Source organism: Myxococcus sp. CA056, from assembly GCF_013336715.1.
GTDB lineage: Bacteria > Myxococcota > Myxococcia > Myxococcales > Myxococcaceae > Myxococcus > Myxococcus llanfairpwllgwyngyllgogerychwyrndrobwllllantysiliogogogochensis.
This window is the reverse complement of the sequence record NZ_JABUMT010000001.1, coordinates 739,894-797,564: the sequence shown is the minus strand read 5'-3', so window position 1 is coordinate 797,564 and position 57,671 is coordinate 739,894. Positions and strand designations below refer to the sequence as shown.

Below are 57,671 nucleotides of genomic sequence, written 5' to 3'. Positions count from 1 at the left end.
CGGGTGAAATCACCGGGTTCGCGCTGCCCACCCCCGCCGCCCAGCCGCGCGCCATCACCCAGGGCTTCGACGGAAATCTGTGGTTCGTCGAGCAGGCGGCCAACAAGGTCGGCTCCATCTCCTTCGAGGGTGTCATCACCGAGTTCGCCCTGCTCACCGAGCGCTCCTCGCCGTCCTCCATCGTCGCGGGCCTGGATGGCAATCTCTGGTTCACGCAGCAGGCCGCCAACCAGATTGGCCGCATCACCCCGGACGGCGTGGTGACGGAGTTCCCGCTCCCCACCGCCGGAAGCCAGCCGAACGCCATCGCCCTGGGGCCGGATGGCCAGCTCTGGTTCACCCAGCTCGCGGGCAACCGCATTGGCCGCATCACCTACGCGGGCGCCATCACCGAGTTCGCCCTGCCCACGCCCGGCAGCCGCCCGTCTGGCATCGTCATCGCGCCTCCGGGCAACTGGTGCCTGGACGCGCATGTCTGGTTCACCGAGCGCGGTGGCCACAAGCTCGGGAAGCTGCGCGCCATCGCCGTTCCCTGACGTTCCGGGGCGTGACGATTCCGAGACAGACATGCTTCCGGGTGTGCGGGGTGGTGTCTGATTTTGTTGCAAGGACTTGTCATTCCCTGTCGGAACCCACGGCTAGGGTGCACCCATCCTGGCAGGTCCTCCGTGTCTGACATGACTCGGAGGGCCTGGGGGCGACCACGGTGCATCCAAGGGGATGCGGGAGGGACATCAACATGGGGATGACTCGGATGGGGCCTGCCCCAGGCCGCGTGCTGGTGGTGTGTCTGTCGTTCTTCCCCGCCTTGCTGGCATGTACGTCGGAGCCGGCGGGCGTGGTGGAGGTGCCCGTGGTGGTGCCTCCCTTCCAGCGCGGCTGCACCCCGGCGCGCTCCAGCGAGAAGATTCCCCTGCGGCGGGCCGCCACCCGGGCGCCGGTGACGGAGAACTTCGACAACCTGCTGGCGCGCGTGGGAACGCAGTGTGCCTCCTGTCATCTGCCTCCGAACATCCAGGGAGGTTTCCAGTACACGGCGGACCTGGAGGGCCTCAAACGCGACGGCGCGCGGATGGCCCTGAAAGCCTCTCAAGGAGAGATGCCGCCCAGGGCCTCGCCCCAGCAGCTCAAGGAGGCGGTGGAGCTGTCCTGCGCGCTCAATGCCTGGCTTGCCCGGGGCTCGCCGACAGGCACGTTCCCCGTCGTGTGCGAGGCCAGCTCGGAGGGCGGCGTCACCGTGGCGCGGGAGGTGGGCGACTCGATGACGGACGTGGGCCACTGCATTCCGCAGGTCGCCAAGGACCATCCGCTGGGAATCGACCCGGAGAAGGACACCTTCTTCGCCGGACTCACGAAGCTGCCCCGCTTCTTGTCGGAGACCGACAGCGACATCATGACGTTCGACGCGGACAGGCTGGCCAACCACGGCACCGTGGCCTTCGCGCCCACCTATCCGCTCTTCTCCGACAACGCCAAGAAGCTGCGACTGGTCCACGTGCCACAAGGACAGTCCATCCGGTACGACGAGCAGACGCAGAAGTTCCACATCCCGCCCAACACGCGCTTCTACAAGACGTTCTTCAAGTCGGTGACGGACCTCCAGGGTCAGCGGCGCTACCGGAAGATGGAGACGCGGCTCATCATCGTCCGCGAGCCCTGGAACCAATCCCTCTTCGGCACGTACCTCTGGAACGAGGACGAGACGGTGGCGGAGCTGCATGACCTGCGCTACCGCGACAACGAGCCCTTCTCCGACCGTGTGCTCGTCTACAAGGCGTATGAGATTGGCGGCGCCACGCGCAACTACGCGATTCCCGGCGCCCACCGGTGCATCCAGTGCCACACCGGCTCCGAGGCCCAGAACTTCATCCTGGGCTTCACCCCCCTGCAGCTCAACCGCCGGGCCCCTGGCGAGGCCGGGGTGGATGCGAAGGCACTGATTGACGAGGACGAGCTGAATCAGATGGACCGGCTGGTGCGCTACGGCGTCATCACCGGCGTGCCCGCCTACCGCCAGTTGGAGGCGCTGGAGACATCCCTGCCCCGGCTGGAGCGCTTCGCCGAGGCGGCGCAGGCGGAGGCCCCTTCACCGGAGGCCCACAAGGCCACGCTGGAGCTGCAGGGCTACTTCGTCGGCAACTGCGGCCAGTGCCACAACCCCAACGGCTTCGCGGTGCGGAGCAACCCCGCCATCGCCTCGCTGGATTTCTCCGCGGGCGGCGTCCTCTTCGGCTGGAAGCCGTGCGGCGTGAAGGAGAGCAACGGCCAGCGTGTCTATGTGGACTGCGAGGTGAAGGACTACTCGCAGGACCTGCTTTTGCGCACGCCCTCCAGCACGCTCTACCAGCGCGTGGCGCGGGACACGGATGCTCGCGTCATCCACATGCCCACCAACGTGCCGGGCAAGGACTGCCGGGCCTCGCTGCTGGTGGCGCGCTACATCGCGGCGCTGGACTGGCCCGCCGACAAGCTCCTGCCGCCCGCCCAGCAGGCCGAAGCCCGGCAGGCGCGCCTGCGTCAGGCGGACACCGTCGTGGCTGGCGCGTGTACGGACCCCGCGGACGTGCAGTGGATTGCCGAGGACTTCACCGACAAGGTCCCCTACGAGCCGCGCAATCCCGCCTGGAAGGACGCCGTCGGACAGGGAGAGTTCGAGTACCTCACCCGATACGCCATCACCGAGCGGCACGAGCAGCTCGCCAGGAAGCTCTTCCCCACCAACTGGTGGTTGCCCAAGCGCACCTGCCGCTTCCCGCAGCGCGACAGTCCTCCGGCGGGGCATGACCCCTGGAATGACTCGCGCGACAAGTGGATGGTGAATGCGCTGGGCAATCCCCGGGCGCCCTGGGGCGAGCTCTACTACACGACGCCGGGCGCGACGGCCTTCCAGGGCATCTGCTCCAACTGCCACGGTCGCGTGGGAGATGGACAGACGGGCGCGGCGAAGGTGCTGGTGGCGCTCAATGGCGGTCGGGTGGCCAACCTCGTCGCTGGCCTGTTCGGCTCCAGGGATGGCGTCTCCCACCTGACGCGGTTCGACAGCATCAACCCGCACGGGGGCGCGCGCTACCTGGCGTACATGGCCTCCGGTGGGACGGCGGTCCAGTTCACCCCGGACTTCATGAGCGCGTGGATCAAATACGGAGAGGTGGACATCGACTTCTCCCCGCGCACGTCGGACTGGAGCAAGTGGGGCGCGAACATGCTGGGCGCCGGGCGCGGCGCCTGTGACCTCATCCGCACGGGCAACTTCGGCACGGCCTCCGCCGAGCCTCCGAGCGGCAACCGCAACGCCATTGGCGGCGTGCGCATGTGGGAAGAGGTCTGCTCGCTCGACAACCCGCTGACGGACGCGGTCCGGGCGGGTCAGGAGCCCGCGCTGGGTGAGTGGCTTCAGCGCGCGCAGTTCAACGTGGGGGTGATGGCGTACTTCTACCTGCGCGATGAGCTGTCCAAGGGACCGGGCGCCATCTACCCCCTGCGGACCGAGTGTGAGCGACAGGTGGCGCCATGAGCCGCGCCGTCCCTGTGAGTCCTTCAGCGAGTCGATTCCTCCGGAGCGTCAACGTGAAGAGAAACGTCCTGGGTTCGTGGCTGTTGATGGTGGGACTCGCCCTCGGGGTGGGCGTCACTGGTTGTGGAGACGATGACGAGGGGCCGCCGGACTCCGGGAGTGTCGACTCGGGATACGACGCCGGGCGGGACAGTGGCGCGCCTCCGGTGGATGCGGGCTGTGACGGAGGGCAGGGTGGTTGCGACGGAGGACATCCTCCAATGGATGGCGGAGAGGACGGAGGTCCCACGCAGACGGATGGTGGAGAGGACGGAGGGCCCACTCCAACGGATGGCGGTGAGGACGCGGGCCCTCCCGATTTCCGAGCGCACGTGCGCTTCATCAATGCCTTCGTCGGATTGAAGAACAACCCCACGGACGTGTCGGACCGGCCGTGGGAGCCCTTCCACGTCACCCTGCGCGTGGGCGACGCGGAGACCTTCCCGGTGGTGAAGGCAGGCGCGGCGGCCGTGTCGGAGTTCCGGGAGGTCATCCTGACGGGGCCCACCCAGAGCGTGCGCGTGGTCGCTCGGGACGCGGAAGGCACGTCGGAGGCCCCGGACCTCGCGGCCCTGGCGGAAGTCACCCTGGCGGATGACGAGTGGGTGACGGTCGTCGGTGCCGGCTCGCTGCTCCAGGTCGGGCAGGAGCGCCCGGACAAGCCCAGGCTCGTGGTGCTCAGGGACCATGCGTTGACCCTCTCCGCGCAGCCGGGGAACGTGCACGTGCGCTTCATGTCCGCAGACCGGGTTCTCTCGGCCTCGGCCAGGCGCCGCCTCGCGAACGAGGCGGGCGACCCCTACGAAAACAACAGCGTGGATGCGTACTCGGCGGATGTCGTCGAGCAAGGCGTTCTGGTGCCCGTCGACACGAAGCGCGTGGCTGTCATTGGAACCTCGCCCATCTTCGCGCCCGCCCAGAGCGGCTGGCTGTTCTACTCCCTGGCGGACGGGACGCTGACGGAGGGCAAGGCGTACTACGCCATCAACACCGGCGAGGACCGACGCACCCTCTCGGACGAAGGGGCTCCCGCGCTGTTGTTCGTGACCGCGAAGGAGAACACGGTCGCGCGCTTCCAGCGTGGCCCGCTCGTGTACTTGTTCAACGGCCTGCTGCCAGCCACCGTCGGTGGGACGACGCCGCAGCTCCAGGCCATCCGCGGTTCGTCGAACATCGCGACCGCCATGGCCTACGGCGCCGCGCCAAAGGTGGCGGACCTGCCGGTGTCGACCGCGGGCTTCTCGCTGCGCTTCACGGTGAATGGCCAGCCCGGGCAAGGGGTGCTGGAGGGCGCGGCCACAGGTCCCCTGGAGGCGGGTCGTCGCTACCTGGGCGTGCTGTGTGGCCGGGTGGAGGCTTCGCCCACGCTCACGGTTGTCAGGGACGAGTTCTCGGCGGAGGGCGCGCAGTCACCGTTCCTGCGCTTCATCCACTGCTCGGCCAGCTCGCCTGCGCCACTCACCTTCGGCTCCTATTCGTTCCAGGCCGACGGCTCCAGCCGGGAGGTCTTCACGCCGCTCTTCACGGGGGCGACCTTCGCCACGGCCACGCAGCCCGTCACGGGCGCGGCGTTCTCTCCGCCCGTGTCCACGACGACGCCGGTCTACACCTGGCTCGGCCTGAGGACCGCGGATGCGACGCCCATCGAGCGCACCATCCGGGGCCGCGTGCTGGGCACGCCCACCTTCCTCGTCCTCATCGGAGAGTGGGAGAACACCCTCACGTACCGCGCCATCAACACCCGCGTGAATGCCTGGAGCCCGTCCGCGCCGAACGACCCGTTCTTCAGCCCGCTGACACCCGCGCCCTGAGCCGGAACGCCTGACGCTGAAAACACCGACGCCCGCTCGGGGCCTGTCCTGGCCACCGGCGGGCGTCGCGTGTTTCTGGAAGCCCGGTGACGGGCCTTCCGGAGACTAGTTCACCTTGACCTGCAGCTCCTTGAGGACCTGGTCGCCGCGCATCACCGTCACGGTCCAGGTGCCGGGCTTGTTCAGTCGCACGCCCGTCCACTGCCGCGCGCGCCAGCCGTCGCCCTTGAGCTTCACGTCCTTCGTCTCGCGCACCACCGCGCCCTGCTTGGTCTGCACCATGACGTCCTCGTAGGAGTCGCCCTGGGGCACCAGGTAGGCCTGCCACAGCATCACGGTGGTGTTCGCCTTGATGCCCTCGGCGCCCACCTCGGCGATGCACTCGTACTTGTTGGGGCCGTCCTTGGCCACCTCCGTACAGAGCTTGGCCTCCACCAGCACAGGACCTTGCTTCTGGCCGTTGTAGAAGTAGTTCCAGGTGTCACGCACCGCGTCGGCGCTCGGCGCCTTCGCGGGCTCCTTGGCCGGAGCCTCCGGCGCCGCGTCCTGCGCCAAGGCCAGCGACGACATCCCCAGCACCGCGCACACCATGCTCCGCGTCAGAAGCTTCTTCATGTTTCGGGGTCCCCTCGTTCGGTGAGTTCGAGCCGGCCTTCCCCGGCCGGCCTGGGCCCTGTGTAGCACGAAAGGCGAGGCCCTCGCCCAGCCTCACCCGAGCAGGAAGAAGGCCAGCGTCACCAACGGCAGGTACACGAGGAAGGCCACCAGCAGGAAGCCGAGGATGTCCTTGAACTCGAGCCGCGCGACGGCCAGCAGCGGCAGCGCCCAGAAGGGCTGGATGAGGTCGGTGGCCATGTCGCCCCACGCATACGCGAGGACCACCTTCTCCGGCGCGACGCCCAGTCGACTGGCCGCGTCGAGGAGGTAGGGCGCCTCGATGGCCCACTTGGAGCCGCCCGAGGGGACGAAGTAGTTCACCACGCCGCTGTACAGATAGACGACGGCGGGGAACGTCTCCTTCGTGGACAGCGACACGAACAATTCGCCGATGCGGTCCGTGAGGCCCGTGGCCTTGAAGATGCCGTAGATGCCCGCGTAGAGCGGGAACTGGAGGACGATGCCGTGCAGCACGCTCCCGGCCTCCTCCGCCGCCTTGATGAGCCGCGCGGGGGTGCCGTGCAGCAGCACCGCGAGCACCAGGAAGGTGAAGTTCACCACGTTGAGGTTGAGCGCGCGCCAGCCGCCGTTCAGCCACAGGTAGCGGGAAAGCCACAGCAGGCCCAGCACGCCGAAGATGACGTTGAGCAGCCTCGCGTGGTCCAGCCAGATGGCCAGGCTCTTCTCCGTGGGGCGCTCGGGCGGGACGAAGTCTCCGAGCTTCTCCAGCACGGCCGGGTCCACGCGCACCACGTGTTCGGGCTTTGGGTGCAGCGCCCACGCGAGCAGCGTGAGGCCGGCGACGACGGACACGGTGAGCACCACGTTGAAGGTGGAGAAGAGGGTCCGGTCGATGGGGATGAGGCCGATGCTCTTCTCCAGGAAGTGGCCCGGCGTGGCCACCAGCAGCGGCGCGGAGGCGGACAGGCCCGCGTGCCACGTCGCGCCCAGGCCGAAGTACGCGCACGCGACGAGCAGCCGGTAGTCCACGTCCGGCCTGCGCCGCGCGACGTAGCGCACCAGCATGGCGCTGGCGACCAGGGACAGGCCCCAGTTGATGTACGCCAGCGCCATGGAGACGAAGGCCATCATCGCCACGGCGCCGCGCGGCGTGCGCGCCAGTCCGGAGACCTTCTCCAGGAGCGCGCGCACGGGCGTGGTGAGCGCCAGCAGGTAGCCGGTGAACATCACCAGCGCCATCTGCATGGAGAAGGTGAGCAGCTCCCAGAAGCCGCCGCCCCAGGCGTCGAGCACCTTGGGGGCGGGCGCGTCCGCCCAGCCCATGGCGAGCCCCATGGTGAGCAGGCTCAGCAGGACGGCGATGGAGAAGGCGCTGGGCACGAAGCGCGCGGAGAAGCGACCGAGGGCTTCGGCGATGCGAACGAGGGTCTCCACGCGGGCGGGCGCTCCTGGACGGTGTGCCCCTCGTTCTATGGCATCCCCGCACGCCGCGACCACTGTTGTCCGCGCGGCGCCTGACTCACCGCGCTACGGCTCGCCGCTGCCGCCGTATGCCTGGGTCTGCGCGTCGAGCTGCTCCCACGTGGCCTGGGCCTGCTCCTGTTCCGTGATGTTCGCGTCCACCTGGTCCCCGGCGTCCCGAGCCTTGGCGCGTGCCTCCTCGAGATTCCGCGCGAGCTCATCGCCGTCCACCTCCTGTGCTCGGACGTCTCCGGTGCGCTGGAGGGTGAGGAAGCGGGCCTGCGCCAGCTCCGCGTTCGCGACATCCCGCTCGCGCTCCCGCACCTGCACCACCGACTCGCGCGTGGTGACGGTCTTCTCATTCAGGGCCGTCTCCGCCTTCGCGGCGGCGAGCTCCGTGTTGGCCTGCGCCAGGTCGTTCTGCGCCAGGTCGATGGCGTCCGCCTGCCCCGTCTCCTGGGCCGCCGACAGCGCATCCACCGAGGCCTGCTGGCGAGCCTCCGCGGCCTGCTCGCGCCCCTGTGCCACCTGCAGGTCTCGCTTGCCGTCCTCCACGGACACGTTCGCCCGCTCCTGTTGTTCCTCCGCCGTGCTCACGACGAGCTGGGCCTGACGCACGTCCTCCATCTGGTCGGGAGGCACCCGCGCCATCCAGGAGTCCTCCACCTTCGCGGTCTCCACCTTCTTGTGGGAGTGGCTGGAGCTACAGCCGCCTCCCAGCCCGAGAAGGAGGGCCGCGGCGACTCCTCCCAGCACTCTTCGTCTGCTCACCTGTCTCATGATGACCCCTCCGATTCCACGTGGCCTCTGGTTGACGGTAGGCACGTCCGCGAGTGATGCCAGACACCCCTCGCGCATTGGCACGCGGCAGGGAGGCGGGCGCCTTCGGGGTCACCTGTTTCCTGGAGCGGTCCTCAATCCCCAGGAATGGAATGAGGCGGAGAGCGACGAGTAGCGCCCGGCGCGATGGATGGATGCGCGAGCACGGAGGGCCACAGGCCGCTCACGCAGAGGAGGGCGACCAGCGTCAGCATCGTCCAGCGCTCGCGGGGCAGGAGGTCCTCGGTGCAAGCAGGCATGCTGGGGACTCGGCGCGGGCCCAGGAAGGTGTGCTGGAAGGCTCGCAGGAGCGTGATGGCATTGAGAGCGAGCGCCGGCAGCAGCGGCAGCGCGAGCAGGGGATTTGCTCCGAGCGTGCCTCGAAGGAGGAGGTCCTCGCTCACGAAGCCGAGCGTGCCCGGGAAGCCCAGGGCGGCGAGGCCGAGCAGCAGGAAGACCGTGGCCATGCGTGGCGCTCGGACCGTGAGCCCGCTGCGTGGGTCCAGGTTCGTGGTGCCCGTGCGCGCCTCGATGGCGCGGACGACGAGCTCCAGGCCCGTGAAGGTGAGGCCCATGGACAGACATTGGAGCCAGGCCCCGGGGAGCCCGGTGGGACCGCCCAGCGTCACGCCCGCGAGCAGCAGGCCGGACTGACTCACGAGGAGGAAGGCCAGCATGCGGCGCAGGTCTGCCTGGACGAGCGCGAGCAGCGCGCCGTAGAGCGCGGCGCCGGCTCCCAGGCTTCCCAGCGCGGGAGCCACGGTGGCCCACTCCGCGGGCAGGAGCGGTCGGATGACTTGTGTCAGCAACTGGAGGCTCGCGGCGAGGTTCATCCAGAGGACGCCGACGCAGAGGGGGCCTCGGGTCATCAGGACGGGCAGCCAGGAATGGAAGGGCACCACCGCCAGTCGCGCGCAGACGCTCACGAGGAGCAGCGTGCAGAGTCCCATGCGCCAGCCGTGAGGGAGGTCTCTGACGAGCGAGTCGCGCGGTGTCTCTACTCCCGTGTGCCAGCTCAGCAGCCCCACCAGCGCCACGGCCAGCATGAGGGGCAGGGTGCCTGCGAGCAGGTACGCGCGGACCGGGCGCCAGGCTCGACCTTCGCGAGCGAGCTGTGCCGCCAGAGGGGCCGCCATGGCGAGGAAGAAGCCGAGTCGGAGCGGCAGGTCGCGTGCACAGAAGAAGCCCAGTGTGGCGCTCTCGGTGACGAGCAGTGCGGTGAGGAACCGCTGGCCGGAGGAGTGGCGGGGACTCGCGACGATGGTGACGAGGGTGAGCAGCGCGGTGAGTGGCAGCGCGAGCGCGCTCGCATCGTCCACGCCAAGGCGCCAGGTCGCGCCGAGCCATGGCCCTGGGGTTCCGGAGGCAGGTGTCTCACGCCCCGCGATGAGCAGCGCCGCGATGGCGAGTCCCAGGGTGAGGGCCGAGGTGCCCGTGGCGGTGATACGGGCCGACGTGTGTTGACGCGGCACCGTGAGCAACAAGGCGCCCACGAGGGGGAGTGACACCAGGAGGACCAGGAGAAGCGTCGGGCTCATGCGGCCCCCGGGGTGGGGTTGCTCGATGCGGACTCGGTGGCACGTGACGCGGGTTGGACGGGAACCGGGCGTGGTGCTCCGGCATCGAGCACGTCCATCCAGCGGCGCTCTGCTCCATCCAACCGGTGCCCCAGGCGCAGCACGGGCTTCACCAGCCAGCGCTCCGTCAGGACCTCGAGCGCGAAGCGCTCCAGTGCGAAGCGGTAGAGCCTCGTGGGTAACGACCTGTGGGCCGTGACGATGGAGGGTGCCCGTGTAGCTCGGAGCGCAGCGCGCCGTGCCTGGACATCCCTCAGGGCGGAAGGTGCTCGGAGGAGTTGGAGACAGCGCAAACAGGCATGCGCCACCAGATGGAACAGCGCGAGCGTGTACAGCCCGAGGCCCACCTCCGCGAACAGCAAGCCCACCTGCGTCAGCACGCCATACGCCAACGCGCTCTTCACATCTGTCTGCACCCGCCACACCAGGGTGGCGTGAAGGGCCGTGAGAAGTCCGACCAGCACCAGCGCTCCCCTGGCCAGGGGTGCCTGCTCCAGCAGCGGTGCCGCGCGCAGCAGCAGGTACGGGCCGGCGTGCACGGAGAGCGCTCCGTAGAACAGCGCGCTGGACGGCGTAGGACCCTCCATGGCCCGAGGCAGCCAGCCACTGAAGGGGAACTGCGCCGACTTCCCCATGGCCGCCAGCACCAGACACAGGCTCAGCGTCGTCGACGGAATCGCGGAGAGGTGAGTCCACTCGGTCGTGCCCGCGAGGTGATGCAGCCACACCAGCCCCGCCAGCAAGCCCACGTCACAGAGTCGGTAGGTGCCAAAGGCCCGGAGCCCCGCGCTCAGTGGTGCGGCCCGTTCATGGAAGAAGCCGATGAGCAGCGCCGACGCGAGCCCCACCCACTCCCAGCCCACGAACAACATGTCGAGGCTGCCGCCTTCCACCAGCAACAACATCCCCGAGGAGAACATCGCCAGCAGCAGGAAGAACCGCGCGAAGCCCGGCTCTCGATGCAGGTAGCTCACCGAGAAGCGGCCGATGAGCAGGGTCAGGGTGCTCGTCATCAGCATCATCGTCGCCGACAACCGGTCAATGTGGAGTGTCACCTCGAAGCTCGACTCACCCGAGGAGAACCACGGGCCCAGGCTCACCTGCACGTTCCCGGGTTGGGAGTGCCAGTGGAGCACCGTGGCCACCGCACATGCCAGCGACAGCCACAGCGCCCCCAGTACCCAGCGCGCCATCCAGCGTTCGCTGGGAGCGCGGTGGAGCAGCATCACCGCTCCGAGGATGAAGAAGGCGAGCAGGGGACTCAGCGGCACCGCCGCCGCGAGCCAGTCCACGGGAAGCTCAGGGAGCGGCATGACGGTCTTCTCCGAAGGAGCGCGGCGCGAGAATGAGGGCAGGGGGCAGGAAGTCGCGGTGGCCTCGGTACCAGTGGGGCGAGGAGGCCACCTCCGGCAACGACGTCTCAGGTGTCGCGAGCCACTGGAACCCGGAGGGCGTGAAGCGATGCTGTGCGCCCGTCATCGGGTCCACGCTCACGAGCTGCACCCACTGATGATGGATGAGTTCGTGGAGCGTGGGCTGTCGCGCGAGGATGGCCGACAGCACCGAGGTGCTTGCCTCGACAACGAGGAGCAATCGCATCGGCTCGTGGATTTCAATCATCTGTCGAGGCAGCCCCGTGCGCAGGTCACTCTCGGCGCCGTCCATCACTCCGAGCAGGCCCGTGAGGTTGTGGGGCAGCTTGGTGCCGCAGCCGTAGCGCTCGTTGTCGACGCAGGAGAAGTAGTACTCCAGGCTGATGCCCGCGCCGACGGGGCCCGCCGCCAGGAGGATGCGCTCGACGATTTCGCCGCTCGCGTCCCGCGTCGGGTCGTAGGAGATGAGGAACGCCCTCCGGTCCAGGAACAGACCTCGCGTGAGCGCACGACGGCCCACGATGCAGGAGGCGATGGTGACATGCCCCAGTTCGGGCCGGGGCTGACCCAGGTCCTCCGCGCGAGCCTCGACATGCCGGAGCGCCGCGGAGGTGGACAGTCCGAGGGGCGCGGACTCGAAGCGCCGACAGCGCTCCTGGGCTGACAGTGCGCGGGCCCGGTCCAACGCGGCACGCAGCGCGGACAGCTCACCGTGGAGGGCTTCGGGGAGGGCCTCGGTGTCGTGGAGGCACACTTCATCGGTGGTGGTGTTGTGCAGCCCTCCGATGAACCAGGTGGTCTCAGGGATGTGCAGGCCACGCTCCCTGAGTCTCGCCCGGACCTCCGGACGATTGGCCATCTCCGCGAAGAGTCGTGCGTTCGGTCCTCCGTGCCGACCGCCACACGCGCCGCAGTCATAGGCCGCCTGATGGGGATTGTTGACGCTCACCGCCCCATGGCCGAGCACCACCACCAACGGCGCGAAGTCCTTCACCAGTCCCAGGCTCTCCAGTGACGCGGCCACGCGCGCCGCCTTCTCGTCGAGGGTGAAGCCCAGGGGCTTGAGCGTGGGTGAGGGACAGTGGGCGGTTGGCTCGCGCAGGCTCGTGAGTCGAGTGGGTGGCCTGGGAAGGAGTGTCGCGGAGAAGGTCCTCCGCAGCCGGCCCAGTGTGCGTGGAAAGAGGAGCTGCCAGGGCAGGAGCAGCGCGGACAGCAGGCCGAGCAGCGGCACGAGCAACCAGGAGACCTCCAGGGCGTGGGTGCCCTGCTGCAACGTCTGGTCGAGGCGTGCCCACGTCCCTCGTCGCCTGACTCGGATTTCCGCGAGGGGTTGGTGCTCCGGTCGCGCTTGTTCTTCCACGACGTGTGCCGGAGTGACGACCACCGGGCACAGCGCGACGTGGCCCGCGTCGTCCAGTCCCCGGTAGTCGAAGGCCACACCGAAGAAGCCCGCGATGCCGAAGGTCTCGTGTCGCGCGTCCAGTTCCTCGAAGTGGCGGCGAAAGGACTCCTCGCGGTCGTCCATGCAGAACATCACCTGGAAGCGCGCTGCCGTCACCGTGCGCTCGGACTCCGGGCGGAGGCGGTTGCGCGCGAGACCTCGACAGACGTCTCTTCGGTAGTGATGCTCGTACGCCGCTTGCCACACGCGTTGGCGCGCGCTGGCGTCGAAGGCTTCCAGCCACGTGAGCAGCTCGTGTCGGGCTCGGAGGGGAAGCTCGGCCACGTCCATCGCGGACAGGCCCATGAGCTGAGCCCACTGGAAGAGTCGCCAGCTTCCCTCCAATGTCGAGCGCGCTGAAACCCGCCTGGACTCGATGGTGCGTCTCGCGGCCTCCGCCAGTCCCGACAGGGGACCTTTGTAGTCGAGTCGCTGCCTCGCCACCTCGCGCAGTGCATGTTGTTCCAGGGTGAGCCGCACCGCGACGAAGTCCATCAGTCGCGCGGGTGGTGCTCCACTGGGGCGGTCCCCGGGGTGGTGCTCCAGTCGATGAAACATCCCCGCCCAGCCCGGCAGCGCGAGCAGCACGCGGACGAGATAGGGCTCCCAGTCGGCGTCGGGAACACCCAGCGCGTCGAGTGCCTCCAGTACGGCATCCTCTGGCGCGAGTGACGGTTCGTCTTCCAGTCCCTCCAGCCAGTCCGGTGCGGCGCCAAGCCCGTCGCACGTCATTGACCTCCATGCCGCGTGGAAGCCGTGCTCCCGGCTTGGCAGGTTCCAGTGCGAGACGCCTTCGTCCAGGAAGGCCGCGCAGGCACGGATGAGCAGGGGATGAAGCAGGTCGTTCACATCCTCGCCCGTGGCCTCGCACAGCAACTCGCGGTGGCTGCGCACGTCCGTCAGCGGAGGCTTGTCGTGTCCCTGGGTCGTCAGCAGCGGCGTGCGGCAACTGGACCAGAGGGCGCTCACCGCGAAGGGCTCGGGATTGGTCTCCATGCGCTCACGGAGTGAGCCCAGGCTCCCATCACCTCCGAAGGCCGAGGCCAGCGCCGAAGTGACGCAGGACGCCTCCGCGCTCAACCAGCCTTCCCTCGTGAACGAGGTCTCTCCATCGAGCAGGGCGGAGACCCGGTCGACATACGCGCTCGCACAGGCTGCGGGGATGCCCAGCAGTCGCAGCGCCACGTCCACGGGAAGAGGACGGGGGACGTGGCTCGCCACCGCGCGAACGGTGGACCCCACATCGGGACCGAGCAGCGCGCACGCCAGCTCCGTCATCGTCCAGCCGCGTCCCACCCGGTCCATCCAGATGCGCAGCCCCTGGGCTGAGCGCTCCAGCAGCGCGTGACGCGTCGTCGGAGAGAGGTCCGCTCGAAGGCGGTACGCGGCGGAGTGCTCCTCCAGCTTCCAGCGCAGTGACGCCTCCGACTCCACTTCCACGGGGTGGAGCAGGGCGAGCCGCATCAGCTCCATGGGGGCGCGTGGCGGCAAGCCTCCCAGCACCGATTGCGCGTCTCGTAAAAGTCTCGACGCGGGTGCGCGTGCGTCTCGCCGCGCGGCCGGTGCCAGGCCTGGCTCGAGGGTGAAGTGGACAGCCTGTTCTGTTGGGGCCGCGACCGCCTGCGCCGAGCATGGCTCGTCGGTGACGAAGGCACCCCATTTCGTTGAGTCCGCGAACCGCGCCGCTTGCTCGGCGGGAGCCGCGTCCTGCGCCGTGAGTGCGGCGCTCTGTCTCTCCGCATCGGCGGAGAAAGGACATGGCGGCACGCGGTGCTCGGGCTCAGCGAGCACTGCTCGCAAGTCCTCGTCGGTGATGCGGCCTCGCCGGTACAGCTCAAGAAAGCGCGCCTCGGACAGATACCCCTCCGCGCCGAACGTCTTGCTCGCGGTGGCCACTGCCTCGTGGAACGGGAGGTGTTGATACGCGTGCAGCGTGTTGTGGTGCACGAACACGCCGATGGGCCCCTGCGCGGGAAGGACGTGGCTGGCGCCGGCCAACGCGGCGCGCAGCCTTGAACCCCGGTCCTCCGGGGACGGGGACGAAGTGGGACAGGGAGCATGGCTCATGGTGTCCCCTCAGGGCGTGAGCCCCAGGTTGCCGCTCGGCGCCTTCTTCCGCGCGGACAGCGGATGCGAGGACATTCCCCGGTGTTGCTCCAACCCGAGCACTCGAAGCTGTCGCCCCTCCCGCGACAACTCCGCCTCCAGCTCGTGCAGCCGCTGCATCACCGTGTGGTCCACGAGGCGGGCTTCCGTCAGGTCCACCTCGATGAGCCGGACGAGAGCGTGCCGGTTCAGCAGCTTCTTGAACGTCAGGAAGTTGGTGAACACCGCCGCGCTCCGCACCCGCAGCACCACCTGGTCCGCGCCCACCTGCTCCTGGATGTCGGGTCGGAAGAGCTCCCTCGGTGAAGCCCCATTGAGCAGATGCACGCCCGCCTTCAGGACGATGCCCGAGGCCACGCCCACCAGCAGGTCCGTGGCCAGCGTGACGATGAGCGTGAAGCAGAAGATGAGCACTTGCTCCGCACCAATCCGGTACGCCTTCACCAGCTCACCCGGCGACGCGAGTCGGACGCCCGTGAAGATGAGCATCCCCGCGAGCGCGGCCAACGGAATGCGGTGGATGAGTCCTGGCGCGAAGGCCACGAACCCCCACAGGAACACGCCGTGGAAGAAGTTCGACAGCCGGCTCCTCGCTCCGTAGCCCAGGTTGGCGGAGCTGCGCACCACCTCTGAAATCATCGGCAGCCCGCCCAGCAACCCCGCCACCAGATTGCCCAGGCCCGTGGCCAACAAGTCCTTGTCCAAATCCGAGCGGCCCTGCTCCGGGGCCAGCAGGTCCACCGCCTTCACCGTCAACAGCGACTCCACGCTGCCCACCAACGCGAACATCACCACGTACTTGAGCCCCAGCACGCTCGGCACGGTGGAGAAGTCCGGGAAGGTGATGGCCGTGAGCAGGTTGCTCGGCAGGTTCACCAGATGGCCTGGCCCCACCGAGAAGACGGCATGGGAGAACGTGAACGTGTGCGCGTGCTCCAGGTCGAACCCGAGCGCCAGCGGTACAGCGACGGCCAGCACCAGCAGGGGCGCCGGCACCCGCTTGAGCCACGCCACCCGCCGGGAGAGCGCCGCATGGCCGAACAGCAACAGGAGGCTGAGCCCTCCGATGAGGGCAATCTCCGGGTTCAGCCGCGCCACGCTGCTCGGCACCTCCGCCAGCAACCCCAGGGGCGTCCGCGCCACGGGTGACACCCCGAGCAGCACGTGGAGCTGTCTGGCGCAGATGGTGACGCCGATGGCCGCGAGCATCCCGTGCACCACCGCCGAGGGGAACAGGTCCCCCAGCCTCCCAGCGCGCAGCACCGCGAAGAGCACTTGAAGGCACGCGGCCACCACGATGGTCGCCAGCGCGCGCCGGTAGCCGAGCACCGCGTCCCCTCCGCCCAGCTCCGTCACCGCCCCGAGCGCGATGACGATGAGCCCCGCGGCCGGGCCCTTGATGGTCAGCCGCGCGCTGCCCACCCACGTCGACAGCACTCCGCCCACCACCGCCGTGAGGATGCCCGCCACGGGCGGAAAGCCGCTCGCCATCGCGATACCCAGACACAAGGGCAACGCGAGCAGGAAGACGAGGAAGCCCGCGACGAAGTCCTGCTTCCAGGAAGCCTGCCCCGGGGTTCCATGAGAATGACTGACATTGGACTGCGAGCCTCGCATGACGTCACGGCCTCCCGTGTACACGGGCGGACATCGCCTCCCAGCGCGAGCCCAGCCCCCTCGATAGCGAGAGATGGAACGAGACGCGCTTCGGTTCCCGGACTTGCTTTACTTCGCGTTTTTACGGCTGATGCGGGACGCGCTCTTTATGAGCAGGTCATCACCCGTCTGGGATGTCTTGGTTTCTTGGGGGATGGGTTCGTGGGCGGTGTCGTGTCTGGATTGAAAATGAAACAGAGTGAGTCGCCCGCGGAGCTCGGTGCGCGAGAGCGATTCGAGGTCGTGGTGGAGCCGCTGTTGCCCCGGCTCCATCGCTTCTGCCTGGCCTTGTGTCGCAGCCGGCAGGAGGCGGAGGACCTGCTCCAGGACTCGCTGGTGCGGGCCTTCCTGAACTGGGATTCGCGAGACTCGGGTTCGTGGCTGGGCTGGTTGTGTGGCATCGCGCGACACCAGTTCCTGGAGAACCGGCGCACGCAGGCGCGGCGTCGCTCGCTGTTGGACTCGGTGCTGGAAGGAGCCTCGTCGGTGCTGGGCTCTCTCTTCGAGGGCGGAACCGAGCAGCCGGACCCGGAAGCACGGCTGTGCGGCGCCGAGGAGGCGGAGCTGGTGCTTTCGTGTCTGCACGCGCTGCCTGAGAAGTTCCGGCTGGTGGTGCTGCTGTGTGACGTGGAGGACCTGGACTACGAGGAGGTGGCGCGAGTGCTCGCGCTGCCCCTGGGCACGGTGAAGAGTCGACACTCCCGGGGCCGGGCGCGGCTGGGCGTGTTGTTCACGGCGGCCTCCAGCCGTCAGGCTCAGACCGTCAGCGAGGGAGGCCGTCCATGAGCACCGAGGATGAGGGCAGGCCACCGCCACTTCCCGAGGAGGTCCGCGCGGCGCTGGAGGCGCTTCGGGGCGAGAAGCCCTCGCCCCACCTGCGGGCCCGGCTCCAGGCCGCGCTCATCCGGGCCGAGCACTCCCGTGGGCGCGAGCCAACGCAGTCACCTTCCCCACGAGCCCTGTCGCACCATCCCGCCGCGCGCGTGCTGGTGGGCGCGGCGCTGGCGGGCGCGGTGGCCCTGCTGCTGCTCGCGCGAGGGGATGCGAGTGGACCCTTGAGCCCTGAACTCCTGCCCGCGAGGGAGGTCGCCTTTCGACTTCCAGGCGATGGAGCCGGCTGGCTGGAGTTGCCCTGGGCTCACGGCGTCCACTCCGGAGAGCCCGCCACCGTCTGGCTCGAGACGCCGCCCCCGCTGGATTTCCATCCCCGGCTGCGAGATGCGCCCTCGCTCGCGAAGGTGGACTGCGATGAGGCCCGCTGCGTGCACGAATTCACCGCGCGGACCGGAGCCGCCGCCACGCCCCTGCGCGTGCGCATCGACAAGCCGGGCCGCTACGAGTTCCGGGTGTCGCACGCCTCGGATGTGCGGCACGTCCAGGAGCGCTTCGTGGTGGTCGCCGACCAGGCCGGTCCCCCCTGAGTCGAACCCTGTAACCAATCCAGGGGCGCGGACGACGGGTTTTGCGGTATGAGCCCGTCCATGTCTCCTTCCGAGCAAGCGCCGCGGCAGGACGCGCGCGTGACCACTGGCGTGCCCGGCCTCGACGGCGTGCTGGGTGGTGGCCTCGTCACCTCGGGTGTCTACATCGTCGTGGGTGAGCCCGGGGCGGGCAAGACGCTCTTCGCCAACCAGCTCTGCTACCACCAGGGACGTGGAGGAGCGCGGTGCCTCTACGTCACGCTGCTGGCCGAGTCGCACGCTCGCATGCTCGCCAACATGCGCGACATGGCGTTCTTCGACTCCGCGCTACTGCCCGAGAGTGTCTATTACGTCAGCGGCTTCCGCACGCTGGAGGAGCAGGGCCTGCCCGGCCTGCTGGAGTTGCTGCGGCGCGAGGTGCGCAACCACAACACCAGCATCCTGGTGTTGGACGGTCTGGTGCAGGCGCAGGAGGCGGCCGGCAGCAGTCGCGACTTCAAGAAGTTCATCCACGAGCTGCAGGTGTCCGCGGGCCTGTCCCGCTTCACCGCGCTGATGCTCACCAGCTCCAACGGCCCCACCGTCCATCCGGAATACACCATGGTGGACGGCATCCTGGAGTTGCGCGAGCGCACCCTGGGCGTGCGCTCGTGGCGAGAGCTCCAGGTGCGCAAGTTCCGGGGCGGCGCCACCCTGAGCGGCGTGCACACCTTCCGCATCTCCAATGATGGGCTGGAGGTCTTTCCCCGGCTGGAGGCGCGCATGCGGCGCACCCCGCCGCCGGACCCGGGGAGCGAGCGGGTGCATTTCGGCATCCCGTCGATGGATGCGCTCTTCCCGGGTGGGCTGGCCAAGGGCTCCACGTCGCTGATGCTCGGGCCTCCGGGCAGTGGCAAGACGCTGATGGGAAGCAGCTTGCTCGCCGAGGGGCTGAAGCAGGGTGAGCGCTGTTTGTACATGGGCTTCTATGAGTCGCCCGAACGGCTGCTCCACAAGGCGGCTGCCGCCGGCATGGACATGGGTGGGGCGGTCAAGGACGGGAGGATGCACATCCTCTGGCAACCCCCCGCTGAATCCATCCTGGATGTGCTGGCGGACCAACTCTTGAGCGCGGTGCGGCGGCACCAGGTGACACGGGTGTTCGTGGATGGGTTGAGCGCGATGAGCCAGGCCGCGCCGGACAGCGCGCGGATGGCGTCGTTCTTCGCGGCGCTCACCCAGGAGCTGCGCCTGTCGTACGCGACGACCATCTTCAGCCTGGAGACGCCCCGCCTCTTCGGGCCCGCGCTCGATGTGCCGCTGGAAGTCGGCCCCTCCGCCGTGGCGGAGAACCTCTTCTTCCTCAGGCACGTCGAGCTGGAGGGGCGCCTTCGCCGCCTGCTGACCATCTTCAAGCTGCGGGACACCGACTACGACCCGTCCATCCGGGAGTTCCGTATCTCCCGACAAGGAATCGAGGTGCTGCCTCCCTTCGACGTTGCCCTGGACACCCTGTTGACGGGCCTTGCCCGACATCGGACCGGTGGCCATCCCTGATTCGTGAGGAGTGAAGCCCGCCCGTATGGAGACGGTCCTGGTGGTGGATGACGAGCAGGGCATCCTGGAAGCCCTCGCGGACCTCCTGAGGGAGGAGGGCTACCGTGTGCTGACGGCCTCTCATGGCCGTGAGGCGCTGGAGCGGATGAGCGAGCTGCGTCCGGACCTGGTCCTCACCGACTGGATGATGCCGGTGCTGGACGGCCCCGCCCTCATCGAGCGCATCCGCGCGGAACCGAACTGGGCCGGTGTGTCGCTCTTGTGCATGAGCGCGGTGGACGTGGGAGCCTTGCGGGCCCAGTACCCGGGCATTCCCTTCCTCCAGAAGCCCTTCGACATTCCCGCGCTGATGAAGCAGGTCCGCAAGGCCCTGGACGGCAAGCGCGCTCTCTCCGGCTGACGCGAAAGCCGCCGACAGGCCCCATGTTCTATCTGCTCAAGCTCGGTCCCGTGCCGCTCTCTCAAGGGAGCACGCAGGTCTATCTGCGCATCACCGAGACTGGCGAGCCGTCCCAGCCCGTCTTCGAGCAGGCCGACACCGCGGGCCTGCGGGTGTTGCTGGAGGGACTGGAGGACCTGGGCGGGGTGCGGTGTGAACCCCAGCTCGCGGAAGCGGGCGCGGTGTTGGGCGTGGCGGTGGCGGAGCCTCCCCCGGCGGCCCTCTCGTCGCGCGCGGCCATCGCCACGTTCCTGGCGTGGGGACAGCGAGGGTTGTCCGCGCTGGGCTCGGACAAGGCGCTGCTCTTCGTCCAGGCGGCGACCGAGTACTGGGATGCGCGGCCCTGGACGCACTGGGACGACAGCCAGCCCTTCGAGGTGGCGGTCTCAGGGCCGCTGACGCACACCTTCGAGGGGTGCGTCTTCAACATGGACGACGGCCGGGCGGGGCTGGCGCTGTACTTCAAGCCGGGCGCGCTCCAGATGTTGATGGAGATGCAGGCGCGAGGTCAGGCCGATGCGGCGCAGGAGCTGCCCGCCATCGCCGTCACGCTGGACACGTCGCCGGCCTATGCCGTGGAGGCGCTGGCCTCCGCGGGCCGGGTGCCCCGCTTGCCCATGCCGCTGAAGACGGGGCCTGAGGGCGTGGGCGTGCCGTCCTCGGTGGAGGCGCTGCTGCTGGTGGCCGCGCTGCGGGCCGTGGCGCGGCTGTCTCCCGAGCAGCAGGAAGTCTTGAGCAGCGTGGTGGCGGGGGATGCGCGCATGGAGGTCCATGTCCGGGCCCCGGCGCCCCGGCTGCGACACTAGACCCGCGGGCAAGTGTCGGCTGGCTCACGAAGCGAAGCCGCAGTGTCGAGTGCCTGTCAGCCGGCCCTCCCGAGGGGACTATCCCCGCCCGGAGAGTCGCGGGAGAACGGAGCCCTTCCGAAACATTCCGTTCTCGACAGCCGAGGGGGCTGTGCTCGCGGGAACGCGCTGGGGCTCTCAATGACTGTGAAGAAGGGTGTCTCTCGTCGCGCCGCGCCTCCGCCGCCGTCGCGCTCCGTGGAGGACGACTCCGACACACTGGACTCGCGCCAGCTCCTGCGTGTGCTGACCGCCGTGCGCAAGGGGGACTTCTCCGTGCGCATGCCCGTGGACAAGGTGGGCAACGCCGGCAAGGTGGCCGACTCGCTCAACGAAATCATCGAGCTCAACGAGCGCATGGCGCACGAGTTCGAGCGCATTGGCAGCGGGGTGGGCAAGGAGGGCCGCATCACCCAGCGCGCCAACGTGGCGAGCGCCGTGGGCTCCTGGGCGGACTGCGTGGAGTCGGTGAACACGCTGGTGGCGGACCTGGTCCAGCCCACCACGGAGATGGGCCGCGTCATCGGCGCGGTGGCCAAGGGCGACCTGTCCCAGACGATGGCGCTGGAGGTGGACGGTCGTCCCCTCAAGGGCGAGTTCCTGCGCACCGCCCGCCTGGTGAACGGGATGGTGGAGCAGCTGGGCGCGTTCGCCTCGGAAGTGACGCGCGTGGCGCGCGAGGTCGGCACGGAAGGGAAGCTCGGCGGACAGGCCCGGGTGAAGGGCGTCGCCGGCACGTGGAAGGACCTCACGGACAACGTGAACTCGATGGCGTCCAACCTCACGTCCCAGGTGCGAAACATCGCCGAGGTGACGACGGCGGTGGCCAAGGGCGACCTCTCCAAGAAAATCACCGTGGACGTGCGCGGTGAGATTCTGGAGCTGAAGAACACCATCAACACGATGGTGGACCAGCTCTCGTCCTTCGCCTCGGAAGTGACGCGCGTGGCGCGTGAAGTCGGCACGGAAGGAAAGCTCGGCGGCCAGGCCGTGGTGAAGGGCGTGGGCGGTACGTGGAAGGACCTCACGGACAACGTGAACTCCATGGCGTCCAACCTGACGTCGCAGGTGCGCAACATCGCCGAGGTGACGACGGCGGTGGCCAATGGAGACCTGTCCAAGAAAATCACGGTGGATGTGCGCGGCGAGATTCTGGAGCTGAAGAACACCATCAACACGATGGTGGATCAGCTCAACTCGTTCGCGTCCGAGGTGACGCGCGTGGCGCGCGAGGTCGGCACCGAGGGCAAGCTGGGCGGTCAGGCCGTGGTGAAGGGTGTCGCCGGCACGTGGAAGGACCTCACCGACAACGTGAACTCCATGGCGTCCAACCTGACGTCGCAGGTGCGCAACATCGCCGAGGTGACGACGGCGGTGGCCAATGGAGACCTCTCCAAGAAAATCACCGTGGACGTGCAGGGTGAAATCCTGGAGCTGAAGAACACCATCAACACGATGGTGGACCAGCTCAACTCGTTCGCGTCGGAGGTGACTCGCGTCGCGCGTGAAGTCGGAACCGAGGGCAAGCTGGGTGGACAGGCCGTGGTGCGCGGCGTGGGTGGCACATGGAAGGATCTCACGGACAACGTGAACTCCATGGCCTCCAACCTCACCGCGCAGGTGCGCAACATCGCGGACGTGACGACGGCCGTGGCCAAGGGCGACCTGTCGAAGAAAATCACCGTGGATGCGCGCGGCGAAGTGCTGGAGTTGAAGAACACCATCAACACGATGGTGGACCAGCTCTCGTCGTTCGCCTCGGAGGTGACGCGCGTCGCGAAGGAGGTCGGCACCGAGGGCAAGCTGGGTGGACAGGCCGTGGTGCGTGGTGTCGGTGGCACGTGGAAGGACCTCACCGACAACGTGAACTCGATGGCGTCCAACCTCACGTCGCAGGTGCGCAACATCGCCGAAGTGACGATGGCGGTGGCCCGCGGAGACCTGTCGAAGAAAATCACCGTCGACGTGCGCGGCGAGATTCTGGAATTGAAGAACACCATCAACACGATGGTGGACCAGCTCAACTCGTTCGCGTCCGAGGTGACTCGCGTGGCGCGCGAGGTCGGCACGGAAGGAAAGCTGGGCGGTCAGGCCGTGGTGCGCGGCGTCGGTGGGACGTGGAAGGACCTCACGGACAACGTGAACTCCATGGCCTCCAACCTGACGGCTCAGGTGCGCAACATCGCCGAGGTGACGACGGCGGTGGCGAATGGAGACCTGTCCAAGAAAATCACGGTGGATGTGCGCGGCGAGATTCTGGAGCTGAAGAACACCATCAACACGATGGTGGACCAGCTCAACTCGTTCGCGTCCGAGGTGACGCGCGTGGCGCGCGAGGTCGGCACCGAGGGCAAGCTGGGTGGCCAGGCCATCGTGAAGGGCGTGGCCGGCACATGGAAGGACCTCACGGACAACGTGAACTCCATGGCGTCCAACCTCACCGCGCAGGTGCGCAATATCGCCGAGGTGACGACGGCGGTGGCTCGCGGTGACCTCTCCAAGAAAATCACCGTGGACGTGCAGGGTGAAATCCTGGAGCTGAAGAACACCATCAACACGATGGTGGACCAGCTCTCGTCCTTCGCCTCGGAGGTGACGCGCGTCGCGCGCGAGGTCGGCACGGAAGGAAAGCTGGGCGGACAGGCGGAGGTGAAGGGTGTCGCCGGTACGTGGAAGGACCTCACGGACAACGTGAACTCCATGGCGTCCAATCTCACCACGCAGGTGCGCGGCATCGCCAAGGTGGTGACGGCGGTCGCCAACGGTGACTTGAAGCGCAAGCTCGTCGTGGACGCGAAGGGGGAAATCGCCGAGCTGGCGGACACCATCAACGGCATGATTGACACGCTGGCGGTGTTCGCGGACCAGGTGACGACGGTGGCCCGCGAGGTGGGCATCGAAGGGAAGCTGGGCGGACAGGCGCGCGTGCCCGGCACGGCCGGCATCTGGCGCGACCTCACCGACAACGTGAATCAGCTCGCCGCGAACCTGACGACGCAGGTGCGCGCCATCGCCGAGGTGGCCACGGCGGTGACGAAGGGTGACCTCACGCGGTTCATCACCGTGTCCGCGCAGGGCGAAGTGGCCGCCCTGAAGGACAACATCAACGAGATGATCCGCAACCTGAAGGACACCACGCGGAAGAACACGGAGCAGGACTGGCTGAAGACGAACCTGGCCAAGTTCACCCGCGTCCTCCAGGGGCAGCGGGATTTGCTCACGGTGTCCAAGGTCATCCTGTCGGAGCTGGCGCCGCTGGTGGACGCGCAGCACGGCGTCTTCTACATCTCCGACCGCGCCGAGGCCGGAGAGCAGATTCTCAAGCTCCTGGCGTCCTACGCGTACCGGGAGCGCAAGGGGCTCTCCAATTCCTTCAGGCTGGGCGAGGGGCTGGTCGGCCAGTGCGCGCTGGAGAAGGAACCCATCCTCCTGTCGGACGTGCCGGACACCTACATCCGCATCTCCTCCGGCCTGGGCGAAGAAATTCCGCGCAACATCGTCGTGCTGCCGGTGCTCTTCGAAGGGGAAATCAAGGCCGTCATCGAGCTGGCCTCGTTCCATCGCTTCAGCGACGTGCACCTGGGCTTCCTGGAGCAGCTCACGGAGTCCATCGGCATCGTCCTCAACACCATCGCCGCGAACATGCGCACGGAGGCGCTGCTCAAGCAGTCGCAGGCGCTCACCGACGAATTGCGCAAGCAGCAGGAGGAGTTGACGGAGACGAACAAGCGCCTGGAGCAGCAGGCCACGTCGCTCCAGCAGTCCGAGGAGCTGCTCAAGCGTCAGCAGGAGGAGCTGCGCCGCACCAACGAGGAGCTTCAGGAGAAGGCGAAGCTGCTCTCCGAGCAGAAGACGGAGGTGGAGCGGAAGAACGGCGAAGTCGAGCAGGCCAAGCGCGCGCTCGAGGAGAAGGCGGAGCAGCTCAGCCTGACGTCCAAGTACAAGTCGGAGTTCCTGGCGAACATGAGCCACGAGCTGCGCACGCCGCTCAACTCGCTGCTCATCCTCAGCCAGACGCTCAGCGACAACGTGGAGGGCAACCTCACGGGGCGGCAGGTGGAGTTCGCCCGGACGATTCACGCCTCCGGTGCGGACCTCTTGGAACTCATCAACGACATCCTCGACCTGTCGAAGATTGAGTCCGGCACCATGACGGTGGACGTGGGCCCGCTGCGCTTCAGCGACCTGCGCGAGTTCGTGGACCGCACCTTCCGGCAGGTGGCGGACAAGAAGGGCCTCCAGTTCGACATCGACCTGACGCCGGGCATGGCGGGCGAGGTGGAGACGGACGCCAAGCGGCTCCAGCAGGTGCTCAAGAACCTCCTGTCCAACGCCTTCAAGTTCACCGAGTCCGGCTCCGTGTCGCTCGACATCGGCATGGCGCGGGGTGGCTGGACGGCGGACCACCCGGTGCTCTCCACCGCGCCCTCGGTGGTGTCCTTCTCCGTGCGAGACACGGGCATCGGCATCCCCAAGGACAAACACCACATCATCTTCGAGGCGTTCCAGCAGGCCGACGGCTCCACCGCGCGCAAGTACGGCGGCACCGGCCTGGGCCTGTCCATCAGCCGTGAAATCGCGAGGCTGCTCGGTGGCGAAATCCGACTGGAGAGCGAGCCGGGCCAGGGCAGCGTCTTCACCCTGTACCTGCCGCTCGACTTCGTCGCGGACCGTCCGGGACAGGACTCCTCGCGGCCCGTGCCCGCGGCCACCGCCCTGGCCCACACGGCCTCCCTGGTGCCGCCGCTCCACATCGAGGAAGTGACGCCCCCCGTCTCGCTGGCGTCGCTGGGCATCGACGACGACCGGGGCTCCATCCAGCCCGGTGACAGGGTGCTGCTCGCGGTGACCCACGCCGCCGAACACGCGGCGCGGCTGCGAGCGGCCGCGCAGGGGGCGGGCTTCAAGGTGCTTGTCTCCACGGAGGTGGAGGGCGCGCTGGACGCCGTGCGCAACGCGCGGCCGGTGGCGGTGGCGGTGGACCTGGACCTGCCGGAGATGGCGGGCTGGGTGGTGCTGGACAGGCTCAAGCACGACGCGGGCACTCGCGCGCTGCCCGTGTACACGGTGTCCGACGAGGACCACCGCGAGCGCTCGCTCAACCTGGGCGCCATCGGCCACCTGCGCGCGGCGGCAGACCCGGATGCCGCAGCCGCGGCGCTGGCCTCCCTGCGCGACTTCGTGGAGCGCAAGGGCCGGGGCCTGCTCATCGTCGAGGACGACGCCGTCCACCGACAGACGCTGCAGGAACTCCTGGGCAGCGAGGACGTGCAGACGGTGGCGGTGGGCACAGCGGCGGACGCGCTGGCCGCGCTGGCGGAGCGCAGGTTCGACTGCATGGTGTTGGACCTGGGCCTGCCGGACCTGCCCGGCACGGAGCTCATCCGTCGCGTGCGCGAGGTGCATGGCGCGGGGGGCCCGCCCATCATCGTCTACACGGGCCGCGAGCTGTCGCGCGCGCAGGAGACGGAGCTGCGCCGCGTGGCGGAGGCCATCGTCGTCAAGGACGCGCAGAGCCCCGAGCGCCTCTTGGAGGAGACGAGCCTGTTCCTGCACCGCTCGCCCGCCAACCTGTCGGAGTCCAAGCGCCGGATGCTGGAGAAGGCGCGCGAGAGAGACCCGTTGCTGGTCAACCGCAAGGTGCTGGTGGTGGACGACGACGTGCGCAACATCTTCGCCCTCAACACCGTGTTGGAGCGCTACGGCATGAAGGTGGCCTTCGCGGAGAGCGCGCGCGAGGGGCTGGGACTCTTGGAGAAGGACGCGGACATCGAGCTGGTGTTGATGGACGTGATGATGCCGGAGATGGACGGCTATCAGGCCATGCGCGCCATCCGCCGCATGGAGCGCGTGGCGCACCTGCCGATTCTCGCCCTCACCGCGAAGGCGATGAAGGGGGACCGGGAGAAGTGCCTGGAGGCGGGCGCGTCCGACTACATCACCAAGCCGGTGGATATCGAAAAGCTGCTCAGCCTGTTGCGCGTGTGGCTGCACGCGCCGCGAGGCGCCCAGGCGCGTGGCTCGCGCACGGAGGTCTCCGGGTGAGCGCGGGCGCTTCGGTCGCGGCGCTGGAGGCCCTGGAGGCGGACCTGCTCCTGGAGGGCGTGGCCCGACACTGGGGCTTCGATTTGCGCAGCCACTCCCGGCCGCGGTTGCTGCGGCGGCTGCGGCGCCACCTGCGCGAGGAACGCCTGGAGTCCTTCTCCGCGCTCCAGGCCCGCGTGCTGCACGACGGCGAGGCGCTGGAGGGACTGCTGCGCGCGCTCTCCAGCACGCCGCCCGGACTCTTCTCGGACGCGGCCTTCTTCCGAGACTTCCGCACGCGTGTGGTGCCCGTGCTGCGCACCTGGCCGTCCGTGCGCGTCTGGCACGCGGGCTGCGGCACCGGTGAGGACACCTATGCCCTGGCCATCCTCCTGCACGAGGAGGGCCTGTGGAGCCGCTGCCGGCTCTATGCGTCCGATGCCAGCGAGGGACTGCTGGCGGACGCTCGCACCGGCGTGCTGCCACTGCCCGGCGAGGACGACGCGCGCCGCCACGCGGAGTCGGGTGGGCGGGGCTCGCTGTCCGACTCCTACACCCGCGACGGCAACTGGGCGCTGCTCCACCCCAGGCTGCGCGACGGCATCTTCTTCACCCAGCACAACCTGACCATCGACGGCTCGTTCAACGAGTTCCACGTCATCGTGTGTCGGGACACGCTGCTGTCCTTCAATCGCGCCCTGCACAACCGGGTGCACTCGCGGCTGTACGAGAGCCTCGCCCGCTTCGGCTTCCTGTGTCTGGGGCGCAAGGAGTCGGTGGCGCGTACTCCACACGTCGCCGCCTACGAGGAGCTGGAAGGCAGCGGTCGCATCTTCCGGAGGGTGTCATGAGCGTGGGGCTGCTGGTGGTGGGGGCGCCCCGGAGCGCGGGCGCGGACGTGGAGACGCTGCTCTCCCAACTGCCGGCGCACCTGCCGGCGCCCGTCGTCGTCGTACTGCACCGGGGGCCGCATGACGTGCTGGCCGCGCCGCTGGCGCGCCGCTGCGCGCTGCCCGTGGTGGAGCCGGATGACAAGGAGGACCTGGTGCCGGGGCGCGTGTACCTGGCGCCCTGGGGCTACCACCTGCTGGTGGACCGGGGCTGCGTGGCGCTGTCCGTGGAGTCGCCGGAGCACGGCTGCCGCCCCGCCATCGACGCCCTCTTCGAGTCCGCGGCGGACAGCTACGGCGCCGCGGCCGCGGGGCTGCTCTTCTCCGGCCACGACGACGGCCAGGAGGGCTTGAGCTTCCTGCGGGGCCGGGGCGGACGCGTGGCGGTGGTGATGGGCGAGTCCGACGGCGGCGAGGGACAGGAGGGCGAGGTGGAGCGCCTGTCTCTCGCCGAGGTGGGAGGGTGGCTGACGCGACTGGCCTATGTGTCGCGCGGCCGGGTGCAGCCATGAGCGCCGCGCCCTCGCGCGAGCGCGGCCCCGTGTTCTCCATGGAGCCCGTCCACATCCTCCTGGTGGACGACCAGCCGGAGGGGCTGCTGGCGCTGGAGGCGACGCTGGCCCCGCTGGGGCAGAAGCTGGTCTCCGCGCGAAGTGGCCGTGAGGCGCTGCGCCATCTTCTCACCCAGGACTTCGCCGCCATCCTCCTGGATGTCGTCATGCCGGGCATGGACGGCTTCGAGACGGCGAGCCTCATCCGCGAGCGCGAGCGCAGCCGCAACACGCCCATCCTCTTTCTCACCGCCTTGTCGCGCGGCCAGCTCCCGGAGTTGCGCGCGTACGCGGTGGGCGCGGTGGACTACCTGCTCAAGCCCTACGAGCCGGAAATCCTCCGCTCCAAGGTGGGCGTCTTCGTGGACCTGTTCCGCAAGACGGAGCTGGTGCGGCGTCAGGCGGAGGCGCTGCGCGAGACGCAGCGGCGCGAGCACGAGGGCGAATTGGCGGAAGCCCACCGGCGCATGGAGGCGGAGCGGACCCGGACGCGCGAGGAGCACCTGCGACGGGAGATGGAGTCGCACCGCAACCAGCAGCGTTGGCTGGAGGCCGTGCTCGCCGCGCTGCCCACGCCCCTGGCCCTGGTGGAGCCGGGCAGCGGCCACACCCTGCTGGCCAACCGGGCCGCCCAGGGACTGGCCGGCGGATGTCTGGCGTATCGCGAAGCCCCAGGCCTGCATGAAGGCGTCATCGTCCGGGGACGCGATGGCGACCCCTTGCCCCAGGATGCGCAGCCGCTGATGCGCGCGGCCCGGGGCGAGACACTCCACGGGCTTCACGTGGACTGGGAGCTGGGCGAGCAGCGGGGCTCGGTGCGCGCCTACAGCACGCTGTTGCCGAAGATGTACGGGCATCCGGAGACGGTGCTGCTCGCGCTCCTCGATGTGACGGGCCCCAGCGCCACACAGCAGCTCGTCGAGGGCCTGCGACACCTGGTGCCCCCCGTCTCCACGCCGACGGAGCAGGAGGCCGCACAGGGCCCGCTCCCCACGATGCGGAGCGACCAGCCGAAGGACCTCCCCGCGACCGAAGCTGAACACCCCCGTGCAGGAAAAGGTTGACGCACAAAATAACGGGAGCATGTTGGCTTCGTGAGCGACGCCGGACTACCCCCGCGGGTCCAGCGCTTCATCACGACGCATATCGACTCGCTGGAGAAGCTGGAGGTGCTTCTCTTGCTCCGTGCCCAGCCGGGACGGGAGTGGACCGCGTCATCGGTGAGCCTGGAGCTGCGCATCACAGAACCCTCCGCGGCCGCGAGGCTGGCGGACCTCACCGCGAGCAGGTTGCTGGTGAGCGACGGCGGAGCCGTGCCCGTCTATCGTTTCAGTCCCGAGAGCTCCGAAGACGTGCAGGCGGTGACGGAGCTGGCGGCGGTGTACGGTGCGCGGCGGGTGACGGTCATCTCCTTCATCTTCTCCCGGCCGTTGGACAAGGTCCGGGGCTTCGCGGAAGCCTTCGTGCTCAAGAAGGACAAGGACGGCGACCATGGCTGAGGCGGTCTACATCCTCTGTGCCTTGACCAGCGTGGCGTGCGCGGTGCTATTGCTGCGCGCCTGGAAGAGCAGCCAGTCCCGACTGCTCCTGTGGAGCGGGCTGTGCTTCGTGGGCATGGCGGTCAGCAACGTGCTGCTCTTCGTGGACCTGGTGATTCTGCCGACCACCATCGACCTGTACATGCCGCGCCTGCTGGCCACGTTGGCCAGTGTCTCCATCCTGTTGTTCGGCCTCATCTGGGACGCCTCGTGAGGTAGCTCGCCCATGCTCAGGTCCATGCTCAACGGTGCGACGGCGATGGGATGGCTGGCGTGCGCCTTGTTCTTCCTGCGCTTCTGGAAGCAGTCGCACGAGCGCCTGTTCGGCTTCTTCGCGGTGGCCTTCGCGCTGCTGGGCGCGAACTCGGCGGTGTCGTCGCTGATGGACTCGTTGGACGAGCGCCGCTACTACCTCTACGTGGCGCGGCTTGTCGCCTTCCTCATCATCCTCTACGCCATCTGGGACAAGAATCGCGCGAGTCGACGCGGGTGATGTCGCGGGCCTCACGCTCGCCTCGCGTTCAGTTGTGAGGGGAGGGGTGGGTGGTTTTCCTGCTCGCACAGGAGAACCCACACATGCGTCTGAGTCGCCGTGGCTTCCTTCGTCTTTCCGCGCTCGGAAGTGGAGCGCTCGCCTGGGGCCCCTCGTTCTGGAAGGAGGCCTATGCGGCGCCGGCCCAGTCGGGGCCCAGTCCCTACGGGGCGATGTCCGGGAGCGCGGATGTCAACGGCTTGCGACTGCCCGCGGGCTTCACCTCGCGAATCATCGCCCGCTCGGGCCAGACGGTCGGCAACACCGGCTACGTGTGGCACACCGCGCCGGACGGTGGCGCCTGTTTCGCGCGGCCGGACGGCGGCTGGGTGTACGTGTCCAACAGCGAGGGCCTCCCCGGGGGCGCCAGCGCGCTGCGCTTCAGCGGAGGCGGGAGCGTGGTGGCGGCGTACCGCATCCTGTCCGGCACGCGGATGAACTGCGCGGGAGGACCGACGCCCTGGGGCACGTGGCTGTCGTGCGAGGAGCACAGCGGCGGGCGCGTCTGGGAGTGCAACCCGGCCAAGGCCTCGCAGGGTGTGGTGCGCGGCGCGCTCGGCACGTTCCCCCATGAGGCGGTGGCGGTGGACCCGGACGGTGGACGGCTCTACCTGACGGAGGACCAACCGAATGGGCGCCTGTACCGCTTCACTCCGTCCGCGTGGCCGGTGCTGGCGGCGGGCACGCTGGAGGCGGCCCGGGTGACGGGGGATGCGCTGACGGGAACGGCGACGGTGAGCTGGGTGGCCTGCGCCGCGAACAAGCCGGCGTCGCTCCAGCCGGAGGTGGCGGCGCGGACGACGGTGTTCAACGGCGGCGAGGGCTGCTGGTACGACGGCGGCGTCATCTACGTCACCACCAAGGGCGACAACCGCGTGTGGGCGCACACGCCGGCCACGGGGAAGCTGGAGGTCATCTACGCCGCGTCCCTGTATCCGGGCTCGCCGCTGAGGGGCGTGGACAACGTGGTGGTGTCGCGCTCGGGGGATTTGTTCGTGGCGGAGGACGGCGACAACCGGGAAATCTGTCTCATCACCCCGGGGCCCCAGCGCATCGTCGCCAGCTTCCTGCGGGTGCTGGGCCACGCGGGCTCGGAGCTCACGGGCCCGGCCTTCAGCCCGGATGGACGCAGGCTGTACTTCAGCTCGCAGCGCGGGGCGACGAACTCCAGCAACGCGGGCGTGACGTTCGAGGTCTCCGGTCCCTTCCGCTGAACCTTCCCGCGCCGAGCGCCTTGACGACGTGAGGGGCGCTCTTGCACAACCGGAGGCATGTCCGCGAATCCGCTTCCCCGCTTCACGCCCCGCCGCGCGCTGGGCCGCACCGGCTTCGTCGCCACGGCGGTGGGCATCGGTGACATCGCCGACCGCTCGGCGCCCCGGGAGTCGCTCGTCGCCACGCTGCGCCGCGCGCTGGACGCGGGGCTGAACGTCATCGACACCGCGCCCAACTACGAGGAGGGGTTGAGCGAGGAGGTGGTGGGCGAGGCCCTGCGCGGCCGGCGCGAGGGCGTCTTCCTCATCGACAAGGTGGACGTGCTCGACGCCCCGGTGGCGCCGCAGGTGGAGGCCAGCTTGCGGAGGCTGGGCCACGCGGCGGTGGACCTGTTCGCCTTCCACGCCGTATCGGAGCTGGCCGCGTGGGAGCGGTTGGCTTCTCCGGGCGGCGGCCTGGAGCAACTGGGCCGGTGCGTGAGCGCGGGGCAGGCTCGCTTCCGGGGCATCTCCAGTCATCACCCGGACGTGCTGCGCGCGGCGGTGAACTCCGGGCTGTGCGACGTGGTGATGTTTCCGCTGGGACCCTTCGTGGACCTTCGCTACGTGCGGGACGTGCTGCCGCTGGCGCGCTCGCGCGGCGTGGGCGTGGTGTCGTTCAAGACGTTCGGCGCGGGCAAGCTTTTGGGCGACACGGAGGGCTATGGCCGACCGCTGGAGGCCCGGCCGCGCGGCAAGGTGGGCTCTGGCGGACGCGAGGACCGCGACGCGCCCGTGCTGCCGCACCTGAGCGTGGAGGAGTGCGTGCACTACACGCTGACGTTGGACCCGGACGTCATGCTGATGGGGATGAGCCACCCCAACGAACAGGACGCGGCGCTCGGCGCGGTCCACTCGGCGCGGCCCCTGTCCGTGGAGGAGCTGACCGACGTGCGCGAGCGCGCGAAGGCGGCCATCGATGGGAAGGGCGCCGTGTGGTGGAACCCGTCGATGGCGTCCGACGTGGGCTGAGTCAGCGACCTCCCGGCCCGAGTCATTCCGTACGCGCCGCGCGCGGAGCCCTTCACTCGAAAGGCACTCAACGTCCCGCGGGTCCGACACTGGACAGTCTCCCCGTCCGCGGAGACGGGCGGCATTGTTGCCGCGTCCGGGACGCTTTTAGCTCGGGGTCTGATGTCGCGCGGCGCTTCTCTTCCATCGTGGTCCACCTGCATGCCCGCCGAGCCGATTTCTCCTCCTGAAGCTTCTCTCGATGTCGCCGGGAAACCCCGGCCCACCCCGGCGCCGCCGGAGCCCGAGCATGGGGTGGAGGCGGCCTCGTCCGAGGCGGCGCGCCTGGCCTTCCTGTCGCGCGCGGGCGAGCTGTTGGGCGCGTCGCTGGAGTGGCGCACGGTGCTGCACCGACTGGCGGAGCTGGCGGTGCCGGTGCTCGCGGACTGGTGCGCGGTGGATGTCATCACGGAGGACGGGAGCGTGGAGCGGGTGGCCGCGGCGCACCGTGAGCCGGAGAAGACGGCGCTGGTGCACGAGTTGTCCCGACTGCGGCCCGTGGACCTGGTGTCACCCGGTGGCATCTCCGAGGCGCTGCGCACCGGACGTCCGGTGGTGATGCCGGTGGTGACGGAGGAGATGCTCCCGGCGATGGTGCGAGAGCCCGCGCAGTTGGATGTGGTCCGTCGCCTGGGAATCCGGGCGGGGCTCGTGCTGCCGTTGCTGGCGCGGGGCCGGGTGCTGGGCGCCGTGTCGCTGGTGCGAGGCGACGAGCAGGTGTCCTTCGATGCGCCGGAGCTGGAGGTGGCGATGGAGCTGGCCCGCCGCGCCAGCCTGTCCATGGACAACGCGCTCCTGTACGAGGAGGCGCGCACGGCCCAGTCCTTCTCCGCGCGGCTGCAGACGGTGACGGCGGCGCTGTCGCGCGCGGCCACCGCCGAGGACGTGGCGCGGGTGATGGTGCGCGACGGGCTGGAGGCCTCGGGAGCGGCGCGGGTCGCCATCGCGGAGCTGAGTGCCGACGGGTGCCTGCGCGTGCTGGGCTCCGTCGGTTATTCACAGGCGTGGATGGAGGGCCTGGATGGTCAGCGTGTCGCGGGCCTGCCCGTGCTCGCGCGCGCGGCGGAGCAGCGCGAGGCGCAGTGGTTCTCCCGACTGGAGGAACTGCTCCCCTCGGCGGGTTTCGTGGAGAGCGACGTGGCGGCGCTGGGCGAGGGCTCGCGCGCGTTCCTCCCGTTGCTGACCGAGCGGGGCATCCTGGGCTTCGTGGTGCTGGCGTGGGGTGAGCCGCGCATGTTCCCGCCGTTGGAGCGCGCGTTCCTGGACGCGCTGGCCCACCAGTGCTCGCAGGCACTGGAGCGCGCGGCGCTGTACGGGACGCTGCGTGAGCGGGGCGAGCGACTGCATCACGCGCTTCAGATGGGCAAGGAGGCCGAGGAGCGGCTGTTCTTCCTGCTGGAGGCGAGCCGCGCGCTGGCGGAGCACCTGGACGACGTGGAGTGGACGCTGGAGCACGTGGCCCGCGTGGCCGCCAGCAGCGTGGCGTCCAGTTGTCTGGTGGAGCTGGTGGGGCCGGACGGCACCCTGCGGTGCGTGGCGTCCGCGCACCAGGAGCCGTCGCGGGACGCGTCCGTGCTCTCGGTGCTGGGCGGCGAGGGCGCGCTGTCCCTGTCGCGCGAGTGCTTCCAGTCGGGTGAGCCGCGCTTCGTGCCGGACGTGGACGCGGCCCTGTGCGAGCGACTGGCGGAGCGCTCCGAGCAGCAGCGCGCGCTGCTGGAGGCCCTGAGGCCCGCGTCGCTGCTGGTGGTGCCGGTGCGCACGCGCGGGCGCACGCTGGGCGTCATCACGCTGGGCACGTCGCCGCCGCAGCGGCCCCTGGCCATGTCGGACGTGTCGATGATGGAGGAGCTGGCGCGGCGCGTGGCGGTGGCTCTGGAGAACGCGTCGCTGTACCGCGACGCGCAGGCGGCGGTGCGGCTGCGTGACGAGTTCCTGTCGGTGGCGAGCCACGAGCTGAAGACGCCGTTGACGAGCCTCAAGCTCCAGCACGGCCTCATCGACCGCGCGCTCGGCCCGGACTCGCGCGAGAAGGTGGCGCCCCGGCTCTCCACGGCGATGCGACAGGTGCAGCGGCTGGCCACGCTGGTGGACCACCTGCTCGACGTGAGCCGGGTGTCGCTGGGGCGGCTGGCGCTGGAGCCCACGGAGGTGGACCTGGGGCAGGCGGTGCGCGACGCGGTGGAGCGGATGGAAGAGGTGTTCGCGGTGGCGGGGTGCTCGGTGCGGGTGGATATCCCGGAGCCGCTCCAGGGCCGGTGGGACTCGCTGCGGTTGGACCAGGTGCTGGTGAACCTCCTGACCAATGCGGCCAAGTACGGCGCGGGCAGGCCCGTGCAGGTGACCGCGGCGGAGGCCGGCGACGGGGTGGTGCGGCTGTCGGTGCGGGACGAGGGCATCGGCATCTCGGAGACGGACCTGCCGCGGCTGTTCGGTCGCTTCGAGCGCGCGGTGAGCGACCGGCACTATGGAGGGCTGGGTCTGGGGCTCTACATCAGCCGGCAGATTGTGGAGGCGATGGGCGGTCGCATCGAGGTGGAGAGCCGCGAGGGCGTGGGCTCCGTCTTCACCGTCCACCTGCCTCGCGCAGCAGGGTGAGGGCGCGCTCCAGCACCTCGTCGCGTCCGGCGCGCAGTCCGCGCACGGTGGGGTGGACCTCCACGTCCGGGCGCAGTCCCACGCCCTGCACCGTGCGGCCGTCGGGGGTCTCGAAGCGCTGACCGGTGAAGAGGACGCAGACGTTGCCGGGCAGGCAGACGTTGGTGGTGTCGCCCACGGCGCCCGCCGTGGCGCTGCCCACCAACCGCGCGCCAGACGCGGCCTGAATCATCATCGCCGTGTATTCGCCCTGGCTCAGCGTCCGCGCGTCGATGAGCACGACGACGCGGCCCGCGTAGCGAGGCCCGTCACCAGAGGGCAGGGTGGCGGGGAAGCGCACCTCGCGGGCCTCTCCCGCTTCCACCAGCGGGCGGGCGATGAGCGCGGACGCGGTGGCGCCTCGCGTGTTGAGGCGCGGGGCCAGCGCCCACGCGCTCCCCTGTGGATAGCCGCGCAAATCGAACACGAGGGCGCGCGTGTCCTTCATCGCCTCGAACATGCCGGGCACCGAGTCGGCGCGCAGCCGTCGCAGGTCCACGTAGCCCACGTCGCTGTCGAGCCGCTTCCACGGCGCGTCGTCCTGGACGGGGGGACGGAGGAACGGGAGGTAGTCGCGCGAGCGGGGCAGCCGCGATTCCTTCATGCGTCCATCCACGCCCTGGAGCATCACCTCCACGGGTTTTCCGTCCGCGCCCGCGAGCAGCAGGCTGGCCACGCGCTCCGCCCGCGCCGCGTCGTGAGAGGCGCCGAGCAGCTCCCGGAAGCGCGCGGCGCGCGTGGCCACCGCCTCGCCGTCGATGGACACCACCTCGTCCCCCACGCCGATGCCGGCGGCGCGAGCGGCCTCGGGCACGGGCAGCTCCGACACGAGGAAGCGTCCCTCCACCGAGCGCAGGACGAGCGGCGCGGTGGCCTCGGCGAGCGAGCGCAGGGGCTGGCCCTGCTCCGCGATGAAGACGTGGCCGTCGGAGACCCGCGCGGACAGCGTGTAGAGCAAATGCGTGTACGCGCGCGCATCCTCCACCGCGCGAGCGCGGCCGAGGAACTCCGGCAGCACCGCGTCCCAGTCCTTCAGGGCCTTCGGGTCCGGATGGAAGAAGCGCATCACGTTCCAGAAGCGGACGACGGCGAGCAGCCGGTAGGGCTCGGAGGGATACGCCATCGCCTCGTAGGCGTCGTCCGGTCCTCCCGTGGGGAGCACCGCGTCCTTCGCCGAGACGCGCGCGGAGGCCTTCGGAGTCCCCGCGCGCAGCAGCCGGAGCGCGGCCTGGAAGGCGGGGCCGGTGTCGCCCTCGTCCGCGCTCGCGGGCACGGTGACGTCCGCGCGCAGCCCCGATGAGCCCGAGGGGAACACGAGCTCCGAGGCGCGCACCACCGCGCGCTGGCCTCCGGGCAAGGGCACCGTGCGGGTCTTCACGGCGGAGGACTCATCGAGCGCGCCCTGCGCGACGAGGCGCGTGCGTGACGAGGAGAGCAGGGCCAGCAGCAACGGCGACAGGGGCGTGCGGCTGTTGACGAGGAGGACCAGCGAGCGCTTCGGCGTCCGGGGCGCGGGCGTGAAGGTCCGCGCGAGTCGAGTCTCGACCGAGGCGCTGTAGCCCCCCGAGCTGGGCCCCAACTGCACGGGAAAGCCGGAGTACACGCGGAAGCGCTCGGCGGGAGCCGTCACGGTGTCCGACGGAAGCGAGCGCTCCAGGAAGCCCAGCGCCAGCTCCATCCAGATGGCCTCATCGGGTCCGCTGGCGCGCAGGTCGATGACGACGCGGCGCGCGCGCTCGAGCTCCGGCCCCAGCGCCGTCATCGCCGGATACAGCGCGTTGAAGTTGGAGAAGCGCCGGTCCAGGTCCAGCACCAGCACGTCACCGGACCAGCGGGAGAGCGGGCCGGACGGCTCGCGCGGGGATGGGGGCGCGCCCGGCTCTCGCTCGACACGGGTGAGTGGATCCTCCAGCCGGCGCAGCATGTCGCTCACGGAGGTGGCGAGCGCCTCCGGGGTGCTCGCCGCGAGCGCGCCCGGGAGGGACTCCACGAGGGCCGCGTCCCAGTCCACCGCGCGGAAGGCGAAGGCGGGGTGCACGTACTTCACCGTGCCCCAGACGCGGCCCAGTACGGCGGCGTTCTCCAGGGCCGCATCGGGCTTCGCGCGCGGGAGGGACTGCTCCTGCGCGAATGCACGCCCCGAGACACCCAGCATCAGCGCCACCGCGAAGACACAACCCATCCAGGCCGGCATCCGCCGGACTCGCGCGCGTTCCACATCCACCTCCCGATACGGCCCCGCGCGCCAGACACCCTCTCCGTGAGAAAGGTTCCCAAGGACGCGCGGTGACATCCGGGCTCGTCCGCACACATCCTGTCCGTAACTGTCCGCGCCCCCTGGACGGCGTGGCCGCGAGCCGCGAGCGCGGGTCTCTTTTGCGTGGTGGATGTGCTCGCGGGGGCAGGCGGTTGAAGGGGCCCAAGCCCTGATTCCAGGAGTGACGCTCGAGCATGTCCCGGCGGAGGCCGAGGGGCACGAGTGCGCGAACGGACAGTCGTCTGTCTCGGATGTTTCACGCACGCGACGCTCGACACCCGTACACCCGGAACCGGAGAACGTTCATGCGAAGTCTGGATTTCATTGCGAAGCCCGCCCTGGCGGTGGCCCTGTGCACGCTGCTGGTGAGCGGGTGTGGTGGCTCGCCCCAGCCCGAAGGGGACTCCCTTCCGGGAGATCCTCAAACGGGTGGACTGGAAGGCGCGCCGGGTTCGAAGGGAAGCGGGGACACCGGTGACGGAAACGAGGGCGGCTCGGGTGGCGTGTTCAATCCGGCCAAAATCGACATCTGCCACATTCCTCCGGGCAACCCGGACAACGCGCACACGATTTCCGTGGGCGCACCGGCGTTGAAGGCCCATCTCAAGCACGGCGACACGTTGGGCGCATGTGACAGTGAGCCGGACGCGGGCACGGGTGAGCCGGACGCGGGCACGGGCGAGCCGGACGCGGGTTCCGAGTGTGTATCCGAGGAGGGCGCCTGTGGCACGGGCGCCACGTGCTGTGAAGGCCTGACCTGCTCCGAGTCGGGCTACTGCGAGCCCATGATCGGCTGAGGTCGCTTCAGGAGGCCGTCCCGCTCATCCTGGAGTGGGACGGCCCTCCCACCATGATGCCAGGGGCCCGAGCGCGTGGCCCCGCGCGGGTCGCCCTCGCGAAGCAGCAGACTCCCGGTCGAGGCCCTCCCGCGGTGCCCACGAGGCTCCGCTCGGAGGCGCTTCCCGTTTCAGCCCAGGCCGTCACCCGCGCGTGCGCGCCGCGCACGGTTCCTCGCGTCGCGAGCCCCGGGCTCATGTCGGCGTGAGCGCCCCGCGTGGCGACCTGTAGCGGCGCGTTCCGGACGCCCGTGCACTCCCGTCACATCTTTCGACTCAAGGAACCCCACCCCATGCGTCTTCACGAGGGGGATGGGGCGCGGACTCCGGAAAGGCATGGAACGTCTTCCGGAAAACATGAGAGTGCGACAGAGAGAAATGGATTCCCCGCATCCAGGCCTCCGAAAGCGAGGCAGGCGGTAATGTTTTCAACCGAATGGCTGTAGTTTCTGCGGAGAGAGAGGGGGACAATTTCAGTCAGACGGGAGGTCTTCTCCCGCCACTGTCCGGAACCCGAAGTCCATCCAGCCTTTCCGCATGAAGATTGAGCGCCAGCACGGTTGAATCGTGGGTGGCACATGGCTCGCAGAGACACCGCGCAATAGACCCCTGTCCCAGTCGTCCCCATCCCGCTCCCCGTGTTCCTCCAGAACGCCACCTGCTCTTGCGTGCCTTCGCACTCCGACCCAAGCGAGTGCCCGACCTGGGTGCGCCCGCATCGGAACACGCCCGCGGAGGGCAACACGATGCTGTACGCGGGGACGCCGCCGCCGATGCTGGTGGAGCCCACGCCGGTGCCCGCCACGCCCACCAACTCGCTGGTGGGGCAGCAGTTGGGACACTTCAAGCTGCTGAAGGAGCTGGGCCGGGGTGGCATGGGCACGGTGATGCTGGCCGAGCACGCCCTCATCCAGAAGCGCGTCGCCATCAAGGTGCTGCACGCGCACCTGGCGCAGGACCCGGACCTCGTCGCCCGCTTCTTGTCGGAGGCGCGCACGCTGACGGTGGTGCAGCACGAGAACGTCGTCGCGCTCTACGATTTGGACGTGCGCGACGGGCGCCCCTACCTCGTCATGGAGTACCTGGAGGGGCAGAGCCTGGCGGCCTTCGCGAAGGGGCCGCTTTCGCCGTCGGTGGTGGTGGATCTTCTCTCGCAGGTGTGTGACGCGCTGGGCGCCGCGCATGCGCACGGCATCGTCCATCGCGACTTGAAGCCGGCCAACGTCTTCCTGGTGCCGGGCCTGCTGGGCCGCCAGCGCGTGAAGCTGTTGGACTTCGGCATCGCCAAGCTGCTGTCGCGTCCGGCGGGCCTGCACACCACGGAAGTGGGAGTGCTCCTGGGGACGCCGGAGTTCATGGCCCCCGAGCAGTGCGGCGACGACGTGGTGGACGCGCGCACGGACATCTACGCGGTGGGAGTGCTGGGCTACTTCCTGCTCACCGGGCGCGTGCCCTTCGCGGGCCGCACGGCGGCGGAGGTGCTCATCGGTCACCTCCAGAAGCAGCCGGTGCCGCCGCACGAGGTGCAGCCCGGCGTGCCGCCCTCGTTGTCGCGCGTGCTGCTCCGCGCGCTGGCCAAGCGTCCCGCGGACCGTTTCGCCCAGGCCTCGGACCTGCGCGCGGCGCTGGCCACCGCGCTCGCGCCCGAGCCCGAGCCCGTGACTCCCGGCTTCACCGCGCGGGTGCGCATGGCGGGCACGCCGCACTCGCAAGAGCTGCGCTGTGAATGGGTGGGCCGCGCCGGCCTCTTCCTCCACACCACCGCGTCGCCGCCGCCGCTCCTGTCCGACGTGGGCCTCCTCTTGCGACTGCCGGGTGGTGAGCTGGCCTGCACGGGGCAGGTGGTGCGCCACGTGACGGAGGAGCAGGCGCGAGGGTGGCGCATGACGCCGGGCTTCGGCGTCCAGCTGCGCGACACGTCGCCCGCCTTCCAGGAAGCGCTGACCCGGCTGAAGTCCGGCGTGCGGTTGGAGCCACCCACGCCCCCGCCGTCCCCCATGCAGGAGGACGCGGTGGCGGAGCGGGTGCTCCAGGGCTTCAGGGCCCGCCTGGCGGGTGACCACTACTCGGTGCTGGAGGTGCCTCGCGACGCCACCCCGGAGACGCTGCGGGCCGCGACCCAACGCGCTCGTACGGCGCTGGAGCCACTCAAGAGCCGCAACCTGTCGCTGGGCCAGCGTGCCCAGCTGGAGCGGGTGAACGAGCGGGTGACGTCCGCGCTGCACGTGCTGGGTCACGTGGAGCGGCGGGCCGAATACGACGCCAGACTGGGCAACGTGGAAGGGGTGGAGCGCTGCCTCTCCGCGGGCCTCACCGTCACCGCGCTGGAGAACTGCCGCCGCCGCTTCCTCGCGGAGAACCCCGGGCGGGATGGCCGCGCGGCGGTGCAGAGGCTGTCCGGGGACGCGCTGTCGTCGGTGGGGCGGCTCCAGGAAGCGCTCGCCGCCTACGAGCAGGCGGTGCGGATGGACCCGTTGGATTTGGAGGGCCTCAAGCGCTGGCGCTCGCTGCGGGCCCGGCTGCGCAACACGCCCACACCGCGATAGGCGGGCGGCCGGGCGCGTGCAACGCGGAAGCGGTGTCTTGCGTCTGGGGGGGGGCTCCTCGTTAATCCAGGGGTACCCATGGCCTCCGACTCCGACGACTCGCTTCCTCCCCAGGGCCGCTTCACCCGGCTGCGCAAGTTGGCGGGCCTCTCCATGCAGGTGGGCACCGACGTGCTCATGAGCAGCGCGAAGCGCCTGGCTGGCGGCACGCCGGAATTGCTCAGCAAGAGCTCCGCGGAGAAGCTCGTCGCCACTCTGGGAGAGCTGAAGGGCGCGGCCATGAAGCTGGGCCAGGCCATCTCCATGGACCCGGACCTGCTCACCCCGGAGGTGCGGCAGGTGCTGGCGCGGCTGCAGAACCAGGCGCCCGCCATGTCCTACGACATGGTGACGCGCGTGGTGCGCCAGGAGCTGGGCGCGGCCCCCGAGGACGCCTTCCGCGAGTTCAGCCGGGAGCCCCTGGCCGCCGCGTCGCTGGGACAGGTGCACCGCGCGGTGCTGGAGGACGGCCGCGTCGTCGCCGTGAAGGTGCAGTACCCGGGCATCGCCGAGTCGCTCACGCACGACATGGAGAACCTGGGCCTCGTCGTGAAGACGGTCTCCAAGGCGTCGCGGTTGATGGACGGCTCGGCCTACTTCAACGAGTTCCGCGACGAGCTGCTGCTGGAGCTGGACTACCGCCGCGAGGCGTCGCTGGCGGAGGGCTTCGCGCGCGGCGTGGCGGAGCTGAAGGACCTGTATGTCCCCCAGGTCATCGCCAGCCACAGCGCCGAGCGCGTGCTGACGCTGGAGTTGTTGGAGGGGCCCACCCTCAAGGACTGGGTGACGACGGTCGACTCCAACGACGAGCGCTTCCGCGTGTCGCGGCAGCTCATCCGCGCGACGTACGGGCCCTTCTTCGGCTCGGGCGAAATCCACGCGGACCCGCACCCGGGCAACTTCATGGTGATGCCGGACGGGCGGCTGGGGCTGTTGGACTTCGGCTCCATCAAGCGCTTCAGCCCGCGCTTCGTGGACGCCAACCGGCGCATGTTCCTGCAGTCCATGCGGCTGGAGCCCATGGACATCCTGCGGCTGAGCCAGGAGGTGGGCTTCACCGTGGAGCTGCCGGGCGAGGAGGCCGCGGACCTCATCCGCGAGGTGCTCCACATCGCCGGCAGGCCCATGCGGCTGACGCCGTACGACTACATGTCCTGCGAAATCACCCGCGACATGCGCAACCACTTCACCCGCAACGCGGCGCGCTTCCTCAAAATCAAGCCGCCGCCGGAAGCGGTGATGTTCTTCCGCTCCACGGGTGGGCTGGCGCAGAACCTGCGGCTCATCGGCGCGCGGGGTGACTTCCGCGGCGTCTTCCTGGAGATGGCGGAGCTGTTGAGCTGAGCGCCGGACGCTACGGGGCCGGCGCGGCCACGACGGCGCGGCCCTTGGCGTAGATGGCGTGGAGCTTCTTCGCCAGCTCCTCGCCCTGGGTGCTCTTGGTGATGTAGCCGTCCGCGCCCGAGGCCAGCGCCAGCGCGCGCAGCTTGGACTCGTCCGAGGCGGAGAAGAGCACGAAGCGCGTCCCCGCCGGCGCCTGTCCCCTCGCCAGCGTCAGCACCTTGTCGCCGGTGAGCGCGGGGATGTTCACGTCCAGCAGCACCAGGTCCGGCAGCGTCGTGCGCACCAGGTTGGACACGCCCAGTGACGAGCGGTGCGTCCGAACATCGAAACCAAACGCGGACAACGAGCGCTCCGCCAGGGTGAGCTGCTCCTGGTCATCATCCACCACCAGCACGCGGATCTTCATCTCCGACATGACGCCTCCCCCTTGAGAGCGCGGATTGGGTGCCGCCGCCCACCGGATATCGCCACCAGGCCGGGTGGCCTACGGATTATCACCTAGGCTCGCGTCCCTGTCGCCACCCTCCTGTCCTCCGGGGGCCCGACTTTCTCGTGCTGGCGGCAGGACGTGCCGGGGTGTCCGGGTGTGTCTCCACCCGCCCCGCTGCCTCATGGACCCGGGCCGTCTTCAGCCGGAGCGGTAGGTGGCGGGGCGCTCCCGGGAGGCCGCCTTCCTCTGGAGGGCGGGCAGGGTGATGGTGAACACGGCACCCCCCTCCGGGCGGTTGGCGGCGGTGAGGGTGCCCTGAGCGCGCGTCACCACGTCATGGGCCATGGACAGGCCCAGGCCCGTGCCGTGCTGGCCCTTGGTGGTGAAGAAGGGCTGGAAGATGGAGAGCAGGTGCTCCTCCGGGATGCCGGTGCCCTCGTCCTCCACGGTGATGATGGAGTGCCCCAGCGCCGGGCGTCCGCGCACGCGCAGGGTGCCGCCCTGGGGCATGGCGTCGCGCGCGTTGCGCAGCAGGTTGAGGAAGACGCAGCGCAGGTCCGCCGCGGAGCTCTCCACCAGCGGCAGCCGGGGCACGTCCACGTCCAACAGCAAGGTCAGCCCCTGCTTCGCGGCCCGGGACTCCAGCTCGTCGCGGGCAATCTCCACCGAGTCGCGCACCACGTCCGCCAGCTGCACGGGCTCCACCGGGGACTCCGGCCGCTGGCGCGCGAAGTCACGCAGGCGCGACAGGCGGGTGGTGGCGTCGGCGACGATGCGCAAGAGCGTGTCCACGTGCGCGGGCGGCGCCGCCGCGGGGGCCGCCTGCTTGAGGTCGCTCATTTGGAGCATCTCCAGCCGGAGCTTCATCGCCACCAGCAGACTGCTCAGGTCATGTGCGATGCCGGAGGCCTGCTCGCTGAGCATGCGCAGGTGCTCGCGCTCGGCCAGCGCGCGGCGCTCGCGTGCCAGCGCCTCCTCCAAGTGAACCTGCTCGGTGACGTCCCGGGCGAGCACCAGCACCACGGGCGCCTCCCGGCTCACCCGACATACCCGCACCTCCATCTGCTGGTGACCTCCCGCGTAGCTGTAGCGCGCGGTGCGGGCCGTCTGTTCCACCCCGAGCGCGCGGGCCTCTGCGGCCACGACGCTGCGCAGGGTGAGCAGTGCGGGCCCTTCCTCCTGCCCGCTGTCCGTCACATGGCGCCAGGGACCTCGCGCCAGTGTCAGGGATTGCCATCGCAGGTTGACCCACAGCACCACGTCCTCTCGGAGCACCGCGAGCGCTCCCGCGACACCTTCCAGGGCCCAGGAGTGTCTGGCGGGCGCCTGGGGCTCGTGCGCGAAGTCAGGGCCGTGTGTCTTCCTCACCTTTTCAGCGATGGCCGAGAGTTCATTCTCAGGCAAAGACGCGGGTGACATGATTTGAGCTGTAACCCAGGCCGTGGACAGCGGCAAGAGCGGGGGACCCACGAGTGCGGACGTTCAGCCCGCACGGGTATGGGTTGTGTGGACTGCGTGTCCAAATCCCGCTGCGCGGAGTCTGGATGTCTGACATACGGATGAAGGTCCGCCATCGATTTCGTCTTGTGAATGGAGGGCCCCAGGAACGATGGAAACTCCTCACCTTGAACGTTCCTTGAACACTCTTTGAACATCCTCTGATGAACACGGCAACTGGTGCGGTGCTCGGCGCGCTGAATCGCGAGAGCACGGACTGCATCTGGAGTGGTGATGACAACAGACATTTCCAACGAGCGAATCCGAGTGGCCCTCCTGGAAGACCAGCAGGTCTTCAGGGAGAGTCTGGTATTGGTACTGGAGAGCGCCGGGATGGACGTGGTGGCGCGCTGCGCGCAGACACCGCCTTTCCTGGCGCGGGTGCGGGAGCAGATGCCGCACGTGGCCGTGCTGGACTTACGCCTGGAGCCGCCGGACCAGGATGGAACGACCACGGGCATGACGGCGCTGCAGTGTCTGCATGACTTCTATCCGACGGTGAAGGCGCTGGTGCTGTCGAGCCACCACGAGCCCGAAGTCGTGGAGCAGTGTCTCCAGGCGGGCGCGGCGGGGTACCTCTGGAAACACAACGTGGGTTGCGCGGAGGTGGTGGAAGCGGTGACACGCGTGGCGCGCGGCGAGCGGCTGATGCCTACGGGATTGTCCTGGGTCCCTTCCGTCCCGGGCTTCATGCCGCAGGAGGAGGTGCCCATGGGGAGCGTGGAGTTGGGGCTCCTGACGCCGCGCGAGCGGGAGGTGCTGGGCTACGTGGCCGCGGGCGCGGACAACCTCAAAATCGCCGCGTGTCTGAGCATCACCGAGCGCACGGTGAAGGCGCACATCACCAGCATCTACAAGAAGCTGGGCTCGGAGAACCGCACGCAGCTGGCGGTGCTCGCATGCCAGCTGGGTGTTCACCGCCCGGCAGGAGTCTGAGTCCCCGGGGCCGGCACTTGCAGGCAATGGGCACGTGCGCGCGGGCGTGTCAGGGTGTGAAGACCCTGGCGCTCCTCCCCCCTCCCCCCAAGCGCACGGGTCGTCGCGAGGAAGGTCCCCAGCGGGCCAGGGCAGAGCAGGACGTGGTGTCTGCCCTGGCCCGTGCTGTCGTCTCCGGGATTGGACGACGACGTCAGGGCTTCACGGCCGTCACCAGCTCGAAGGGCCCGCCGCGCAGCACGTCGACGTGCTGGAAGCCCGCGCCCTCGAGCATCTGGACGTAGAGCTCCACCTCGCGCAGCCGGCTGACGCACGAGTCCACGCCGATGAGGAAGTACGTCCAGAAGAACTGCGCGGCCAGCCGCTCGGGCGTGCGGAACTCCTCGCAGATGACGACGCGTCCCCCGGAGGGAAGCGCCTCCCACGCGGCCTTCAGCAGCGCCTGCGCTGTCTGCGCGGACCAGTCGTGCAGCACGCGGACGAACGTCATCACGTCGTAGCCGGAGGGCAGGGGCTCCGTGAGGAAGTCTCCGCCCACGAAGCCCAGCTGGGACGCGGTCAGGCCGAAGCGCTCGCGCGTGCGCTCCACCAGCGCCTGGGTGGCCGGCAGGTTGTAGACGTCCACGCGCGCGGCGGGGTGCTCGCGCGTCATCAACGCCGCGAGGCTGCCGTCACCGCCGCCCACGTCGAGCACGCGCACGCCGTCCTTCCACAGCCTCGGCGCGTGCAGGCGCAGCGACTCCAGGATGGGAGGCAGCCCCGCGGCCATGCTCGTCTCGAAGCCCTCCAACTGCTCCGGCGTGCGCAGGGGCCAGTCGAAGTCGTCGGGGGAGATGGAGTGCTGACCGCGCAGCACCTCGGGCAGCCGCCCGTGCAGCGTGTGCCACGCGAACTTCTCGCGGTCCTTCTCCCGACCCTGCGGCCCCACCACGGCGACGGCCGCCTCGCGCAGCCCCGGCACCGCGTGGTAGCGCGCCGACGCGAGCGCGTCCGTGTCCTGCTCGCGCGTCACCAGTCCCAGGCTCTCCAGGCAGTCCAGCAGCTTGTAGAGCCGGCCCGGCAAAAGGCCGTGCCTCGCGGAAAGCTCCGCCAGCGAGACGGGGGCGGGCCCCTCCAGCGAGTCGAGCAGACCCAGCTGGAGCGACGCCTCCACCACGTCCACCGCCTTCGCGCCGTTGTAGAGCAGGTGCAAGAGCGCGCGCGGAGAGTCCGCCACCGTGCGCGGCTTCGACGTCACGATTCGCCCCGGGGCGGAGGGAAGCCCGCGTGGTGTACCGGACACACGGCGCTGGCCGGAGGCGCGGCGTAGGCGTCCAGCGCGCCTTCCATGCAGCCCTCGCGACGAGCGCCTGGCGCATGGCCTCCCTCGCGCCGCCACCCGGACGTCAGCTCCACGCGCACGTCCCAGAGCTGACGGAACAGGGGCAGCGTCATGCGCCCCGCCAGCACCTGCGTGGGCAGGCCATCCAGCGCCTTCACCGCGCGGTCCACGCCGATGGTGCGCCGCACCAGCTGGAAGTGCGCGTGCAACCAGCCCTGGAAGGCCTCGTCCACGTCCACCAGTTGCTCGCACAGCCGCTTCAGGTCGTCCGGTCCGCCCTGGTACACGGCCAGCAACGTCCGGGCGCGTCGCGCGAGGAGCCGCTCCAACGCCTGCTCCAGCCCCTCCGCCGCCTTGCGCAGCATGTTGTAGCCGGGAGACTCCTGCCCGCTGCCATTGCCCAGGCTGCGACGGATGACCTGATAGGTATCCGGCGTCATCGTCTCCAGCACGGCCAGCTCCGACTTCAGGCCCTGGACGATGCGCGACACCCGCTCCAGCCTCGCGGACGCCGCCCACAACGCGTCGCGGTCCAGCTCCGCCACCACCTCCACCACCTCGCGCGAAGCCAGCTTCAGCCACAGCTCCTGCGCCTGGTGCACCACCTGGAACATCAGCTCGTCATGCGAGACGCGCTGCTCCTCCGGCGCCTGCAACGCCAGGAGCTGCGGTGTCTTGAGGTACACCTCGTAGTCCAGCTCTCCGCGGCCGACCCACTTCTTCAGCATCGGGTTGAAGAGAGGCTCATCCAGTTCCTGCCGCAACTTTTCCGCATAACTGTAACCATGTGGCGTGTGCATGGTGCCCTCCGAAGGGAGAGGTGGGCATTCAGAGGTGGGAGCGCGAAGGAGACGTGCCCGACTTGGGACAGCGGACGTGGCTCGCTACGACGGTGGGTACGGCGGGTGTCGCGCCCCGGGCCGTTGGGTGGCCCGGAGCACGGAAGGACAACGGCTCAGGTGGCCGGTGGCGGACGCGGCTTGAGGCGGAAGGTGCGCAGCCGGTTGGCCAGCTCCTCGCCCTGGACGCTCTTGGAGATGTAGCCGTCCGCGCCGGAGGCCAGCGCGAGCGAGCGCAGCTTCGACTCGTCCGAGGCCGAGTAGAGGATGAACTTCGTCTTCGCGGACGCGTACTGGCGCGCGAGGTTGACGACCTTGTCGCCCTTGAGGGCGGGGAAGTTGACGTCGATGAGGACGAAGTCTGGTTCGGAGGCGCTCACCAGATTCGACACGCCCAGCGCCGAGGTGTGGGTCAGCACCTCGAACCCATAGGAGCTCAGCGAGCGCTGGACGAGGTCGAGCAGGTCCGGGTCATCGTCCACCACCAGGACGCGTGCTTTTTCTTCAGCCATGGCTTCTCCCTAGATGCTTGCGGATCATCTCGAGCAACTGGTCACGATCAAGGGGCTTGGTGAGGTACGCGGTGCAGCCCGCCGCGTGTGCCTTGTCCTGATATTCCCGCCCCGCGTGAGCCGTCACCGCGATGACCGGCACGTTGGCCACGGAGGGTACCGCACGCAAGCGACGTGTTGCCTCCCAACCATCCAGTCGTGGCAGGGAAAGGTCCATCAGGATGAGGTCCGGATTGTCGCGCGTCGCGCGCTCCAGGCCGTGCTCTCCGTCCTCAGCCTCGATGACCTCGAACAGTCCGCCCAGGTAGCGGCGGACGATGTCTCGATTCTGGGCACTGTCTTCTACATACAGGATGCGAGGCAGCCTGCCGGCGCTGGCGGCACGCTGGGACAACAGCAGGCCCTTGGCCTGGGCGATGACGTCCTCCAGCGCATGGCCGCCCTTCTTCACGAAGCCCGCGAAGCCGTCGCGCAAGAGCGACTCCTCCTCGTGGGTGAGCGACTTTCCGGTGAGCACGACGACGGGCACCTGGAGCTTCTCCGCGCGCAGCCGGCGCAGCACCTCGAAGCCATCCAGGTTGGGCATCATCAAATCCAGCACGACGAGCGACGGCGGTGAGACGCGCGCCTTGAGCAGCGCGTCCTCGCCGTTGCGAGCCTCGGCGGTGGAGAAGCCGGCGCGGCGCAGGTTGCGGCTGACCAGCTCGCGCGTGGCGGAGTCGTCGTCCACCACCAGCACCTCGCCCACGCCAGCGGACGTCCCCGACGGCTGGCCCAGGCAGCGCTGCACCACTTCGACCAGGCGCTCGGGCTCCACCGGCTTGACCAGGTACTCGCACGCGCCCAGCGAGAAGCCTCGGGCGCGCTGCTCCTCCACGGAGATGAGGATGACGGGGATGCTGGCCAGCGCCTGGTCACCCTTGAGCTGGCTGAGCACGGACCAGCCGTCCAGCTTGGGCAGGTGGATGTCCAGCAGGATGGCCTGGGGCTTGAGCTCCCGGGCGCGCTTGAGCGCGGCGATGCCGTCCTCGGCCACCACGACCTTGAAGCCCGCGGGCTCCAACTGGCCGGTGACGAGCTGCTGGATGAGCGGATCATCATCCACCACCAGCACGGTGCTGCCGGGCTGCGCCAGCGCGCCCACGTGCTGGGCGACCTCCGCCACGGGCACGCCGCGCTCGTGGGCCACCTGAGGCGCGCTGGTCGGCCGGTTCGCCGTGTTGGGCAGGCGCACGGTGAAGGTGGTGCCCCGGCCCAGCGTGGACACCACGTTGACGGTGCCACCGAGCACCCGCGACAGCTCGCGCACAATCGCCAGGCCCAGGCCCGTGCCGCCGACCTTGCGGGTGGTGGAGCCGTCCACCTGGCGGAACTTCTCGAAGATGAAGGGCAGCTGGTCCGCGGGGATGCCGACGCCGGTGTCCTCCACCGTCATCACGACTTCGTCGCCGGACGGCACCAGGCTCAGCGCGACCTCGCCCGTGTCGGTGAACTTGGCGGCGTTGCTCAAGAGGTTGAGCATGATCTGCCGCAGCTTCAGCGCATCGGTGCGCAGCATGCTCGCCTGGCCGTCGATGTGCGTCGTCAGGGCCACGTCCTTGCCCTTGAGGTACTCCTTCACCGTGGCCATGCACTCGTCGGCCAGCTCCTGCACGTCCACCGGCTCGGTGACGACATCCACCTTGCCCGCTTCAATCTTGGACAGGTCCAGGATGTCGTTGATGAGCGCGAGCAACGTCTTCGCGTTCGTCTTGACGACGTTCAAGTCGCGGCGGCCATGGGCCGTCAGGCGCGAGCCCTCCTCGCGCATCAAGAGGTCGCAGTAGCCGATGATGCCGTTGAGCGGCGTGCGGATTTCGTGGCTGAAGTTGGCCAGGAACTCGCTCTTGAGGCGGGCGGCGGCCTCGGCCTCGCGGGCGCGCTCCTCCTCGTTGCGCTTGGCCACCGCCAGCTCCTGGGCCAGCCGGTCCAGGTCCTCGTTCTGCTGGCGGATGATCTCCATCTGCAGCGCGCGCTGCTGGTAGGACGCCAGCGAGCGGGCGGACACGGCGCGGGTGCGCTTGATTTCCTCCAGGCTGGCGGCGAGCTGCTTGTTGGCCGCCTCCAGCTCCGCCTTGGACGCGCGCAGCATCTCCTCGTTCTGCTTGCGCTCGGTGATGTCCTCGGTGACGCCCAGCACGTAGCGGGCCTCGCCGCCGCCATCCAGGAGCGGCAGCTTGCGCGTGGCGAAGATGCGGTCCACGCCGCCCGCGCGCGCCACCTCCTCGAAGGAGCGCATCTTCTTGGTGGCGAGGATGTCGGAGTCGATGGCGACGAACGAGTCCGCCTGCTCCTGCGGGAAGTAGTCGTGGTCCAGCTTGCCGAGCAGCCACTCCTTGGTGACGCCGAACGCGTCCGCGAAGGTCTTGTTGGCCACCACCAGCCGGCGCGTCGCCGCGTCCTTCACGAAGAGGACGAAGGGCAGGGCGTCGATGATGTTGCCCAGAATCCAGTTGGTGCGGTGCAGCTCCTCCGCCGTGGCGTCATGGCGGAGCCTGTCCCCGGCCAGGGGAAGCTCGCGGCGCAGCACGGGCGCCATCCGGTTGAAGCGGTCCTCGCTGACGTAGTCGCGAGCGCCCGCGCGGGTGCTGGCCTCCAGCGTGTCGTCGCTCCAGTCGCGCGACAGCACGACGAAGGGCAGCTCGCGCGAGTGCTGGCGCCACAGCGCCTGCGCCTCCGCGAAGCCCAGGCCCGGCACTTCCGAACCACACACGACGAGCGACCAGGAGCGCCCCAGCGCGGCCGTCAGGGCCTCGGTGCTGGTGGCGCGCTCGGTCCGGGCGACGACACCCGCGTGGCCGAGCGCCTCTTCCACGCGCTGGCACTCGCGCTCGCTCGCCACGAGCAGGAGGGTGGCGGTGTCCGTCGGAGGGACGGAGGAGGTGAGGGAGGTGGCCATGGCTCAGTTCGCCCCGAACACCAGCGTCGTCAACGTGGTGTTGATGTGGAACCCCGAGTAGATTTCGAAGTGCACGTTCATCCCAGCGGCGGTGGGTGCGGCCTTCAGGGTCTCCGCGAGTTCGGCCACGGAGTTGGTCGCATGCGCGTACCACATGCGCCCGCCGCAGTGGAACAGCAGAGCGGCCTGGGGGTTGTGTACCCGGCGGGGCATCTCCTCGGTGAAGAAGCTCCGCGTCATTCCCGCCATGTCACCCAGCTTCATCAGCTCCAGCTCGGTGCCCTCCTCCAGCAGGTTGGCGAAGAGGATGGAGCCGTCCTCCTGGGGCCTCCACGCCGCGCGGATGAAGTACTCGCGGCCCACGCGCAGCGCCGTGGGGCGCACCGCGAAGCCCCGGGGCGTGCCGAACTCCAGGTCCCTCACGTCCTCCACGCCCAGGATTTCGGCGTAGCGCTTCGCGGCGGGGTGGCCGTCGATTTCGAGCGCGCGCGTGTGGCTCTCGTCCACCTTGGTGATGGTGAGCTTCTCGCCGGTGGGCACGTACCAGTGCGAGCGCAGCGCGGCCCAGGGCGCGCTGGTGCGGAACAGCGCGACGAGCACCGCGTCGGTGGCGACCTCGCCGTCCACGTGCACCAGCGCGGACTGTTTGGCCGGGTCCCGGTTGTCGTCGCTGGCGCCGCCGCCCACGAGCACCAGCGTCTGGCTGCGCTCCAGGATGCCGAGCAGCAGCTCCTCTTTTTTGTAGCGGAAGCCGTCGTCGATGACGAGGCCGACGTAGCGGCGCGGATCCAGGTCCTGCTGCCGCACGCCCAAATCCTCGCAGGCGCGTCTGATGGCCACCTGTCCCGCGGAAATCGCATCCACGGAGAGCTGGGTGCCCAGGCCCAGGCCGACCTCCAGGTCGCCGGAGAGCGCGGACAACACCACGCTGCCCTCGTGGATGCCGGTGTTGTCCAATTCGCCCGCCGTCGTGGCGCCCACCAGCCGGGTGCCCGACGGCAGCCGCGCGCGCACCGCGCGGTTCAGGGCGTACGGGTCCCTGTCCCGCGAGGCGAACATCGTCACCAGCACGGGCTTGATGGTGCCCAACTGGCTCAACAGGTCCTCCGCGGCGGCTTCGGGCTCCTTCAACGTGGTGCGAGCCGTCTGCATCTTCACTTGTGCCATGAAGGACCTCCGGGGGGACTGGCGGCGGCTAGAGGCCGGCGCGCGGGTGCTCGGTATGACAGGCGCCGGTGCACTGCTGGAAGGACTCTCTGCCTCCCCCGACGTACATGCTCTCGATGGGGCCGAACTTCGCCACGTGGCTGTCCGGGTAGCTCGTGTGGCACGACAGGCACGCGGCCTTGCTGGTGCGCTGGATGCTCTCCTTCGTCAGGTGACAGGAGGAGCACTTCTCCAGGGGCGCGTCGAAGCGGTTGGAGCGCGAGTGGATGAAGTGCGTGCGCACGAAGATGGGGCCTTCCAATTCGAAGCCCAGCGGCGAATGGCACCCGTTGCATGCGGCGCGGTTGTCGTTGCCGTGCAGGACCTCGGACAGCTCTCCGCCCTCGCTGTGGCAGCTGTTGCACGGGCCCGTCGTCAGCGTCGCCTCGGTGCGCTTCTTCGTGCCCACCTGGATTTCGATGGTGCGCGAGCCCGGCACGTCCTCGCCCAGGTACACGCGGCGGCCCTTCACCGTCACCAGGTACGTGCCCGGCGTGGCGTCGGCGGGAATCTTGTACTGCCACGTGTCGGTGTTGGGGCGGTCCCAGAGGCCCTCGCTGGGGAAGAACGCGCCGCGGAAGACGATGTTGGCGAAGGGCAGGATGGCGAACTGGGAGAAGACGCCATCGCGCGCCTCGGTGGCGACCACCTGCTCATCGACCTCCGGGTCCAGGAACGCGTCGATGTCGATGATGGAGCGGATGGGCTGGATGTTCTGTGCGGGGCCGATGATTTGCGTCATCAGCATCCGCTCCCGGTGCTTGCGGCGGTAGTACGTCGTCGTCGCATCGAAGAAGGCCCGATAGTACTGGATGCCCGCCGCGTTTCCGCCGACGGGCGCGACCTCATTGTAGGACGGCAGACTTCCCGAGGGGTGAAGCCGTTTGCCTTCCCCGTCCCGCAGGGTGACCTGGAAGGTGATTTCGGACCCGGGCGCGTAGGTGCCGTCGTGGCGCGGCGGGGTGAGGGCGGCCACGTCGATGCCGAAGCCGTACGCATAGTCCGGGTTCTGCACCTGCTCCACGGGGATGGAGTAGGGGGCGAAGGGACGCAGGCTCCAACGCAGGCGCAGGGAGGTGGTGCCGGAGGTCAGCTTGAGGGTGCGCTGCTTGGCGTGCTCGTAGGCGTTGCGGACCTCGACGAGCGCCTCCTCCTCGAAGCTCCTGGCGCCCGTGCAGTCGTTGGGCGCGCGGCAGTCGGTCGTCGTGTGGATGGCGCGCAGGCGGCGGATGAAGAAGTCGTCGGTGCGGTCCCGGCGCTGGTGCTCGGCGCCGATGTTGAGGAGCACGGGCAGGCCGGTGAGGCGGCCGCGCGAGTCCACCGGCTCCACGGTGAAGAAGCTGGGCACGTCCATCCACGCCGCGCCCCGGTAGAAGCGGCGGCGGGTGAAGCCCGTCGGCCCGCCCAGGAGCACCGGCTCCTCGTCCACCGCGCGCACGCCCGACCAGCCCAGCCCGGCGAAGTCGCTGGTGGTGCGCAGCGTCTTCAAGTCCTTGTGGTCCGCGAGCGCCTGGACGGTGGCGCGGATATCAATCTGGCTGATGAAGAAGGTGCCGCCGGCGCGCACGCGCACCAATTCGCCCTGGCCGTTCTTCACCTCGAGCGCCAGACCCACGGGCTCGGGGGGGCGCGGGCGGCGCGAGTCGTCCCGGCCCGACAGCGCCTGGGCCTCCGACTCCAGCGCGTCCACCGCGACAGCCTCTTGCGAGTCCAGGTCCGGTCCGCCGCAGGCCACCAGCAACCCCGTCACCGCCGCCAGCAGCAACGTCTGGCTGGTCGTGGGGTAACCGAGCGGGCGGTGCGTACACGCCTCGCGCTGGGACCAGGGTGCTCCAAGTCCACCCATGGGTGAATCTCCTCGTACGTGTGGTTTCGGACGCCGCCATTGGCGCCCCGGCCAGTGGACCCTGTAGCCCTTCGTCGGGGGGACGATGTGGGCCGGGTCTCTCCCGTTTCCGGGTTTCCCCGGTTCGAGCCTTTTTAGCCGTACGAAGAATATCTGGATTGAACAGATGCCTTCAACTTCTAGGAAAATAATCCGCTGGGCTCAAACCCAGGAAGGCGTCAAGTGTCGGAATTTTCGCAATTCACTGAAGGAGTTACAGGAGGTCAGGCGCTGACTTGTAGGGGAAGGCAGGACCTGCCCTGGAGCGTCCTGGGAAGTTCAATGGTGAATTCCGCGCCTTCCCCGATTCGGCTCCGAAGGAGGATGGAGCCGCCGTGGGCTTCGACGAGCTGGTGGGCGATGTAGAGGCCCAGGCCGGTGCCGGGGTGGTGATGGCCTTCGCCGTGGACGCGCTCGAAGCGGCGGAAGAGGCGCTGCTGGTCGCCGGGGGCGATGCCGAGGCCCGCGTCCTTCACCGTGACTCGCACATGGGTGGCGTCGCCGTGGACGCTCAGGTCGATGGGCTGGCCGTGGCCGAACTTGAGGGCGTTGCTCAGGAGGTTCGTCACCACGCGGTCCAGGCGCAGCCGGTCCCACTGCCCGGAGGTGTCGTCCTCATGGATGCGCACGGTGAGGGCGCAGCCGGCGGCGGTGGCCTGCTCGGCGTGGCGTTCGGCCACTTCGCGCACCAGGGCGGCCAGGTCCATGTCCTCGCGGTCCAGCGTCATGTGTCCGGCGGACAGGCGCGACAAGTCGAGCAGGTTGTGCAGCAGCCGGCCCATGCGGCGCGCCTCGCTCTCCGCGCCCAAAAGGCCGTCCCGCATGCGGGGCTCGTGCGCGGTGACATCCAGCAGGCGCAGCCGGCGCAGCCTCAGCTGGAGCGAGCTGAGGGGGTTGCCCAGGTCATGCGCGGCCACGCCGATGAGCTCCAGCGCGCCCTGGGTCTCCGCGAGAAGGCGCGCGTTGTCCAGGGCGAGGGCGGCCCGGGCGGCCAGCTCCTCCATGAAGGCCCGGTCCACCTGGCCGTAGCGGCGAGCGCCGGTGGACAAGAGGCACAGCGCGCCCAGCACGCGCGGGCCCACCGCCAACGGCACGGTGAGGGAGGACGTCACGCCCAACACGCGCAAGAGCTCCCCGTGCGCGGTGCTCTCCAGCGCCTGCGGCAGTCGCTCCGCGTCCACCTCTGGCAGCAGCTCCACGCGGCCCGTGCACACCACATGGTGGGGGCCCACCTCGTCGCCGTGCGGGCTGCGCAGGAGCGGCTCCCACATGCGGCTGGCCGCCTGCGCGTCCGCGCACGCCACGGCCTGGGGACGCACCTGGCCGTCCGCGGAGGGCAGGAAGAGGATGCACGCGTCGGCGACCTCGGGCACGCACAGTCGCGTGAGGGCCTCGCCCACTTCACGGGCGCCAGAGAGGGGTTGGAGGACGCGGCCCGCCTCGGCGAAGAGGGCCTGGGCGCGCTCCATGCGCCGGCGCTCGGTGATGTCGCGCGTCACCTCGGCGAAGCCCCGCAGGTGGCCGCGCGAGTCCCAGAGCGCGGTGAGCAGCGTCTCCGCCCAGAAGCGCGAGCCGTCGCGGCGCACGCGCCAGCCCTCGGACAACAGGCGCCCCTCGCGCGCGGCGCGCTCCAGGTGGGCCTGATGCACGCCCGCGGCGACCGCGTCCTCGGGGTGCAGGGGCTCCAGCGTGCCGCCGGTGACGTCCATCTCCGCCCAGCCGGTGAGGCGCTCGGCGCCGGCGTTCCACGCGGTGACGCGGCCGTTGGGGTCCAGGAAGCACAGCGCGTAGTCGGTCACCGCCTCCATCAACAGCCGCAGGCGCTGCTCGCTGTGCTCGTGCCGGGCGTGCAGCGGCGCGAGCGCGTGGTGCAGCACGAAGCCCAGCGCGCCCACGCCGGCAAGGCCCACGCAGCCGGCCAGCAGCGCCTGTCGCAGCGCGACGTGCGTGGTCTCCGTATGTGTGAGCAGTCCGTGCACCGCGGACAGGAGTGTCACGAGGAGCAGCAGACCGGCGAGCATGCAGGCGGACACACCCGCCCCGACTCGCTGAGCGAACGTCCAACGTCGCATCATGTGGCACTCCCCCCCATCCCTAGCGGGAACCCGCATCAGGAAGGCGACGTCCAGCATCCCTGATGTGAGGGAGCGGGAACATTGCCCGGTTGGACAAAGTCTGAGTCGCCCCAGGGCGCTTCGTGACTCTCCCAGGGTGGAAGTTGGACCACGCGGGGACCCCTGTTTCGGGGTCGGCGCGCGTCGGACGCGACAACTGGGGGTGTTGCGTGGCGGGCGCGGGGGCCCATCAGGAATGGCCATCGCCAGGGCAGGGGGTTATGAGGCGGACCCCCTCTTTGCTCGGGTCGTCCCGCACCGCCTATGTCCCTCGTCGAAGGTCTGAAGGTCCGCTACCTCCCGCAGCCCGAATGGGGTGTGGGACACCTGCTGTCGCTCCAGGAAGAAGGCGCCAAGGCGCTCGTCGTCTTCCCCGCTCGGGAGGACGCCCCGGTGCTGGTGTCCACCAAGGGCGGCGCCCTGGTGTCGTATCCGCTGCCACCGGGTGAGCCGGTGCTGACGTACAAGGGGCGGCTGGCCCTCGTCGTGGCCGAGGAGCCGGGCGCGCGAGGACTGCGCCGCTACGTGTTGCGCTACGCGGACACGGGCGAGGAGGACGAGCTGCCGGAGTCGGAGGTGCGCGCGCTGCCCCCGCGCTCGGACCTCTTGTCCACGCTGCGCGAGGGCCGCGTGGGTGAGGCCCGCGCCTTCACGCTGCGCAAGCAGGCCCTGGTCCTGGACGACGAGCGCCGCTGTGACGCGCTGGGCGCGCTCCTGGCCAGCCGCATCATGGTGAAGCCGCACCAGGTGGGCGTGGTGCAGCGCGTGCTGTCCGCTCGCCGGCCGCGCTTCGTGCTCGCCGACGAGGTGGGCCTGGGCAAGACGATTGAAGCGGGCATGGTGTTCAGCGCACTGCGCCTGTCGGGCCTCGTGCGTCGGTGTCTGGTGGTGGCGCCCAGCCACCTCACCGTGCAGTGGTTGGTGGAGCTGTTCCACAAGTTCAACCAGCTCTTCACGCTGATGGACTCGGACCGCTACGCGCAGTCGCTCAAGGAGGTGCCGGATGTCTCCCCGTGGGCGCGCTTCCCGCTGGTGGTGACGAGCCTGGAGCTGCTCTCCCGCAGCGAGGAGCACCGCCAGGAGCTTGGCGCCGAGGGCGCGTTCTGGGACCTGGTCATCATCGACGAGGCGCACCACCTCAAGGGTGAGCGGGCCTTCGAGGCCGCGCGGGTGCTGGCGAAGAACTCCTGGGGCCTGTTGCTGCTCACCGCCACGCCCATGCAGCTGGACCCGGCCGAGTACCACGGGCTGCTCACGCTGATTGACGCGGCCACCGCGCCCAGCGTCGCGGGCTTCGAGGAGCGCCTGGCGCGCCAGGAGGAGCTGTCCACCGCGGTGCGCGCGCTGATGGAGGGCGGCAAGGGCAAGCCCGACGCGGCGGTGAAGGCGCTGGCGAAGCGCTTCCCCGAGGACGCGCGGCTCAAGACGCTCAAGGAGCCGCAAGCCCTGCTCCAGCACCTGGCGGAGACGTACAGCCTGAGCGACAGGCTTGTGCGTAACCGTCGTGCGGTGGTGGGTGGTTTCTCCACGCGCAGGCTGCATCGCCACCCGGTGACGCTGCCGGCGGAGGAGCTGAAGGTCCGCGACGCGGCGCTCGCCACGTTGGCGGCGGGCACGCTGCGGGGCGCGCCGCTGGGCAACGTGCTGCGCCGGCTGGAGTCGAGTCCCGCGGCCTTCGCGGGCGCGGTGCGGTCCAACCCGGTGTTGAAGGCGCAGTCAGAGGTGCTGAAGCTGCCCTCGCGCGACGCGAAGTTCGGCGCGTTCCTGGGGGTGCTGCGCGGCGTGTGGAAGGCGGAGCCCGCGGCCAAGGTGCTCGTCTTCACGGAGAGCCGGGACACGCTGGAGATGCTCCAGGCGGAGCTGGGGCGCGAGGGCGTGGAGG

General features: G+C 69.5%; 40 protein-coding genes (2 of these 40 only partly in view). 23 read left to right on the top strand and 17 right to left on the bottom strand.

Annotated features, from left to right (window positions below; all coding sequences use genetic code 11):
* The 3 genes from HUA76_RS03215 to HUA76_RS03205 form a co-directional block, all read left to right on the top strand.
* Window positions 1-536, top strand: the 3' portion of a protein-coding gene (locus tag HUA76_RS03215) for a Virginiamycin B lyase (protein WP_254613967.1). The gene continues 505 nt to the left of window position 1, outside the view; the window shows 536 of its 1,041 coding nt (coding positions 506-1,041); its start codon lies off the left edge, out of view; it ends in the stop codon at window positions 534-536.
* Window positions 537-739: 203 nt separating this feature from the next.
* Entirely contained in the window at window positions 740-3,514 is a 2,775-nt protein-coding gene (locus HUA76_RS03210) for a hypothetical protein (protein WP_174459967.1), read from the top strand.
* Between the two features lie 53 nt (window positions 3,515-3,567).
* Complete coding sequence (locus tag HUA76_RS03205) at window positions 3,568-5,364, top strand: DUF4397 domain-containing protein (RefSeq protein WP_174459966.1); 1,797 nt, start codon at window positions 3,568-3,570, stop codon at window positions 5,362-5,364.
* Between the two features lie 105 nt (window positions 5,365-5,469).
* Here the strand turns inward: HUA76_RS03205 and HUA76_RS03200 are convergent, their stop codons facing one another.
* The 7 genes from HUA76_RS03200 to HUA76_RS03170 all read right to left on the bottom strand — a co-directional run bounded on the left by HUA76_RS03200 (window position 5,470) and on the right by HUA76_RS03170 (window position 16,376).
* On the bottom strand, window positions 5,470-5,979 hold the full coding sequence (locus HUA76_RS03200; protein WP_141641836.1) for a hypothetical protein: 510 nt from the start codon (window positions 5,977-5,979) through the stop codon (window positions 5,470-5,472).
* 93 nt (window positions 5,980-6,072) lie between these two features.
* Window positions 6,073-7,416 (bottom strand): TIGR00366 family protein, encoded by a 1,344-nt coding sequence (locus HUA76_RS03195; protein WP_174459965.1) that lies wholly within the window; start codon window positions 7,414-7,416, stop codon window positions 6,073-6,075.
* A gap of 93 nt (window positions 7,417-7,509) precedes the next feature.
* On the bottom strand, window positions 7,510-8,214 hold the full coding sequence (locus tag HUA76_RS03190; RefSeq protein ID WP_174459964.1) for a hypothetical protein: 705 nt from the start codon (window positions 8,212-8,214) through the stop codon (window positions 7,510-7,512).
* Between the two features lie 143 nt (window positions 8,215-8,357).
* A complete protein-coding gene (locus HUA76_RS03185) occupies window positions 8,358-9,800 on the bottom strand; it encodes a proton-conducting transporter membrane subunit (protein WP_174459963.1) in 1,443 nt (480 codons plus the stop codon).
* The gene (locus tag HUA76_RS03180; protein ID WP_174459962.1) at window positions 9,797-11,152 is read right to left on the bottom strand and encodes an NADH-quinone oxidoreductase subunit L; all 1,356 of its coding nucleotides are present in this window, start codon (window positions 11,150-11,152) and stop codon (window positions 9,797-9,799) included. The genes HUA76_RS03185 and HUA76_RS03180 overlap by 4 nt, the downstream gene beginning before the upstream one ends.
* Entirely contained in the window at window positions 11,139-14,720 is a 3,582-nt protein-coding gene (locus tag HUA76_RS03175; protein WP_174459961.1) for a DUF2309 domain-containing protein, read from the bottom strand. The genes HUA76_RS03180 and HUA76_RS03175 overlap by 14 nt, the downstream gene beginning before the upstream one ends.
* 9 nt (window positions 14,721-14,729) lie before the next feature.
* Window positions 14,730-16,376, bottom strand: coding sequence for a SulP family inorganic anion transporter (locus HUA76_RS03170; RefSeq protein ID WP_174459960.1), 1,647 nt, complete (start codon window positions 16,374-16,376; stop codon window positions 14,730-14,732).
* A 228-nt stretch (window positions 16,377-16,604) separates the two neighbouring features.
* Here HUA76_RS03170 and HUA76_RS03165 point away from each other — a divergent pair, with 228 nt between their 5' ends.
* From HUA76_RS03165 to HUA76_RS03095, 15 genes are all read left to right on the top strand, one after another.
* On the top strand, window positions 16,605-17,201 hold the full coding sequence (locus HUA76_RS03165) for an RNA polymerase sigma factor (RefSeq protein WP_174459959.1): 597 nt from the start codon (window positions 16,605-16,607) through the stop codon (window positions 17,199-17,201).
* Window positions 17,198-17,836, top strand: coding sequence for a hypothetical protein (locus HUA76_RS03160; RefSeq protein WP_174459958.1), 639 nt, complete (start codon window positions 17,198-17,200; stop codon window positions 17,834-17,836). Before HUA76_RS03165 ends, HUA76_RS03160 begins: the two co-directional genes overlap by 4 nt.
* 60 nt (window positions 17,837-17,896) lie before the next feature.
* On the top strand, window positions 17,897-19,372 hold the full coding sequence (locus HUA76_RS03155; protein WP_174457437.1) for an ATPase domain-containing protein: 1,476 nt from the start codon (window positions 17,897-17,899) through the stop codon (window positions 19,370-19,372).
* A gap of 25 nt (window positions 19,373-19,397) precedes the next feature.
* Entirely contained in the window at window positions 19,398-19,772 is a 375-nt protein-coding gene (locus tag HUA76_RS03150; RefSeq protein ID WP_141641826.1) for a two-component system response regulator, read from the top strand.
* 23 nt (window positions 19,773-19,795) lie between these two features.
* The gene (locus HUA76_RS03145; protein WP_174459957.1) at window positions 19,796-20,617 is read left to right on the top strand and encodes a hypothetical protein; all 822 of its coding nucleotides are present in this window, start codon (window positions 19,796-19,798) and stop codon (window positions 20,615-20,617) included.
* Between the two features lie 180 nt (window positions 20,618-20,797).
* Complete coding sequence (locus tag HUA76_RS03140) at window positions 20,798-26,701, top strand: HAMP domain-containing protein (RefSeq protein ID WP_174459956.1); 5,904 nt, start codon at window positions 20,798-20,800, stop codon at window positions 26,699-26,701.
* Window positions 26,698-27,531: a CheR family methyltransferase gene (locus HUA76_RS03135; RefSeq protein WP_174459955.1), complete on the top strand. Its 834-nt coding sequence runs from the start codon at window positions 26,698-26,700 to the stop codon at window positions 27,529-27,531. The genes HUA76_RS03140 and HUA76_RS03135 overlap by 4 nt, the downstream gene beginning before the upstream one ends.
* Window positions 27,528-28,082 carry a chemotaxis protein CheB gene (locus HUA76_RS03130; RefSeq protein WP_174459954.1) on the top strand — a complete coding sequence of 185 codons (555 nt, stop codon included), beginning with the start codon at window positions 27,528-27,530 and terminating at the stop codon, window positions 28,080-28,082. Before HUA76_RS03135 ends, HUA76_RS03130 begins: the two co-directional genes overlap by 4 nt.
* A complete protein-coding gene (locus tag HUA76_RS03125) occupies window positions 28,079-29,185 on the top strand; it encodes a two-component system response regulator (RefSeq protein ID WP_174459953.1) in 1,107 nt (368 codons plus the stop codon). Before HUA76_RS03130 ends, HUA76_RS03125 begins: the two co-directional genes overlap by 4 nt.
* A 30-nt stretch (window positions 29,186-29,215) precedes the next feature.
* Window positions 29,216-29,620: a hypothetical protein gene (locus tag HUA76_RS03120; protein ID WP_141641820.1), complete on the top strand. Its 405-nt coding sequence runs from the start codon at window positions 29,216-29,218 to the stop codon at window positions 29,618-29,620.
* Window positions 29,613-29,873 (top strand): DUF5985 family protein, encoded by a 261-nt coding sequence (locus HUA76_RS03115; RefSeq protein ID WP_141641819.1) that lies wholly within the window; start codon window positions 29,613-29,615, stop codon window positions 29,871-29,873. The genes HUA76_RS03120 and HUA76_RS03115 overlap by 8 nt, the downstream gene beginning before the upstream one ends.
* A gap of 12 nt (window positions 29,874-29,885) precedes the next feature.
* Window positions 29,886-30,152, top strand: coding sequence for a DUF5985 family protein (locus HUA76_RS03110; RefSeq protein WP_141641818.1), 267 nt, complete (start codon window positions 29,886-29,888; stop codon window positions 30,150-30,152).
* A gap of 83 nt (window positions 30,153-30,235) precedes the next feature.
* Complete coding sequence (locus HUA76_RS03105; protein WP_141641817.1) at window positions 30,236-31,405, top strand: alkaline phosphatase PhoX; 1,170 nt, start codon at window positions 30,236-30,238, stop codon at window positions 31,403-31,405.
* Window positions 31,406-31,462: 57 nt separating this feature from the next.
* Window positions 31,463-32,416, top strand: coding sequence for an aldo/keto reductase (locus HUA76_RS03100; RefSeq protein WP_174459952.1), 954 nt, complete (start codon window positions 31,463-31,465; stop codon window positions 32,414-32,416).
* A gap of 201 nt (window positions 32,417-32,617) precedes the next feature.
* A complete protein-coding gene (locus HUA76_RS03095; protein ID WP_174459951.1) occupies window positions 32,618-35,050 on the top strand; it encodes a GAF domain-containing protein in 2,433 nt (810 codons plus the stop codon).
* Here HUA76_RS03095 and HUA76_RS46370 read toward each other — a convergent pair.
* Complete coding sequence (locus tag HUA76_RS46370) at window positions 35,019-37,307, bottom strand: S41 family peptidase (RefSeq protein ID WP_174459950.1); 2,289 nt, start codon at window positions 37,305-37,307, stop codon at window positions 35,019-35,021. The genes HUA76_RS03095 and HUA76_RS46370 overlap by 32 nt on opposite strands.
* Before the next feature lie 344 nt (window positions 37,308-37,651).
* Here HUA76_RS46370 and HUA76_RS03085 point away from each other — a divergent pair, with 344 nt between their 5' ends.
* The 3 genes from HUA76_RS03085 (at window position 37,652) to HUA76_RS03075 (ending at window position 42,111) form a co-directional block, all read left to right on the top strand.
* The gene (locus HUA76_RS03085) at window positions 37,652-38,143 is read left to right on the top strand and encodes a hypothetical protein (protein ID WP_174457427.1); all 492 of its coding nucleotides are present in this window, start codon (window positions 37,652-37,654) and stop codon (window positions 38,141-38,143) included.
* Between the two features lie 746 nt (window positions 38,144-38,889).
* Window positions 38,890-40,728, top strand: a complete 1,839-nt coding sequence (locus tag HUA76_RS03080; protein ID WP_371745556.1) for a protein kinase — start codon at window positions 38,890-38,892, stop codon at window positions 40,726-40,728.
* Between the two features lie 78 nt (window positions 40,729-40,806).
* On the top strand, window positions 40,807-42,111 hold the full coding sequence (locus HUA76_RS03075) for an AarF/ABC1/UbiB kinase family protein (protein WP_141641811.1): 1,305 nt from the start codon (window positions 40,807-40,809) through the stop codon (window positions 42,109-42,111).
* A 10-nt stretch (window positions 42,112-42,121) separates the two neighbouring features.
* Here HUA76_RS03075 and HUA76_RS03070 read toward each other — a convergent pair whose 3' ends face one another.
* Together HUA76_RS03070 and HUA76_RS03065 are read right to left on the bottom strand one after the other, a co-directional pair.
* Entirely contained in the window at window positions 42,122-42,526 is a 405-nt protein-coding gene (locus HUA76_RS03070; RefSeq protein ID WP_141641810.1) for a response regulator, read from the bottom strand.
* 213 nt (window positions 42,527-42,739) lie between these two features.
* Complete coding sequence (locus tag HUA76_RS03065) at window positions 42,740-43,960, bottom strand: sensor histidine kinase (protein ID WP_141641809.1); 1,221 nt, start codon at window positions 43,958-43,960, stop codon at window positions 42,740-42,742.
* A gap of 312 nt (window positions 43,961-44,272) precedes the next feature.
* Here HUA76_RS03065 and HUA76_RS03060 point away from each other — a divergent pair, with 312 nt between their 5' ends.
* Window positions 44,273-44,974, top strand: a complete 702-nt coding sequence (locus tag HUA76_RS03060) for a response regulator transcription factor (RefSeq protein ID WP_217439206.1) — start codon at window positions 44,273-44,275, stop codon at window positions 44,972-44,974.
* A 193-nt stretch (window positions 44,975-45,167) separates the two neighbouring features.
* Here the strand turns inward: HUA76_RS03060 and HUA76_RS03055 are convergent, their stop codons facing one another.
* The 7 genes from HUA76_RS03055 to HUA76_RS03025 form a co-directional block, all read right to left on the bottom strand.
* The gene (locus HUA76_RS03055) at window positions 45,168-46,211 is read right to left on the bottom strand and encodes a methyltransferase (protein ID WP_371817330.1); all 1,044 of its coding nucleotides are present in this window, start codon (window positions 46,209-46,211) and stop codon (window positions 45,168-45,170) included.
* Window positions 46,208-47,095, bottom strand: a complete 888-nt coding sequence (locus tag HUA76_RS03050) for a tryptophan 2,3-dioxygenase family protein (RefSeq protein ID WP_174457424.1) — start codon at window positions 47,093-47,095, stop codon at window positions 46,208-46,210. The genes HUA76_RS03055 and HUA76_RS03050 overlap by 4 nt, the downstream gene beginning before the upstream one ends.
* A 155-nt stretch (window positions 47,096-47,250) precedes the next feature.
* Entirely contained in the window at window positions 47,251-47,646 is a 396-nt protein-coding gene (locus HUA76_RS03045) for a response regulator (RefSeq protein ID WP_141641807.1), read from the bottom strand.
* The gene (locus HUA76_RS03040; RefSeq protein ID WP_141641806.1) at window positions 47,639-50,584 is read right to left on the bottom strand and encodes a response regulator; all 2,946 of its coding nucleotides are present in this window, start codon (window positions 50,582-50,584) and stop codon (window positions 47,639-47,641) included. The genes HUA76_RS03045 and HUA76_RS03040 overlap by 8 nt, the downstream gene beginning before the upstream one ends.
* A 3-nt stretch (window positions 50,585-50,587) precedes the next feature.
* Complete coding sequence (locus HUA76_RS03035) at window positions 50,588-51,751, bottom strand: FIST signal transduction protein (RefSeq protein ID WP_174459949.1); 1,164 nt, start codon at window positions 51,749-51,751, stop codon at window positions 50,588-50,590.
* A 28-nt stretch (window positions 51,752-51,779) separates the two neighbouring features.
* The gene (locus HUA76_RS03030) at window positions 51,780-53,636 is read right to left on the bottom strand and encodes a cytochrome C (protein WP_141641804.1); all 1,857 of its coding nucleotides are present in this window, start codon (window positions 53,634-53,636) and stop codon (window positions 51,780-51,782) included.
* Between the two features lie 263 nt (window positions 53,637-53,899).
* Entirely contained in the window at window positions 53,900-55,750 is a 1,851-nt protein-coding gene (locus tag HUA76_RS03025) for an ATP-binding protein (RefSeq protein WP_174459948.1), read from the bottom strand.
* Between the two features lie 303 nt (window positions 55,751-56,053).
* Here HUA76_RS03025 and HUA76_RS03020 point away from each other — a divergent pair, with 303 nt between their 5' ends.
* Window positions 56,054-57,671, top strand: the 5' portion of a protein-coding gene (locus HUA76_RS03020; protein ID WP_174459947.1) for a helicase-related protein. The gene runs 1,436 nt beyond the window's last position; only the first 1,618 of its 3,054 coding nucleotides appear in the window; its start codon is at window positions 56,054-56,056; the stop codon falls past the right edge of the window.

Excerpts from the sequence above, each read along its gene's own strand:
- HUA76_RS03200 (WP_141641836.1), bottom strand. The coding sequence starts at position 5,979 with ATGAAGAAGCTTCTGACGCGGAGCATGGTGTGCGCGGTGCTGGGGATG.
- HUA76_RS03045 (WP_141641807.1), bottom strand. The coding sequence starts at position 47,646 with ATGGCTGAAGAAAAAGCACGCGTCCTGGTGGTGGACGATGACCCGGAC.
- HUA76_RS03115 (WP_141641819.1), top strand. The coding sequence starts at position 29,613 with ATGGCTGAGGCGGTCTACATCCTCTGTGCCTTGACCAGCGTGGCGTGC.
- HUA76_RS03025 (WP_174459948.1), bottom strand. The coding sequence starts at position 55,750 with ATGATGCGACGTTGGACGTTCGCTCAGCGAGTCGGGGCGGGTGTGTCC.
- HUA76_RS03180 (WP_174459962.1), bottom strand. The coding sequence starts at position 11,152 with ATGCCGCTCCCTGAGCTTCCCGTGGACTGGCTCGCGGCGGCGGTGCCG.
- HUA76_RS03095 (WP_174459951.1), top strand. The coding sequence starts at position 32,618 with ATGCCCGCCGAGCCGATTTCTCCTCCTGAAGCTTCTCTCGATGTCGCC.
- HUA76_RS03110 (WP_141641818.1), top strand. The coding sequence starts at position 29,886 with ATGCTCAGGTCCATGCTCAACGGTGCGACGGCGATGGGATGGCTGGCG.
- HUA76_RS03085 (WP_174457427.1), top strand. The coding sequence starts at position 37,652 with ATGCGAAGTCTGGATTTCATTGCGAAGCCCGCCCTGGCGGTGGCCCTG.
- HUA76_RS03145 (WP_174459957.1), top strand. The coding sequence starts at position 19,796 with ATGTTCTATCTGCTCAAGCTCGGTCCCGTGCCGCTCTCTCAAGGGAGC.
- HUA76_RS03175 (WP_174459961.1), bottom strand. The coding sequence starts at position 14,720 with ATGAGCCATGCTCCCTGTCCCACTTCGTCCCCGTCCCCGGAGGACCGG.
- HUA76_RS03100 (WP_174459952.1), top strand. The coding sequence starts at position 31,463 with ATGTCCGCGAATCCGCTTCCCCGCTTCACGCCCCGCCGCGCGCTGGGC.
- HUA76_RS03060 (WP_217439206.1), top strand. The coding sequence starts at position 44,273 with ATGACAACAGACATTTCCAACGAGCGAATCCGAGTGGCCCTCCTGGAA.
- HUA76_RS03050 (WP_174457424.1), bottom strand. The coding sequence starts at position 47,095 with ATGCACACGCCACATGGTTACAGTTATGCGGAAAAGTTGCGGCAGGAA.
- HUA76_RS03155 (WP_174457437.1), top strand. The coding sequence starts at position 17,897 with ATGTCTCCTTCCGAGCAAGCGCCGCGGCAGGACGCGCGCGTGACCACT.
- HUA76_RS03150 (WP_141641826.1), top strand. The coding sequence starts at position 19,398 with ATGGAGACGGTCCTGGTGGTGGATGACGAGCAGGGCATCCTGGAAGCC.
- HUA76_RS03125 (WP_174459953.1), top strand. The coding sequence starts at position 28,079 with ATGAGCGCCGCGCCCTCGCGCGAGCGCGGCCCCGTGTTCTCCATGGAG.
- HUA76_RS03165 (WP_174459959.1), top strand. The coding sequence starts at position 16,605 with ATGAAACAGAGTGAGTCGCCCGCGGAGCTCGGTGCGCGAGAGCGATTC.
- HUA76_RS03160 (WP_174459958.1), top strand. The coding sequence starts at position 17,198 with ATGAGCACCGAGGATGAGGGCAGGCCACCGCCACTTCCCGAGGAGGTC.
- HUA76_RS03105 (WP_141641817.1), top strand. The coding sequence starts at position 30,236 with ATGCGTCTGAGTCGCCGTGGCTTCCTTCGTCTTTCCGCGCTCGGAAGT.
- HUA76_RS03040 (WP_141641806.1), bottom strand. The coding sequence starts at position 50,584 with ATGGCCACCTCCCTCACCTCCTCCGTCCCTCCGACGGACACCGCCACC.
- HUA76_RS03035 (WP_174459949.1), bottom strand. The coding sequence starts at position 51,751 with ATGGCACAAGTGAAGATGCAGACGGCTCGCACCACGTTGAAGGAGCCC.
- HUA76_RS03210 (WP_174459967.1), top strand. The coding sequence starts at position 740 with ATGGGGATGACTCGGATGGGGCCTGCCCCAGGCCGCGTGCTGGTGGTG.
- HUA76_RS03075 (WP_141641811.1), top strand. The coding sequence starts at position 40,807 with ATGGCCTCCGACTCCGACGACTCGCTTCCTCCCCAGGGCCGCTTCACC.
- HUA76_RS03030 (WP_141641804.1), bottom strand. The coding sequence starts at position 53,636 with ATGGGTGGACTTGGAGCACCCTGGTCCCAGCGCGAGGCGTGTACGCAC.
- HUA76_RS03140 (WP_174459956.1), top strand. The coding sequence starts at position 20,798 with ATGACTGTGAAGAAGGGTGTCTCTCGTCGCGCCGCGCCTCCGCCGCCG.
- HUA76_RS03070 (WP_141641810.1), bottom strand. The coding sequence starts at position 42,526 with ATGTCGGAGATGAAGATCCGCGTGCTGGTGGTGGATGATGACCAGGAG.
- HUA76_RS03185 (WP_174459963.1), bottom strand. The coding sequence starts at position 9,800 with ATGAGCCCGACGCTTCTCCTGGTCCTCCTGGTGTCACTCCCCCTCGTG.
- HUA76_RS03130 (WP_174459954.1), top strand. The coding sequence starts at position 27,528 with ATGAGCGTGGGGCTGCTGGTGGTGGGGGCGCCCCGGAGCGCGGGCGCG.
- HUA76_RS03170 (WP_174459960.1), bottom strand. The coding sequence starts at position 16,376 with ATGCGAGGCTCGCAGTCCAATGTCAGTCATTCTCATGGAACCCCGGGG.
- HUA76_RS03065 (WP_141641809.1), bottom strand. The coding sequence starts at position 43,960 with ATGTCACCCGCGTCTTTGCCTGAGAATGAACTCTCGGCCATCGCTGAA.